Here is a 48,174-nt window from a genome sequence, read left to right as displayed (position 1 = left end):
AAACGTAAATGCTCAGGGCTAAGCTATTTATGCTTAGTTCAAGGCGAAAAAGCGCAGTTTAGTGGTTTAAATGAGCATTTTTCAACGAAGAAATAGGCTTAAATAGCGACGGCCTGAGTAGTTACGGTTATTTTTACTTAACCTAAACGGTATTATTTATATCTTAGTCTTAATAGAATGGACGCGTTTAAATAGGAGATGTTAGTAAAGAAACGGGGGGGTAATGTAAACAGAAAGAAATTCGAGGTCGATTATCCTAAAAATATCTGCCATACCTGCATTATGTAAGGTAAATAAGTTAGAAAAAAAACACCATAGGCAAGCTATAGTGTTTCTCTAAATTGTATAAACTTTAATTTTTTAAACTATATAAACTCTAATTTTTTAAATTATTTTTTAAAGCGACGTGCGCCAAAGCCTAATAATCCAAGCGCCAGAATTGCAGCGGTTGCAGGTGCAGGTACATCCACAACAGATAAGTTCACTAAAGCCACTTCTTGCCCATTTGCAGAGTTACTACCGCCACCGATCCAACGAACTTGTATTTCATCACCTGCGGCTGCAGCCGTTGTATTGAATGCAAAGCTGTTAAAGGTCCATTCTTTTGTTGTCAATACAGACTCAAGTACACCTGATAAGGTAGTGTTTTGTGTTACGTTAAAAACTTCTACACTTGCACCATCTGAACTTTGACGAGCACCGCCAAAAAACGTCAATAAACCTTCTTGATTAGCTGTTATCGCTGAATCTAAAGTAAATGTTGCAGTTAGCGTTACGTTACCTGCGTTATCATTAACTTCAATCGCACCAGGAATTTTAATTTGTGCTGTTGTTGGATCATTATCATGATCATATGTTCCACTCATACCACGAGGGGAAGCACTTCCTGATTGATACACTTCAAACCCAATGCCACTTGAATCTGCCCAAGCCACATTAGTAGAATTAACTAGTGATGTACTACCACCGCTAAAATCTTCAGAAAAAATAACGCCTGCATTAGCAACATTGATAAGGCAGCTTACAGAAAGTAAAGCACCAGCAGCTGTTAACTTAGTAAAAATATGTTTCATTTATTCTCCTTTTAAAAACCAATCCTTTAATTACTTTTACGCATTGATAAGAAAAGATTTGATACTCATTATTGAGTACATTTCAGCCGTATTATAGAACATTACAATGCCTTAGCAAGGTCATATCCCCTTTATCCATTGTTTTTTCAAAACCTGCATTATCAAGGTAAGTGCATGAGTAATAATGGAATTGTATTAATACGAGCAATATTGCTTTAAACCAGCCGGAGATAGCGAGTATTGATGGTGTCAATGGTATTACACTTGGTTTTTTTTCATCGATGCTAAAATAAATTCAATCATAGTGCGTATCTTTAATGAAGGGGATTTGCTCTTATATAAAACATTAACAGCCATTGTCGGCGGAGTATGATCTTTTAAAATTTCAATTAACTCACCGCTGGTTAACTCGTCCTGTAATAACAACATTGGTTGCAATACAATCCCAGTTCCTTTTAAGGCCGCCACTTTTAATGCCAACCCACTGTTGGAAGTCAAACGTGTATGCTGCCTATCAAAAGCTTGAGTCTCTATTCTTAATGCAATATTTGCTTGAATATGCTCATAACTAAAACCTAAACACTGGTGATTAGTTAGATCATCTAAACATTCAGGTACTTGATGTTTAGCAAGATACGTAGGAGAAGCACAGTAGAGCATTTGATAATCTGCTATTTTTCGTGCAATAAGTGAGGAATTAGCCAGTTCGCCAATACGGATCACTATGTCTACTTGCTCATGTAATGGATCAATTAAACGATTATCTAACATCAGTTCAATATTAATCTCGGGATATATCTGTAAAAAATCCGCAATAATAGGTGCTAAGATGGTATTGCCAAAAGTCACCGGTGAATTAATACGAACCGTGCCTTTGGGTTTATTCTCTAATCGTTGCAAGCTGTTTTCAGCTTCAGCAATATCATCCAAAATGCGTGTACATTCTAAATAATAAATTTGCCCAGCTTCAGTTAAGGATTGTCTACGTGTCGTTCGATTAAGCAACTTGGTGCCTAAATGCTGCTCCAAATACTTAATATGTTTACCAATCATAGTGGCCGTAACAGCAAAATTAACAGCTGCATTAGCAAAACTACCATGTTGAGCGACGTACACAAACACCTGCATACTCTTTAATCTATCCACATTCACAACCTATAGTTAGCAAATAACAAACCAGATGGTCGTTTATCAACCACAGTTAGTCAATTAGAATTAATTATCTTATTTCCCTCATTGATTAGGAGCCCCAATGTTTAAACAAGGTTTGTTCATTACAGCAGAACTTCGCATCAAAACAGAAAGCGATCTCGATACCGCCATTGCGGCGATCCACACCTTTTGTGAAGGTATGAATAGTGAACCCGGCTGTTCAATGGCAGTTGCCTTACAAGATAAAGACGATCCTCGTCGTTATCTCTTTTGGGAACGCTATGAAAACCAACAAGCTTTTGAGCAGCACTTTAATGCTAAGCATACTCAAACATTCATCCAATCAGGACTGACTGAGCTGGTTCAAGCTTTTGAAAGCAAATTATTAATAAAAGAGAAATAACCATGAAAAAAACACTTAATTGGGGAATTTTAGGGACTAGCTTTATCTCTGGTGAAATGGCTGATGCAATTATTGAAGAAGGTAATACTCGCCTTTATTCTGTTGCCGGTCGTTCAGTTGAAAGGTTAATGGAATTTGCTAATAAATATGACATCAAAAATACATTCACTGATTTTGACGCGCTAATTAAGGATCAAGATGTTGATATTATTTACATTGCCTTACCTAATCACCTGCACCATGAATACGTTATTAAAGCTGCAAGTGCAGGCAAAGCTGTTCTATGTGAAAAATCATTATCCATTGATATGCCAAAAACACATTCCGCGCTAGCTGCTGTAAGTGACAATAATACTTTCTTCGCTGAAGGGCTAATGTACCTCACTCACCCATTTATTGATGCCATTGCAAAAACGATTAAAGCCGGCGCCATCGGAGAAATAAAATCCATTAGCGGTCAATATTGTGCGGCCATCGAACAATTTGTTAACCCAGACAGTAAAGGCGCGCTTTATAATTTAGGTTGTTACCCTGCATCATTAATGCATCTATTAATCAAACAACAATTTACTAGTGAAGTGAGCGATAACTATCAAATAAATGCATCGGGCTTGCGTGGTGGCGATGGTAACATTTGTGAATCAGCTGCAACGGTTCAATATTCAAATGGCATTACTTGCCAACTACATACGGCTGAGAATTATGGCTTGCATGCTGCGTTTACCGTGCTCGGTAGTGAAGGCAGCTTAGTACTAACTTCTAACCCATGGTTACCAGGGGCAAACGCTAATAGTTTTACGATAACAAAATATGAACAACAGAGCGAAACCATCACCGTAGAAGCTGACGGAAATGGCTTTTTATATCAGGTGAAATTAATTCGCGAAGCCTTAGAGCAAGGTCATAAAAACCTACAACGTCCAGCTGCAACAGCACAAGATTCTGAACAGATCATGAAGTTATTAACTGACTGGGAAGCTGCAACATTGGCCACTTTAGATCAATAACCGCCCATAGTTAATAGTTGATAAACTATACTCACTGCCATTTAGACTCAAAAATAGCTATTGATTGGCAGTGTGTATAGCGTAACGAATATCAGAAGGATAAAAGATTCAAACAGCTCCATTAAAAAGTCATAATTTTAGTTTTTTGGGTAAAGAAAAATTAGCGAAAATAATTAAACCAATACCAAAAAATAAAGACAGCATAGATAATCCAACTCTAGCATGGCTAATATAACCAACCGTTAATAATAAAATGCCAATAACAACTAACCCCGATCCAATGCTTAAAAATAACCTTGGATAACGACTTAAAAAAGAAACGTTATGTTTTTTAGTCTCTGAACTAAAGTGTTGCTGATGTTTTACTGCTTTACGTTTATGCTTTTTAGCTGACATAACTAACGCTCCTGTACTCAAGTACTCAAAACCAATTTTATTTTTCGTCACTAATAAGGGGCTAATCAGGATATGATTCAGGGTATATATAGTCCTTTATTTTTCATGCCGTAGTCCCTTGTTTTGTATTGTTTTTATTTCAGTGTGAATCAAAAAAATGAATCTTACATTTTACTAATAACGGTATAATACGAAATAGATGATTATTGAATACGAGGTTAAGTCACATATTTTAATAGAATAAATTTAAATATTTATTCTATTAAAACCATTTAGCATTACCGTTACCTCCTAGTCACAAAGCACTTAGAAATAAACTATTAAGGTGTATTTCTCTTGTAACTTTTTTTTATTAAAAATAAATTTTACCTATTTCAAAAACACAGCCCTCACCAAAAAAATAAGTGATTTAAATCACATTTATTGTTGTTTTCTTATTTCCAAGTAATATAATAGTGATGTAAGTCACATTTATTGGAGAGTTAACATGAAACAAAAAATTATTGATACGACTCGAGAAATTGCAGGAATATTTTTAATGTTTACTGCTGCCGCAGCCGTTGTTTTATTACAAATAACAACTTGGATTTAATCGAGCAATTGCTCGATTATTATCTTACTTCCTCTTTGACACAGTATTTTTTATACTAATAGCATCTTTCAACGATACGCATCCCTGCTTCGCAGGCTTTTAAAATTACCTTCAACAACGTACCTAACTCCTAACTCCTAACTCCTAACTCCTAACTTCGAAAAGTATCTAAAACCTCAGATAAAAACTCAAGAGATTGATTTAAAAAATAAATAATTTAAATTGTTATCAACACCTTCAAAATCTACCTAAAGCCCAACATTAAAAATGTACAGAACGATTATTAATCTAATAGATTTGCATGCTAAATAAAAAAGATGAACAAAGGTGAACTCTCTAGTGAAATAGTTAATGAAGAATAGAAGAGCGTTATTAGGGTAATTTTATTACTGAGTGCTAGCATCATTAAAATACCGGCTCATAATATGGGTTAGAAAATCTGAAATAAATATTGAGGGCAATGTTAATAAAGTCATAGAAACAACAAAGCCCCAACGATTGTTGAGGCTTTGTTTAAATATGGTGCCCGAGGACGGACTTGAACCGTCACTCCTCTCGGAAACGGATTTTGAATCCGTCGCGTCTACCAATTTCACCACTCGGGCTGAGTGGGAAAGATTATACCTATGCATCACCCACAAACAAGCACTTTTATTAGTAAAAGATGCAAGCGCTCAAAAAGCAATCAATCCAATACTAGATACGCCAGAATAGATTCAAATAACCCTTTCTCCTCCCATTAATGCATAAAAATAAGCCCTAAAAAGGTTAAATAAATAAAATGCCAAGCGATGAGGCATTTGATACACTCTTTTTTCACATCGTTAAGGAGAACATCATGGCCAAGGGTAATCATAAAAAGTCACCGCAATTGAGTTTAGCCGAGCAATATCAAGCTTGTGCACGCGCATCGTTCTTTAAACGTTTTGGTGCTTACCTTTATGATCTTTTTGCACTTGCTGCGGTATTAATGTTAGCAACGGTGATCGCTCTGTTAGTTGTAGTATTGGCTAATAAGTTAGCGCTGATTGATTTAAGTTTGTATCAAGATACGGCAGATTATTTAGGTCATAGCATGATTTTTCTAGCTTATTTGAGCGCGGTTATTATCGGATTTTATTGTTACTTTTGGAGTCAGGCAGGGCAAACGATTGGTATGAAAGCTTGGCGTTTACGAGTACAAAATAGTGACGGTAGTAACATCAGTTTCACACAGTCTTTAATTAGATTATCAACGTCTGCTTTTGGTTTAGGCAATATCATGGCATTACTAAAAGATCGTAATGCTTTCCAAGACTTATGGGCAGAATGTGAAGTAGTCACTCTTAGTAAAGAATTAAATAATTGGAAAGGTTTTAAAGGCATGGCCTTTATGGACGAAGAGAAAAAAGACAGTTAAGGTCAGTTATTCGGTATTGGTGATTAATGATTATTTAACAGCTCGAATAAATAAAATTTCTAGCGTTCGAGTTAAACGAGCAGCACTGACGTAACAAACCTCTTAAAAGCCATCACTATTAACGTATTTTAAGTTGTTAATTGTGGAATATAAAAAGGCCGTTGTCTGCATCATGCAAACAACGGCCTTTTTATATTCAATGTTTTAATAAGTCACTTATGAAAAAATAAGCCACTCATTTATTATACCGATTACATTAAATAAATGATCTAAATTTTGCGCAGGAAAAATGACTTAGTTTAAGGCGTGAATTTAGCTAAATGGTTGTTCCCTTTACGAAATTTACAACGAAAAAATAAGTTATTTTAACAAGTAAAATAGATCAGTTAATTAGTGTGATTGGTATTACCTTTAGAACCTATTAACTAGCTTTGTTTTCGTAATAAATACATCGCAATGATTAAGACTAACATACTAGGTAACAGTGCGCCTAAAATAGGTGGTAAGCCAAATACTAAGCTAGCAGGCCCAAATAACTCACCGGAAACATGGAATGCAAAACCACTGGCAATACCAAAGATTAAACGAGTACCCATGGCAACAGTTCTTAACCCACCAAAGATAAACGATACTGACAATAACATCATCACCACCACGGTAAATGGTAAGACCGCTTTACGCCAAAATGTTAGCCAATAACGGCTTGCATCTTGCTCATTAGTTTCTAGGTAAGTGATATAGCTATAGATATCTTGCATCGACATCTTATCAGGCTCACTGATAATCACTTCTAATTTTTTAGGGGTTAATTCCGTTTGCCAAATATAATCAGAAAGATTTTCAACGGTAGTTTTATCATCAAAGAAGTTAGTTTTACTGACCTCTTGTAATAGCCAAGACCCTTGTTGATAAAAGGCTCTGTTGGCTAATATCGCATAGTCTAACGTTAACTCTTTAGAGAAAAAATACAGTTGTACATTGTACAATTCCGCTTTGCTGTTCATACGCCCTATGCTGACAAAAGAATCTGCATCTTTAGCCCATATTCCATATTTATTTTCTACTCGTTCAGTCCCATTTCTTAACTGATCGCGCATGAAATAAGCTTCTTTATCGGTCTTAGGTGCAACAAACTCGCCTAATAACATCACTGCGATGACCATTGGAATCGCTGTTTTTAATACCGATGACGCAATTCTAAATTTAGACATCCCAGCGGCCTGCATAACCACCAGCTCACTACTACTTGCTAATGAGCCTAATCCAATCAAAGCACCAATCAAGGCGGCCATTGGGAAAAATAGCGCAATCTCTACCGGCATTTTTAAAAGCACAAAATAAGCGGCGGAAAGTACGTCATAGTCGCCTTTCCCAACACTTTTCATCTGCTCAACAAATTTAATAATGCTACTTAAACCAATTAATACAAATAAGCTTAAAAACGTCGCTGCAAAAATAGTACGACCAATGTATCTGTCTATAATGCCCATTTATTTATCCACCTGCTGTTTTAACTTACTCGCTTTAGGTTTTTTAGGCTTAATATTAAATTTACCTATGGTTTGTAAATGCAGTACCACACCAATTGCAAAGAATAATATTTGCACCGCCCAAATGCCAAAATAAGGAATAGTACCCTCTTCAATCATGCTTTTTGCCGCACTTAATAGTAGGAAGAACGTTAAATATAAAGCTAACGCAGGCAACAGTTTTGCATAACGCCCTTGACGTGGGTTCACCTTTGCCATCGGCACAGCCATAAAAGTAATAAGCAATATAGACACTGGAATTGCGATACGCCATTGCAATTCTGCTTGTGAGCGCGCATCTTTCATACCAATTAGTTGACTAGTAGGTAACGCTTCTACACCACGTTTTTTGCTTTCAACTTCAGCATTCAGAATATGTACTTGATAAGTCGAAAACTGAGTGTTTTCAAATTCATTTTGGCCAACAATACCTGCATATCGCTGACCATCTTTTAAGGTTAACCAAGTACCATCTTTTTTATCTTCTACTTGACCTGTTTTAGCGGTGATCACAGACGGCGAAATATCACCTTCTTTTGGCCAATGCGCCGCAAAGACATTAATTAAATTTTTACCTTCTGCGTATTTTTCAACATAAACCACACCACCGTTACCCGATGATTTATGAAAGCGCCCTTCTATTAAGGTCGCAGTACCTGCATTAGATTCAGCTTCTTCAATCACTGTCATCATTTGATCTTCAGCTGTGGGTGCTAAATATAAACTATTGAAGCTTGCAAAAACAAAGGTTAACAATGATAAGGCCAATGTTGCTTTGAGTACTTTGTTAGGGCTATACCCGCAAGAAGTTAGCGCCACCATTTCACTTTCGCTGTGTAAGCGGCCATGTGCAAATAAGATCGCGAGATAAAAGCTGATCGGCAACATTAAGGTGCCTAGCGTAGGTAAATTTAGATACAAGACGGTTAATACTAAATCTGCTGGGATCACGCCATTAATGGCTTGAGCGAGAATAGTAATAAATTTTTGACTGACGAATATTAAGATTAAAACAAAGAGGACGCCAACTTGGCTTTTAAATGTTTCTAACATTAAATAACGAAGAATTATCAAGCTGATCTCCAGTGTAAAATAAGATGCTACAAAAGACGGTAAAATAGTGGATTAAGCAACCAATTTCGGTAAAATTGCTATTTTAGTAAGTTTATATTACGTTTCAAGATCCACAATGGCTTATGATAACTGCATTTTTACGAAAATAGCACAGTTAATCTCAATATAATCGTTTTAAGGATACATATGGAATTTCTAGTTAAAAGTGGTAGCCCAGAAAAACAACGTAGTGCATGCATTGTTGTTGGTGTCTTCGAACCCCGTCGTTTATCACACGCAGCTGAAGTATTAGATGAAATCAGCGAAGGTTATTTAAGTGCATTATTACGCCGTGGTGACATCGAAGGTAAAGTAGGACAAGTGTTGTTTTTACACCATGTCCCTAACGTATTAAGCGAGCGCGTTTTATTAGTTGGCTGCGGGAAAGAGCGTGAGCTAACTGAAACGCAATACAAGCAAATTATAGAAAAAACCATCACTACCTTAAATGACACCGGTGCACTTGAAGCCGTTTGTTTCTTATCAGAATTACATATTAAAGGCCGTGATAGTTATTGGGCGGTGCGTCAAGCGGTAGAAGCGACACAAGATAGCTTGTATAACTTTGACCAATTCAAAACCAATAAAGACAGTGCACGTCGCCCATTACGTAAACTGACTTTTAATATTCCAAGTCGTAAAGAATTAACACGCGCTGAATTAGCATTACAACACGGTATGGCTGTGGCAGCAGGTATGAAACTGTGTAAAGACTTAGCGAATATGCCACCTAATATTTGTACGCCTTATTATTTAAGCCAACAAGCTCAGGAGCTTGATCAACGTTTTGATAAAATAACTACAGAAATCGTTGATACTGAACAGATGCAAACATTAGGTATGAACAGCTATTTAGCGGTTGCACAAGGTTCTGCGAATCCTGCTTACATGTCAATTATGAATTATCAAGGTGGTGCAACGGATCAAAAACCGATTGTATTAGTCGGCAAAGGATTAACCTTTGACTCAGGTGGTATTTCACTTAAACCAGGCGCAGGCATGGATGAGATGAAATACGATATGGGCGGCGCAGCGTCAGTATTTGGTGCAATTCAAGCTATCGCACAATTAGATTTGCCAATTAATGTGATTGGTGTGATTGCCGGTGCTGAAAATATGCCATCAAGCAAAGCGTACCGTCCAGGTGATATTTTAACCACTATGTCAGGACAAACGGTTGAAGTATTAAATACCGATGCCGAAGGTCGTCTAGTGTTATGTGACGCACTAACCTACGTTGAGCGTTTCAAACCTGAATGTGTTGTTGATATTGCGACCTTAACCGGTGCATGTATCATGGCATTAGGCCATAACATCAGTGCATTAATGAGCCCACATAAAGGCATGGTGCATGAGATATTAAGTGCTTCAAACCAATCCGGTGACAAAGCATGGCAATTACCAATGGATGATGAGTTCCAGAAACAATTAGACAGCCCATTTGCTGATATGGCGAATATTGGTGGTCGCCCAGCGGGATCAATTACTGCTGCTTGTTTCTTATCGCGCTTTACTAAAGCTTATACTTGGGCACATTTAGATGTCGCTGGTACTGCTTGGCGTTCAGGTGCCAATAAAGGCGCGACTGGCCGTCCCGTTTCATTACTAACACAATTTGTGATTAATCGTAGTGAACAAGAATTAGCGGAAGTAGACGCTTAAATGCTCATAATAAAAGTAAGCATGGATTTATAATGAGCCAAGTCCTCTTTTATATACATTCAGAAGATGGTCTTTCGGCAACAGCTGATGCAAGTTTGCCAGCACATTTTGTGCAAGCTTGTCAGCTCGCGGCTTATTATTACCAGCAGAATAAAAAAGTATTTATTTATACTGAAAACCAGCAGGATGCATTTACTGTTGATGAGTATTTGTGGCAATTTGATGGCGATAGTTTTGTGCCACACAATTTAGTGGGTGAAGGCCCTCGATATGGCTCTCCGGTTGAAATTAGTTGGTTAGCACCACAACACCCGCGTGCGGTGTTGATTAATCTCAGCCAAAATATTCCGGAGTTTAATCTAAACTTCCAACAAATTATTGATTTTGTGCCCGCACAAGAACAGTTGAAAATTAACGCGCGCGTGCGCTACAGTGCTTATAAAAAATTAGGCCACACCCTATCTACTCAAGATGTGTTAACTGCATCTCAAGAGTCAACTAACCAGACAGAAGATAAATGATGGAAAAGACATACAACCCGAGTGCTATTGAGCAAAAAAATTACCAAACATGGGAAGAGAAAGGTTATTTCAAACCACATGGTGATACTGATAAAGAGAGCTTCTGTATCATGATCCCGCCGCCAAATGTTACCGGTAGTTTACACATGGGACATGCTTTCCAAGATACGATCATGGATACCTTGATCCGTTATCAGCGTATGCAAGGTAAAAATACCTTATGGCAAATGGGCACAGACCATGCAGGTATTGCAACACAAATGGTTGTTGAGCGTAAACTTTTCGCTGAGACAGGTCAAACACGTAAAGAATTAGGTCGTGAAACTTTTATCGAGAAAATCTGGGATTGGAAAGCTGAATCGGGTGGTAACATTTCACGTCAAATGCGCCGTTTAGGTACATCTGTTGATTGGGATCGTGAACGCTTTACCATGGATGATGGCCTTTCTGAAGCGGTTAAAAAGACCTTTGTTGATTTGTACAATGATGATCTTATTTACCGTGGTAAACGCCTGGTTAACTGGGATCCTAAATTACAAACTGCGATTTCAGATTTAGAAGTAGAAAATAAAGATGTTAAAGGGTTTATGTGGCATTTCCGCTACCCGTTAGCAAATGGCGTAAAAACAGCCGATGGTAAAGACTACATCGTAGTCGCAACCACTCGCCCAGAGACAGTATTAGGCGATACGGGTGTTGCTGTTAATCCTGAAGATCCACGTTATAAAGACCTTATCGGTCAAACTATTTTATTGCCTTTCGTTAATCGTGAAATCCCAATTATTGGTGACGACCACGCCGATATGGAAAAAGGCACCGGTTGTGTGAAAATCACACCAGCTCATGACTTTAATGACTATGAAGTAGGTAAACGTAACAAACTACCGATGATCAATGTATTAACGTTTGAAGCCTGTATCCGTGAAAGTGCAGAAGTATTTAATACTAATGGCGAAAAGAGTGATGATTACTCAGCGGATATTCCAGCACAATTCCAAGGCTTAACACGTGAAGTAGCGCGTAAGTTAGTAGTTAGTGAATTAGATGCGTTAGGTTTATTAGAAGAAGTTAAAGACCACGATTTAACCGTGCCTTATGGTGACCGAGGTGGTGTTGTTATTGAGCCAATGCTAACGGACCAATGGTATGTACGTGTTGCACCTCTTGCTAAGACAGCAACAGAAGCAGTTGCTAATGGTGATATTAAATTTGTACCGCAGCAATATGAAAATATGTACAACTCATGGATGAATGACCTAAATGATTGGTGTGTTTCACGTCAATTATGGTGGGGACATCGTATTCCAGCTTGGTATGACGAAACAGGTAAAGTTTATGTTGGTCATGATGAAGCCGCGGTTCGTGCTGAACATAACTTAGATGATAGTGTTGTTTTAATCCAAGATGATGACGTATTAGATACGTGGTTCTCTTCAGGTCTTTGGACGTTCTCAACACTCGGCTGGCCAAACCAAACCATGGATCTTAAAACCTTCCACTCTACTGATGTATTAGTAACCGGTTTTGACATCATCTTCTTCTGGGTTGCACGTATGATCATGATGACCATGCACTTTATGAAGAATGAAGATGGTACACCACAAGTACCTTTTAAAACGGTTTATGTAACAGGCCTAATTCGCGATGAGAATGGCGATAAGATGTCTAAATCTAAAGGTAACGTATTAGATCCTTTAGATATGATTGACGGGTTAGATCTAGAAAGCCTAGTGACTAAGCGTACTGGCAACATGATGCAACCACAACTTGCTAAGAAAATTGAAAAAGACACGCGTAAAACCTTCGCTAACGGTATTGAAGCACATGGTACCGATGCACTTCGTTTCACTCTAGCGGCAATGGCATCAACGGGTCGAGATATCAACTGGGATATGAATCGTCTTGAAGGTTACCGTAACTTCTGTAACAAGTTATGGAACGCAAGCCGTTATGTATTAATGGATGCAGAAGAACAAGATTTTGGTTTTGGTGAGAACAAAGCAATGCAATTTAGCCTTGCAGATCGTTGGATCCAAGGTCAATTACAAAATATGATCAAAGAATTCCGTCAAGCATTAGATACCTATCGTTTCGATATCGCAGCAAATATTTTATACGATTTTATCTGGAATGAATTCTGTGGTTGGTACTTAGAATTAACCAAACCTGTTTTATTCAAAGGGAGTGAAGAGGAGCAACGTGGTACACGTAATACTTTAATTAATGTATTAGAAACGTTATTACGTGTTGCACACCCAATGCTACCGTTTATGACCGAAGAGATTTGGCAACGTGTTAAAGCCATCACAGGTCAAGGTGGTGATACCATCATGCTTGAAGCTTACCCAGAATATGATGCCACACAAGTTGATGAACAAGCGGTTGCAGACCTAGAGTGGGTTAAGCAAGTGATTGATGCAGTGCGTAACATTCGTGGTGAAATGGATATTAGCCCGAAAGTTCCGCTTAACGTGTTAGTGAAAAATGCAAGCGCTGAAGACACGCGTCGTTTTGCCGATAACGAAGCTTTCTTGGGTGCGTTAGCTAAATTAGAAACCGTTACCTTTGTTGCGGAAGGCAAAGAAACGCCAGCTTCAGTTACGGCACTAGTTGGTGAATTAGAGCTGTTAATTCCGATGGCTGGATTGATAGATGCGGAAGCAGAGCTAGCGCGTTTAGCGAAACAGCTTGAAAAAGCTAAAAAAGAGTTAGATAAAGTATCAGGAAAACTCAGTAACGAGCGTTTTGTTAGTAATGCACCTGAAGCGGTTATTATTAAAGAAAAAGCAAAGCAGGCTGAATACCAAACAACCTGTGACAAGTTGAATGCACAAATTGAGACTATTAAAGCGTTATAATACTAATCGCTATCATCCAATAATATTGATTCAACATAAATAATAAAAAGGGAGCTTATTTCAAGTTCCCTTTTTTATGCCGCTACTTTTTATAGTAGTCCTTATTTATACAGAATTTTATTTCGAAACAGGTTTGCCTACTTAAAGTTTTAAGTTTTAAGTTTTAAGTTTTAAGTTTTAAGTTTTAAATTACCTTGGCGCTTTATGATTGAGCTTGCCCTACACTGCATAATAAAAAAGATAATATTAATCATAAAAAAAACAAATAAAAGAAATAAAATCAAAACCTTAGCATTTATTTAACAAACCATTAAATATATAAAGCTCAGCCATAAAAATTCCCCTACACTGCTTCTTCCTTGACCACCCTACTAGAATTTTAATGATATTATTATGCATAATCTAAAACACTTTATGTTGTCTATACTGATATTGTTATTGGGAATTTTTCCTTCATTGGTTAGTGCTCAAGATCAACGACAACATTTGCTACCTCCAGAAAAAATTATCGTTTGGCGTCATACCATCGATAATCCTTCTGCGATCATTATGGACACGTTAACAAGAGCACTTGATATTACCCGTGATGAATACGGTGACTATGAAATTATTCCCTCCATGCAAATGGAACAAGGGCGAGCCGTTAAAAAATTATCTAAGGAATATAAAGGTAAACTAGATATAGCGTATTTCCCTACGACTGCAGAACGTGAGGAACGCGCAATTCCTATTCGCATTCCTCTCATTGGCGGGCTAATGGGATATCGATTATGTTTAATTAAAGAAAATAACCAATATAAATTTTCTAATATTAATGACATACAAGACTTTATTGACCAAGGTTTAACCATAGGGCAACATCAAGATTGGCCCGACAGTATAATATTAAGAAACAATGGGTTAAAAGTAAGCACTACCCATAAATATTCTTTATTGTTTGAGCAATTAAATAAGCAACGTTTTGATTGCTTCTTACGTGGTGTCAATGAGATAAATGATGAATATGCCCAGCACTCGAATGCACGCTTTGCGATTGAAAATAGCTTATTAATACACTACCCCTATTTGACCTTTTTTTTCGTCAATGAACAACGCCCTGAATTAGCAGAAAGACTAACAATAGGGTTAAGACGCTTACAAGAAAATGGCACATTAACCAAACTATTAGATCATTACTACAAGGATCGTCTTAACAAGCTGCATTTATATAGTCGTAAAATTCTCTACCTCGATAATACATTGATATCAGATCAATCATTACAATCGATGACGGTCATACCTTGGTTATAAACTCTACGGCATCAGTAATACCTTGTTATCAGATCAATCATTACGATCAATGACTGTCATACCTTGGTTATAAACTCTAAGGCATCAGTAATAATAACCACTCCAGCATCAACAATAGCAATAAAATTTGATTGTACTTACTGGTTGAATTTAAGATCCTATATATTGGCTAATTTATCCGCTTTCAGTGCACCGTAAAAGTGCGCCATATCATGTTAATGCATCTATTTTCTTCATTATCGATAAAAAAATAACTATGATATAGTGAAAATCTTTCTATCTAACTGTTTTAAAATAAATTTATGTTAATGGCGTAAATTTTGCTTAATTTTTATTTATGATCTTTAGGCAACCTAAGTTAATATGATAAACTCTCCAACCTATTGATTAATTAAATAAATTTCAAGCACGTGAAAATAAGTAACACACAAAGAGATAAATTATTTTAATCGGTTAAATGTTAAGCAATTTTCCCACAGCTTATTTGTTCATTAATAGAAGTAGTATGACGGAAATTAAGTGAGCAATTTTGATTTTATCTGGAAATGTAATATTCAAGAGTATTGCTTCTAATTAAAAGTAGATGTTTTCAAAGTAGATCGCACATTAAAGTATTAGTTTCGTTTTACTGATAAATTTACTGTATACATAACAAGCTTAAACAAAATATTAAATAAATTAAACAAAGGAACTTATATATGTTTATAAAAAAACTAGCGCTTACAGCAATTGCTGGCGCGACCCTAATGGCCACATCAGCAATCGCTGAAACTAAACATGTTGTAATTGGCACAGGCGGCCAAACAGGTGTTTATTATCAAGTGGGTGGTGCAATTTGTCGCTTAGTAAATAAAGGATCTGCTGAGCATGAAATCAACTGTACACATAAAACAGGTGGTTCTGTAACAAATATCAATGGTCTGCGTTCTGGTGACTTAGATATGGGTGTTGCGCAATCAGATTGGCAATACCATGGTTACAATGGCACAGCGCCAGAGCAATTCCCTAACGGTGCTTTTAAAGAATTACGTTCAGTATTCTCAGTACATGCTGAACCGTTCACGGTTGTTGCTCGTGCAGACTCTGGTATCAAAACATTTGCAGACCTAAAAGGTAAAAAAGTAAATGTCGGTAATCCAGGTTCTGGCCAACGCGGAACAATGGAAGTATTGATGGGTAAAATGGGCTGGACAATGGACGATTTCGCTGTTGCTTCAGAACTTAAATCATCAGAACAAGCCGCAGCTTTATGTGATAGTAAAGTTGATGCAATTATCTTTACAGCGGGCCATCCAAACGGTTCAATCAAAGAAGCAACTACTTCTTGTGATGCTATCTTAATCCCTGTTGATAATGCTGAAGCACAAAAACTAGCTGCTGATAATCCATATTATGCAATGACATCTATCCCAGGTGGCATGTATAAAGGAACTGATACAGATACAACAACATTTGGTGTAGCAGCAACATTTGTAAGTTCAACAAAAACAGACTCTGAAACAATTTACCAAATGGTGAAATCTGTATTTGAAAACTTTAAACGCTTTAAGAAAATGCACCCTGCTTTTGCTCACCTAAAAGAGAGTGACATGATCAGTAAAAACTTATCAGCACCTTTACATGATGGCGCTGTTCGTTACTACAAAGAACGTGGTTGGATGTAATCCGTTAAGTTAATATAGTAACCTCAAAGCAGAAGTTTGTGACTTCTGCTTTGTTCGTTTTAAAAGCGAATATACCCAAGCCATTTTCATTTAATCAAAAAGCTAGCTTAATCAAAAAGCTAGCTTAATCAAACAATAAAAATGAATGTTGTTTGGGTATAAATAACCACAATACCGACAAACAATACCATCAAACATTACACTGTATTTTAGATAGGACATTCACTATGAATCAACACAGTCCCAGTGACACACAAATGAGTGATGAAGATTTACAAGATCTTGTTGCTTCTAACGATACAGGCGGACGAAATCCGACCAATAATAACGTATTAAAGCTAATGGCGGGCGTTGCACTCGTCTGGTCACTATTTCAAATTTGGATAGCATCACCACTTCCCTTTACTATTGGTTGGGGTGTTTTCTCAAGTAGTGAGGCGCGCTCTATTCATTTAGGCTTTGCTTTATTTCTTGGTTTTCTAGCCTACCCAGCCTTTAAAAACTCCCCTCGCGACCATATTCCAATGGCTGACTGGCTGTTGGCAGGTTTGGGCTGCTTATGTGCACTTTATCCGTTTTTAGCCGACTCTGCGTTGGCAGAAAGCCTTTTTGGTATGCGTTTAAGTAATCGTCCTAGCGCACCAAAACCTTTCGATATTGCCGTTGCCATAGCCGGTATGTTGATATTACTAGAAGCAACAAGGCGTGCCCTTGGTCCACCATTAATGGTGGTTGCAATGGTCTTCCTTTGTTATACCTTTTTAGGCCCTTACGCACCGGGACTTATTGCCTGGAAAGGCTCTACTTTTGGTGGAATAATGGATCATCAATGGTTATTCTCTGAAGGTGTTTTTGGTATTGCTTTAGGTGTATCCACCGACCTTGTATTCCTATTTGTATTATTCGGCGCTTTATTAGATCGCGCTGGCGCAGGTAACTACTTTATTAAAGTTGCTTTTTCATTAATGGGGCACCTTCGTGGTGGGCCAGCAAAAGCTGCAGTTGTAGCATCAGGCATGACCGGACTTATATCAGGTTCATCGATTGCAAACGTGGTAACAACAGGTACCTTTACAATTCCAATGATGAAACGAGTAGGTTTCTCTTCAGAAAAAGCGGGAGCAATTGAAGTTGCCTCTTCTGTAAATGGTCAAATAATGCCACCTGTGATGGGTGCAGCTGCCTTCTTAATGGTGGAGTATGTCAATATTCCGTATTTTGATGTGGTTAAACATGCCTTTTTACCGGCTATTATTTCTTATATTGCTTTAGTTTATATCGTTCATTTAGAAGCGATGAAATTAAACATGCAAGGTTTGACTCGAGAAGATAGCGGTAAAACAGTTAAAGATGTGTTGATATCTTGGGCAATGACACTGCTGCCAATTATTGCATTAGCTGGTGGAGCCTTTTACTTATCTGAGCTTTATCACTTGCTCGCAACCCCTCAAGCTCGTCTTGCTGCAGTGGTTGCTGTGATCGCAATACAGTACGGTGTTTTAAAAGCCGTCAAAGCGAAAGTCAGCGAAGAAAAAATTGCCAAAACGATTTCAACGGGCGCGATTGTATTAGGTAATATAGTGATTGGTGCTTTTGCACTGTTCTTTTTAATTAATACATTAAAAGAGAATGTCGACTCAGAAATAATGGTCTGGGTTGTCTCTGCTTTAGTTCTTGTTGCCTACCTGATACTTGCAAAAATTAGTTCCGCTTACCCAGACCTAGTGATGGACGATCCGAACTCACCGGTATTAACATTGCCAGAAACAGGTCCTACGGTGAAATCAGGGTTACACTTTTTACTACCCGTTGTCGTTTTGATCTGGTGTTTAATGATCGAGCGTAATTCGCCAGGGCTTTCTGCATTTTATGCAACAACCTTGATGATATTTATTCTTCTAACGCAACGTTTCCTATTTGCTTTTTATCGTAAGGCCGACACAAGTAATAAATTTAAACTTGGTTTCAATGAGTTAACTGATGGTTTGATCATGGGCGCGCGAAACATGATTGGTATCGCTATTGCTACAGCGGCTGCGGGTATTATCGTTGGAGCTGTATCGCAAACTGGCGTTGGTTTAAAATTAGCTGCGCTAGTAGAGTACCTCTCGATGGGCCATATTATGCTAATGCTGCTTTGGACAGCAGTGCTTAGTTTAATACTAGGAATGGGCTTACCAACCACAGCAAACTACATTGTTGTATCGTCATTACTTGCTCCGGTTATTGTTAGCCTTGGCCAGCAAAATGGACTTATTGTTCCGTTAATTGCGGTGCATATGTTTGTGTTTTACTTTGGTATTATGGCCGATGTAACTCCCCCCGTAGGGCTTGCATCCTTTGCTGCTGCTGCCGTATCAGGAGGGGATCCAATGAAGACCGGCTTTATTGCCTTCTTCTATTCACTGCGTACAGCGTTGTTACCTTTCCTATTTATTTTCAATACTGACTTATTGTTAATCGATATTAACTTTATACAGGGCATATTTATATTCATTACCGCCACCATGGCAATGCTTATATTTACTGCGGGTACTCAAGGTTACTTCATGGCGAAGTCTAAAATATGGGAGTCTTTTGCACTAATTATCATTGCGTTTACATTATTCCGTCCAGGCTTCTGGATGGATTATGTTGTTCCACCATATGAAGAGCATGCAGGCAGTGAATTAGTCTCTTCAATGGCCGAAGTAGCCCCCGGTACAGAGCTTCGTATTTTAGTTAATGGCCAAAATGATGTCGGTGACCCAGTGACATTAACTATGTTAATGACCGTAGGTGAAGGCGAAACAGGCGAAGATCGTCTGGAAGACTATGGATTAGAGTTACTCGCTCAAGATGACGGTTCAATAATGGTTGATGGTGTTGGATTTGATAGTACAGCTGAAAAAGCCGGCTTCGATTTTGACCAAATCATTGTTGATGTAGGTATTCCGGCTGAACGTCCAAGTAAAGAGTGGTTCTATATTCCAGCACTACTCTTATTAGGATTTATTGTCGTTATACAACGTAGACGTCGCGATTTAGAAGCCGATACGACACCTGAAACAAAGAGTATTAATGTATAAGTGATAGGTCATTTTTATGGCCTATTTTCTGACTACCTGCACTTGAATCTAAGCGCTTAATACAAGTATTTATGTTAATAGCTTCTTCATATTTAAAAGCCTTGATTGCCATTGCCAATCAAGGCTTTTTTGTTTTAGTGGAGTCATATTTAAAGTTTAACTTATTTGTATTCGTAAATTTATATTATTCTCGTTCCACATCTTCTGTGTGGAAATCGTATTTTTTGTATGAGTTTGCTTTAAGCTTCAGCTCGTCTGTGCTCGTCGAGGCAGCTTGATAATTATTAACTGTGATTTCGCCTTGTCGGCGACACTCCTTTCTCTTATCAGAAGAGAAAGGCGGCAAAGAGACTGACACCGGATCGTTTTCTGATCCAAGTAATAAACTCCTTTTATAACGCACCAGTTCATACAGCACATCCTTGTGCTGAATGAACTTAAGCCAAACGTCCTGTTTGGTTTTGCTAAAAGAAGTTGATGACATGGGAAAACTTTACGGTGGTGTTGCACGTCCACAATGAGTTGATGTTTTATTGTGGCTTAGCTATATGTATGCCAGTTTACTTTAAGTTTCAGCTCGTCTGTGTTCGTCGAGGCAGTTTGATAATTATTAACTGTGATTTCGCCCTGTCGGCGACACGCCTTTTTCTTATCAGAAGAGAAAGGCGGCAAAGAGACTGACACCGGATCGTTTTCAGATCCAATCTAAACCAGCATTTTAAACGCACCATTTCAGGATGGCCGTCCGTGGCCATTCTGACATTATCGCAAACGTCCTGTTTGCGATTGCTAAAATTGCCAGTTTAGCTTGGGAAAACTTTGCGGTGGGCATGTTGTAGCCACATTGAGTGATTTTTTATCATGGTAGTTTTATCAGTTCTGAGTAGGGATGGTAAGTGATTGTTTTGGTGAAGTTTGTTGGTACTTGGCTCGTCTGCGCTCGTCGATGCAGTTTGATCATTATTAACGTTGGTTTCGCCCTTGCGGCGACCCTACTTTCTTTTATCAGAAAAGAAAGTAGGCAAAGAAACTGACACCGGATCGTTTTCTAATCCAAGTAATAAAATCCTTTTATAACGCACCAGTTCATACAGTACATCCTTGTGCTGAATGAACTTAAGCCAAACGTCCTGTTTGGTTTTGCTAAAAGGAGTTGATGACTTGGGAAAACTTTACGGTGGTGTTGCACGTCCACGATGAGTTGATGTTTTATTGTGGCTTAGCTATATGTCTGCCAGTTTGCTTGGGGTTTTAGCTCGCCTGCGCTCGTCGTGGCTACTTACAGTGAGAAAGTCAGCTCGTCTGCGCTCGTCGTGGCCGTTTGATCATTATTAACTGTGATTTCGCCTTGTCGGCGACACGTCTTTCTCTTATCAGAAGAGAAAGGCGGCAAAGAGACTGACACCGATTCGTTTTCTGATCCAAGTAATAAACTCCTTTTATAACGCACCAGTTCATACAGCACATCCTTGTGCTGAATGAACTTAAGCCAAACGTCCTGTTTGGTTTTGCTAAAAGTAGTTGATGACTTGGGAAAACTTTACGGTGGTGTTGCACGTCCACGATGAGTTGATGTTTTATTGTAGCTTAGCTATATGTCTGCCAGTTTGCTTGGGGTTTTAGCTCGCCTGCGCTCGTCGTGGCTACTTACAGTGAGAAAGTCAGCTCGTCTGCGCTCGTCGAGGCAGTTTGATAATTATTAACTGTGATTTCGCCCTGTCGGCGACACGTCTTTATCTTATCTGAAAAGAAAGCTGATAATGATGTAACCATATTGAGCTTTTTATCTTTTGTGATTATCGAGACAACGTGAGTATCACTAGCAGTTACTTTCTTTAATAGTAGCAGCTCTGCTTACTATTCCAATTACTCATACCCCTTCACTTTAATTACTTTGTCTGTTTAATAAAAATAGACCAAAATCAGGATTACTTTCTTTTATAACCAAGCAACCTGCGGATACTTACTTGCTCAGGTAATTGGATATATACAACAAGGGTTATCCGCTAATGACACATGTATTTCATCGCCACTGCCATGCCAAACTTCCTTCTATTGCTTCGGGCGAAGGGGTTTATTTATTTGATACTGAAGGTAAACAATATTTAGATGGTTGTGGAGGCGCTGCTGTATCTAATTTAGGGCATAACCACACCGCAGTTAAAGATGCGATTAAACAACAACTCGATGCAATACCGTTCGCGCATACAGGTTTTTTTACCAACCAAGCAAGTGAAGATCTCGCTACAATATTAACAGACTTAGCGCCTGATCCTCTCAATCATGTTTATTTTGTAAGCGGTGGTTCAGAAGCAGTAGAGTCGGCATTGAAGATGGCTCGACAGTATTTTGTTGAAATAGGAAAACCACAAAAAACACAGTTCATTGCGAGACGACAAAGTTATCATGGTAATACTTTAGGCGCATTAGCTGTTGGTGGTAACGAATGGCGCAAGGAACCTTTTAGACCCTTACTTTCATCGGTTCATCATATCTCCCCTTGTTACGCCTATCGAGATCAAAGAGAGAATGAAACAGAGCTAGACTATTCAATACGCGTAGCCAATGAGCTAGAGATAAAGATACTTGAAGTTGGAGCTGACAATGTGATGGCATTTGTCGCCGAGCCAGTGGTCGGAGCAACCACAGGTGCCGTGCCAGCAACGGAAGGTTACTTTAAACGTATACGTGAAATTTGTGACCAATATGATGTACTTTTAATTCTTGATGAAGTGATGTGTGGCATTGGCCGCACGGGTACCTTTTATGCATTTGAACAAGATAAAATAATTCCAGACTTAGTGACCATGGCCAAAGGACTAGGCGCAGGTTACCAACCTATCGGCGCAGTGGTTGCAAGCAGTAAGATTTATGATGCTATCGCTAATGGCAGTGGTTTTTTTCAACATGGTCATACCTTTATGGCCCACCCGATGGCATGCGCATCAGCCTTAGCAACTATCAACACTATTCTAGATGAACATTTATTAGAGAGGGTGAGCGAACAAGGTAAGAAGCTAAAAAACAAGCTTCAGATGGCACTTCAGTCTTTACCTTATGTCGGTGATATAAGAGGACGAGGACTCTTTTTAGGCGTTGAATTAGTCGCAGATAAGTCTACAAAAAAACCATTAGCAAGCAGTACTGAAGCGAATAAAAAAGTGAAGAACATTGCAATGCAACATGGCTTAATGTGTTATCCAATGGCGGGGACTATAGACGGGAAACAAGGTCATCATATTTTAATTGCGCCACCTTTTATTATTAATGATGAACAGCTTGATGAATTAGTCAGTAAATTAACCTCTGCTTTAATTGAAGCAGCTAAGGGATGGGTATAAATATGCAAACTATCAATGATAAAGTAGCGATTATTGTTGCCCCTAATGGCGCAAGAAAAACCAAACAGGATCATCCTGCTTTGCCAATAACGACCGCAGAAATCGTTGCTGACGTAATTGCATGCCGAGATGCAGGTGCAGCCATGGTGCATTTACACGCAAGGGATAAAAATGGCCTACATTCTTTGGCGATTGACGATAATCTATTAACTCAAGAGGCAGTCAAAGCCGCGGTTGGTGACAGTGTGATCGTGCAGCTAACCACTGAAGCAATTGGCCAATATACACCGCAACAACAAATGCAACTAATCAAAGAAACAACGCCTGAAGCTGCTTCGTTTGGGCTCAATGAGCTTATTCCCGATGACTCTTACTTACCAGAGGCAGAAAAATTCTTCAATTGGGTTGCTGATAGCGGCATGATTGCACAATATATTTTGTATTCGACTGCAGATTTAACACGTTATTTTAGTTTAGTTAAACAGGGGATCTTAGCGAATAAAAACCACCATCTGCTATTTGTTTTAGGGCGATACCATAAAGATTTATTATCTTCACCTAGAGACTTATTGCCCTTTTTAAAGCAACCTGATTTTCTGCAATTAATGGAAAGTGGTGAAAAACGCTGGGCGGCTTGTGCCTTTGGGCCGAGTGAGCAAAAATGCTTATTTAGCGCAATGTTAATGGGCGCGGATATTCGAGTAGGATTTGAAAATAACCTGCATAATAGCCATGGTGCAAAGGCACATAGCAATGCACAACAAGTAACGGATATTAAAGCGTTAACCAGTTTACTGAATATAGATCTTCATAATGCACACAGTTTCCGTAAAGCCTTGTTAAGTTAAGCTAGGTTAAGCTGAGTTAGGCTAAGCTAAATGAGCTTAGCTCTGTTCAAAATAGCGTAAATCGATCTTCAAAACAAAATTTTCAAATCAAAACCTTCAAAACAAAAAAGAAAGTGTAGTTATTCAGTACTTTCTTTTTCCCTTAACCTTTTCATTTCGCTTTCTTCACCTAGCCTAGCTACTTTAATTACAATCCTTACCCAAGCGATGGCTCAACCACCGACTGAATTCATAAATTTTTCTGGAAGAGAGCCTGTAACTAGGCACAAAAACATAATAACCATAACTGGTTTGCATCGACAAATTAAGCGGGTTGACTAAATCGCCACTTTGTAACGCGCCTTCGACCATAAAATCAGGTAATAAAGCTACACCTAACCCATCTTTTGCCGCTTCTAAAGACATATAAAAATGCTCAAAACCAGTGGCACTATATTGACTGCTATAAACTAACCCTTTGTATTTTTTAAATTGTTCCCAGAGGTGAGGACGAGTGATATGTGGGATCAAAGCTTGCTTTTTAATGTCTTCAATACACGTTATCGGATTATTCATCATTAACTCGGGAGAAGCGACTAATACAAGACATTCACGTCGTAATAGAGTCGCATTTTCATAATGCGCTGAGATAGGTAAGCAACGAATAGAAAGATCGCTATCGCCGTTAGTTTGATTGATTGGACCATCACCAGTTTTGATACTGACTTGAATTTTGTTATTTAAATGATGGAACGCTTCAATACGAGGGACTAACCATAAGCTTGCAAATGAAGGTGTTACATTTAATGTTAGTACTTCTTGGGCATGATCTTTTGTGTTCAAACTCGTGGTTGCATATTGAATTATTTCAAGGGCTTCTATGATTTTAGGGAGATAACTTTCACCAGCCGAAGATAATTTAATACCATTAAGGTGCCGACTGAATAGAGGTTGTTGTAATTGCTGTTCTAACACGGATATTTGTTTACTCACAGCACCTTGAGTAACAAACAACTCTTTTGCCGCTTTTGAAAAACTCAAGTTATTAGCAACGGCAACAAAGGTTCGTAAAGCTTTTATTGAGGGTAAGTTGGCTTCATTAAGCATCACGTTTCACCATACGAACAATTAATGTTAGGCAGAGGAATTAGCAAAGAAGAAATAGCATTAAAATTCAGCCGCTCACCAATCTGATTAAAGATAAACGACCTCGTTAATGTAATATAACCGTTACCAATCGCGATGCTTTCTTCAGCAAGTTATGAGGTAAGCATCTTAGTTGTTAGCAAATAAGGGTAACGGGTATAAGTTTAACCTTGTGGTTTTACAACTAACACATGTACAGGTGAGTTTTGTACCACTTTACTAGCAACAGAACCTAACATAACCTTATCTACCTTTGAACGTTTATGGCTAGGCATAATGATCAAATCTACTTTCAATTTTTCTGCATATTTGATGATCGTTTTATATGCTTTACCTTCTGCAACATAGGTTGTGTAATCAATTTTTTCTTTCATTTGTGATTCAGCAAATTTAGCCAACTGTGTTTTTATATCAGCTTTCATTTTTTGTGCTGCATCTTTAGGAAAGTAAGTCGCAACCATTGACATATGCACGCCTGGTAAAACGGTTAAAAGATGTATATGGGCATCGGTATTTTTACCATACCAAATAGCGAGTTGCACAGCTTTATCTGAAAAGCCTTTTTCATTTAAATCGATAGGAACAAGGATATTTTTATACATAATTTTTACTCTTATTTGGGAGTAGCAGAATCTGAATTTTACGTAACAAGTATATGAACAATACAGCCATATAGAAAGGGAAAGTTAGATCCTAAAGTGTTTAATTTGAACTAGCTTTTACTGTTAAAACTGAAAAGGAAAAATTTGTCCCTAATTATTCGTGTGCCACACTTTTTAATAAACGATCCATCGCTCTATATGTTAACGCTTCGCATAAGTGTGCTTTTGAAATGTCAGGTTGGGCGTGAAGATCGGCAATGCTTCTTGCCACTTTTAACAGGCTATGCCAAGCACGAATCGACAAGCCCATTTTCTCAATCGCTTGCTCCAAAAACAAGGCATCTTGCTGGCTTAATATACAAAACTCATTGATTTCCTGGCTAGACAAATAATGGTTTAACTTGCCCTGACGCTGAAGCTGAATTTGCCTTGCTTTTAACACTCTTTCTTTTACATCACAGCTCTTTTCAGTTAAGTTTTTTGCACCTTGCTGAGATTCCGCCAACATGCCTTTAGGCAATAATGGCACCATTAGCGACAGAGAAAATCGATCTAAAAAAGGGCCTGACAAACGATTTAGATAGCGTAATATTTGGTCCGGCGTACTGCGCCTTAAATTTCCAGATATATGACCGCAAGGGCTCGGATTCATGGCTGCAATGAGTTGAAAATGTGCGGGAAAGGTAACTTGGTTAGCCGCTCTTGAAATAGTTACGTCATGTGTTTCCATTGGCTGGCGCAAACTGTCCAACACTTGCCTTGGGAATTCAGGTAGTTCGTCAAGGAATAAAACGCCATGGTGAGATAAGGAAATTTCTCCCGGCTTAGGCTTCCCTCCGCCTCCAACTAATGCAACAGCCGATGCACTATGATGTGGCGCACGATAAGGAGGTAAAAACCAATCGTCACGTTGTTTACCACAGACGGAATAAACCGCAGCGGTCTGTAAAGCTTGTTCCTCTTCTAAATTAGGTAAAAGCGTCATAAAACGCTCAGCAAGCATACTTTTACCTGTTCCCGGAGGACCAATTAACAGCTAGTTATGCTATTATCCTACCAACAAGCATAAAAACGGATTTTAGCAATGAAAAAAGCTTACTCATATATACGCTACTCATCACCTCAACAAGCGAAAGGTGATAGTTTTAGACGACAATTTTCAGCAACACAGGCGTATTGTGAGAAGAACGGATATGAGCTTGATACTGAATTAGCAGTTTATCAAGAACTTGGTGTTTCTGGTGTGGATGGAGATCAGGAAAATCTTAAAAGGTTCATTGCCGATTGTGAAGTTGGTAAAGTAGGAAAAGGTTCTTTGTTAATAGTCGAAAACCTTGATCGGCTATCACGCAAAAAGATTAATAAGGCTATGCGTCAATTCCTACACTTGCTTGATTATGTCGATATTTACACACTTCAAGACAAAAAACTCTATTCCCAAAATGATGATGTTGATAGTGAAACTCAACTTTTAGACGTAATGACAAGTCTCATAGTTATGAGCCGAGCTTATGAAGAATCAGCAACGAAGAAAAAACGTTTAAAAGAAAGCTGGGACGAAAAAAGAAAAAATATTAATACTACAAAGCTGACTTCTTTAATACCTCACTGGTTAGAATTATCAGAAGATCGAACAAAATTTCATATAAAAAGCGATAAAGTAAAAATAATAAAATACATTTACGATAAATCTATCAATGGAATGGGTGTTTCTCAGCTCATAAGGCATTTAAACGAGAACTTAACCCAATTCCCTACCCCAACAACTAAAAGTAAATTATGGGCTAGGACAAGCCTCTCACGTATCCTAACAGATAGATCTGTATTAGGTGAATATCAGCCACATATCGGAAAACATAACGGGATCGGTGATAAAAAGCGCAAGCCGTTAGGCGATCCAATCCCAGATTATTATCCACAGATAATTGATGAAGAAACATTTCTAAAGGCTCAAATAGCAAGAAAAAGCCGAGTTATAGGACGAGGTAAAGTTAACCGAAACAAGTTTTCTAACTTATTTCGCAATATTTTGCGTTGTGGCTATTGCGATGGAAAAGTTGAATATGTAGATAAAGGAGATGGTTCAAGAGGTGGTAAGTATCTAACTTGTGCCAATGCAAAGCGTGGCGGTGAGTGCTCTCATAACAAACATTACAAATATCTTTCATTAGAGCTAATGCTATTACACCTTACGACAGAAAATGGCTTTATGCCTAAGCCTGAAGCACCAACAGAGTTAAATCTAAGACTTACAAAACTGCAAGATCTTAACGAAAAAGCAGAATCTCAGCTTAATTTTCTGTTAGAAGATGATTTTACAATCCCCACTATCAAAGAAAAAATCAGAAAATTATCAAAAGAAATAGAGCAATACAGATCAGAAATTGAAGACATTGAAAACAAAATTTTAACGTTCAAACCTGATTATACATATAAAGACTTATATAGAAATGTAATTATAGAAGATGATCCAATTTTATTATCATCCAACAGAATGACTTTCAATAGCTATTTATCTAAAAAAATAGAATCGGCATATTTATTTAATGATTATAGCAATTTCATTTTATTCAAGATGAAAGATCAATATGTCCATACCGTTATCATTGATGAACAATATAACTTTGGTGGTTGTTCATTGCCAAATAATAATATGACACATAAGCGTTTAAATGGTGAACCGACACCAATAGATGAAATGATATGGAATATACAAAAGAACTTTTTAACACTAATTGATGAGAGTAAGGATATAAAAACTATAAAAATAGATAATTACTTAAAAAGAATTAATAAGTTGATCAGTAAAATAATTATAAAACAGGAACTTGAACTATTTAATCAGATCTTATTCCAAATTGAAAAAGCTAGTAAATTATTACAAAATGAACTACGTAAAACCCAAAACGGATAACCAGAGCGCCCGCTAGGGCATCTTCGGGGGTATCAGGGGGGACAAGCCCCCCTGCAAAACAAAAAACAATGCCAATTATCTACAAAAAACACATCCAAAAGAGTATTAAAAAAGCCCTTATAAAAAGAATAGATAGAAACAATACTAGGCTGAACTGGATTTTTTACTTAAATCTGGGGAATATTTCCACGTCAAAATAAAAATCAATATAGCGAACTTAACTACATTTAATAGTTAAGTTAATTATATGATATAGTTAACTTGACTACATTGAAAGCAACCGACATAGTTAAGTAAGTTATTTAATATAGTGATAAGAAATTATATTAATGGTATTTATTGTTAATATAAAGGTATCAAAATAAAGTTATATTATATAGTTGACAAAACTTATATTAATGATATTAAAAATACATAAGATAAATAAAAGGAGAAATAATATGGAAAAGAAAAAAGTTAACACAGGTGCAAGATTAAAAAAAAATAGAAAAGAATTAGAATCAATATTTGAAGACCGTAAAGCTTCTGAAAGTGATTTTTTAAAGAGCAAAAACACTTTTTATAATAAAATTAGCGTTGATGACTTTGGATATGTTCATAACAGCGAAGAAGCAACCTCAAAAGTACCACAAGAGCGTCCTTTCATAAAACTATATGTTGATGACGTAGTTGTACTTAAAGGTGCACCTGCTAGCTGTAAAGGTGTTTTGTTTGCACTTTTAAGGTTCTTAAAATATGACAATTGGATTATTTCATTAAACAAATATGACAAAGAACAAATACAAAAAGAAGTTGGCTTTGCAACTCTACAACAAGTAACTACTGCTTTATCTGATTTGAAAAAATCGGGAATATTAATGGCTGTATATAGTGCTGAAGGAAAACCGCAGAGAGGAGTTTTTGAGCTAAATCCTTATTTATTTGGTAGAGGTGATTGGAAAAATAATTTTGCAAATCGTAGCACTCAAAAATTATCAGTATTATATAACGGAAATGGAATTGATAACAAAAAGCAAAAAGAAGTAATTAATGAAGATGCGATTATTGAATTTATTAAAGATGAAAAAGATGAAGAAAAGAAAAAAGATGCAATTTCAATGCTTTACAAGCTCCGAGGGGCTAAAGAAGTTATTTTTAATGAGGATGGCACTATTACAATTATAGAAGGAGAAAATTATGAACACAAAGTATAAAATTGATTTTTTGAAAAGTAGAGAGGAAGCATTAGCTGAAATAATAAGGTTAGTTAATGAAGATGATATTGAAGAAGTTAAAATAGAAAACAAACGCACTAATAAAAAGGAGAATAATAATTATGAGTAGAGACGAACCAGAAAGAACTTGCCCTTGGTGTGATGGTGAATTAGATGAAGGTGGAAAATGTATCCATAGGAGTTGTATAAATGCACCAGATGAATATGAAGATAATGATGATTGGGGTTATTAAAATTGAGTAAAAAAAAGTTAGTACGTGCTACTAATTTTTTTAGTCCGTAAAATCTCCAATAAAAGATTGGTACTCATTTTTTCATTAGAACGGTAGAGCTGTTCTAACAAAAAATCGAGTTTCTAATTTTCTGATGGTCTAGGTGGTTTTGGTTTGTATGACTGTGTTTTTCTGCCGTGTTTTCTACGATTTTTGATGTTCTTAACTTTCTTTTTCTTATCTTCAACTTCCTTTTCTTTTTTTAGATTTTCAGCTTTTTGAGTTTCAATATCAATCTTATTAACTTCTTCCTTTTTATCTAATTCTTCAACTTCTTCAAGAACATTCTCTTGTTCTGGCGGTGTAGTGTCTTTCGTTAGAGCTTCATAGATTTCTACAGCCATAGACTTAATTTTATCAGCACCAGGCAAAGCCAATAGCTTTTGAGTAAGTTTCTTTTGTTTACTTGCAAAATCTACAACAAAGGTTTTTATTTTCTCTGCATAACTTCCAAGATTTTCAAATCTATCTAAATCGTTTTGATGTTCGATAATCTGATCCAATAGCTGATCTTGGTCTTGCAAATTTTTAGAATGATTTCCAACCAACTCAACAGTTTTTAACTCTAGCTCTCTAACATAATCAGCTTTTGTTTTATGGTCTTTTTTATTGGTTTGTTTCTTTTCCCCTCGATCAAAACCGAACTTTTTAAAATGTTTATGCAACATATCTTGACTTTCCGACCAATGATTTTTTCTCATATTTCTTAAACAGGATTTGTTTTTTTCAAAATCATAATTTAAAAAAACTGCGTGGGCGTGAATATTTTGTTTTATATATTCAGTCGTAAAGTCTTCTTCATCATTTTCAACAGGAACATATTTTTTTCTTTCGTCTTCGTCTAATTCCGTTAATTTTTCAACGTCAATTGTAGTTCCTTCATCTAAATGAAATTCAAAACCGATTGGTTCAAACCCGAACTTTTCTTTGAACTCCAACATAAAATCTTTTGTCGCTTGTTCAATTTCATCTTGTTTTCCATTCTCTAAACACTCATTGAATTTTTGAGAATCAAATATTAAAACACTATCTATAAATGTATTGCTATTCTCTTGAAGTGCTAATTTGTTAGCATTCCTAGCTTCTTCTAATTTTTCCTCATAATGACTCTTAATATCACCTTCACCGAAAGAATAGCCAAAATTATTTTTTGTTAAACATTCAATAGCATTAATATTTTCAAGCATATTTCTTAAAACGTGATCAATTTCTCCAACATTATTATTCTTATAATATTTGGTATTAACAGCACAATAATTTTTCTCCATAAGTTAATCTCCTATATTCATATTATTCAAATAATCATATAAAAAATATTAATCAAGAGGCTGACGAAAAAAACTGTGGAAAAAACTCTCTAGGCTGTGCGTTTGAACTGTGAGAAACACTGTTTTAGCACACTAAAACAGCCACTACGTAGCTGGTGTGTTCTCCGAAAGCTGGGGAAACCCCAGACCCGTTCGCCACAGCTCACCCGTTAAACAAGTTTAACTCTCGCCAAGGCTCACAAAGTCAAAGACCATTTAAAGCAACTTTCTTCAAGCTTCTACTCTGTTAGGTAGAAACTATCTTAAAGTGCTGTTAACTATGAAGTTAGCTGTTATCCTGTGCTTATCAAAAAAGATGCGGAAAGGTATATTTAATGAGTATTCAAGTGGTAAAAAAAATATATAGTTTATTCGATGAATTAATATCAGAGTATATTAAAGAAAAAGCCATTTTTAACAAAGACCCAACCCAATATATTAAGAACTCTGATTTTATGCTAGGAGGAACATTAAATCCATCTTCCAAAGAAGAGTTTGAAGAAATACAAAAAAGACAGGAAAATGATATACCTACAGTTCAACAGCTTCATAAAAACAATAGAACTGTGCAATTAACCAATGACATTGCCGAATTTTTATCTAAAAGCAACCAGTTGAATTACCTTCCTTCTGAAATTGCCTCGTCAGTAGATAAAATAACATTTGACTTTATAAATAGAATTGTATGCCTCAGCCCAATTCCAGAGGATTCTGAACAAAAAAACATATTAAAAACCGTCATTGGTGAACATATATCAAAAGTTAAAAATGAATCTGATATATATGAATTTAGGTTTCCCGTTCATATTCTTGGTTTAGATGACAATTTAAACCTTAACGAGAGAATATATTTAGAAGCTAATGACAAATCGCTAATTGACACAAATAAAATGGAAAAATATTTATTTAGTAGAGCATTTGAACCTAATTACAACATATGCATTTCATCTAAAACAAAAAGCTCTTATAAATATTCTGAAGAAAGAGCCATTAGAGCGAAAAATACCACTTTAAACATATTACTTGTACTATATGGTTGTCGTTGTGGGAATAATTCTTGGGTAAGTCCTATAGTCAAAACTGAAAATCAAAAACAACATTTTTTCAACTATTTTCACTCAGCTAAAAAAGGAGAGGCTTTTGAAGAAAGCAGTTCCTACAAATTTAGCTACAACAATGATTTATATAAAAAATTTTGGGCTATGTTTAACAATAGCTTCTCCGATCAAGCTAATTTACATAAACTCTTATTCAGTATACCAGACAGAGTAATGTCAAACGTAAATTTCAATAAATCCGTTTGTAGCATAATAGAACGTTCTCTAAAATGGTTTTCCGACGCAATTGATGAACAAGATTCTGAAATAAAAATTGTTAAGCTTGCCATAGCCATTGAATCATTAGTTAATTTTAAGGGGGATTCTAAAAGTAATGATTTAGAAAATGATAGGTTTAAAAAAATGTTTGTGGATCGAGTTCGTATTATTAATGAGTCTGATAGTGATGCAGGAAGAAAGGCTACAGAGCTATACAATGCAAGAAGTTCTGTTGCTCACGGGAGTCCATTAAAAAATAGATTTGATTTTGATGTTGTTCGTTTTACCGCTACTACCTTATTACTTTCCATACAATTATTTTCGCTATTCGAGAAAAATGGACTTGATGAAATGGGATTTAGTAAAAAACTCCCTAAGTTTATAGATGATTATCCAAACTCACATTAATTTATAATGGGAGAATATACACTGGGTAGGTAATTGACATAACCATAGTAAATTATGAGATCCCGCAGCAGCCACTTCCAACACTCTTTTCGCTTGTTCCTGACCCAACACATCGGAAAAATCAACCTCGCTCTCTTTACTCACTGGTGCCGCACTTTGCTGTACAGCCTGTAACGTTGTTTGTTGCTGTAAAAAAGCGCACACATCTAAAAGGTGAGGTGCAACAAAACCTTGAGCCCCGGTTAAGGCGCACTCATGTTGATTATCGGTACAAACTATAACTTGTCGCTGTTGTTTTTTTGCAGCGAGCGCACAGGGAATAATGCCATCAACACCACGTAATTCACCGGACAGCGATAATTCGCCATAACATTCATAATTCAAAATATCAGAACATTGAATTTGTTCTGAGGCAATTAAAATGCCTAACGCGATTGCCAAGTCGAAACGCCCTCCTTCTTTAGGCAGGTTCGCAGGGGCTAAATTAACGGTAATCCTTTTACTAGGAAACTTATAATGGCTATTGAGAATCGCGCTACGTACTCTGTCCTTTGCTTCTTTAACCGAGGTTTCAGGCAAGCCAACCAACGAAAAACCAGGCAAACCAGTACCTAGATGAACTTCCACCTCAACTTCCGGTGCATCTACGCCTGAAATAGCTCGGCAAACTAACCTTGCTAACGCCATGTTGTGCTCCTTTTTTAAACAATAGCTTTCGCTTTAACCTGTTTACCATTAAAGCTTTGTTACTATCAAAGCTAAGTAAACCATCAAACCCGTCATTCAGTAAAACTCGGTCGCCAATCAAAATCCATCATTTAGTAAAACGCGATCATCTATTAAATACAGTATCGAATAGGTTGCGCTACAAAACGCGAACAAGTGATTGTTCTACCAATAATTTGCTTAAAAATGTGACAAATGTTGTTTGATAAGCGCTTTTTTGCTATAAAGAGCACCCTTTTTAAAATTCAAATTGGCAGTTTTTGAATGCCTTTGATTACCTTCATTAAATTCAGGAAGAGCACATGAATGGTGCAAACTTTGTTGTACACGCTTTAAAAGAACAAAACGTAACGCAGGTATTTGGCTACCCTGGCGGTGCTATTATGCCGCTCTACGATGCACTATATGATGGAGGTGTTAAACACTTACTTTGCCGCCATGAGCAAGGTGCTGCGATGGCAGCAATCGGGTATGCTAGAGCAACGGGTAAAGTTGGCGTATGTATCGCCACGTCAGGCCCTGGTGCAACCAATCTGATCACAGGCTTAGCGGATGCATTATTAGATTCAATTCCTATTATAGCGATCACCGGGCAAGTACCTACCAATTTAATTGGTACCGATGCCTTCCAAGAAATTGATGTATTTGGTTTATCATTAGCCTGCACCAAACATAGCTTTATGGTACAAAGTGCAGACCAGCTAGGTCCTATTATCGAACAAGCCTTTGAAATAGCAACCACAGGTCGGCCTGGTCCAGTACTAATCGACTTACCTAAAGATATTCAAATCGGTCCCAGTGTTGCACATACGCTTGCAAAATTAGTTCATAGTAATAATTATTTAGACAACCGACTGATTGCACAAGCTAAACTGATGATTGAATCATCAAATAAACCACTGCTGTATGTTGGTGGTGGTGTTGGTATGGCCAATGCAGTCAGTGAATTGCGAGACTTTATTGAACAGACAAGAATACCCAGTGTTTGTACATTAAAAGCAATTGGTTGCATTCCTCATCACTCCCCCTACTTTATGGGAATGGTAGGTATGCATGGTAGTAAAGCATCCAATTTAGCGATTCAAGAGTGTGACTTATTAATTGCTATTGGGGCGCGTTTCGATGACCGAGTGACAGGCAAACTGGATGAGTTTGCACCTAATGCAAAGGTGATCCATTTAGATATTGATGCTGCTGAAATAGATAAATTACGCCAAGTAACCCTTTCAATGACTGATGACTTGAAACAGGTTTTGCCCGCGATCACTATTAAACCTAATATTACTCCCTGGAAAAAGCATATAGCGACAATGAAAGCAAAGCATGTGAGTCGATATGACCATCCTGGTGAGCCTATTTTTGCGCCAGCATTATTACGTCAGCTTGCTCAGTCGATCCCAGGTGATACGGTGATTTGTAGCGATGTAGGGCAGCATCAAATGTGGGTTGCACAACATATGTTTGTCGACCGCCCTGAAAACCACATTACCAGTTCAGGATTAGGCACCATGGGATTTGGTGTCCCTGCTGCGGTAGGTGCACAAGTTGCTCGACCTGATGATATGGTGATTGCCATTTCTGGTGATGGTTCATTTATGATGAACGTACAAGAATTAGGTACCATTAAACGTAAAAAATTACCGATTAAAATCCTATTGATTGATAACCAACGCTTAGGCATGGTGCGACAATGGCAAGAGCTGTTTTTTAACAGTCGATTCAGTGAAACCATATTAACTGATAATCCAGATTTTGTGACCTTAGCGAGTGCTTTTGATATCCCAGGTGAAACCATTGAAACTAAGTCGCAAATAAGCCAAGCATTACAACGTTTATTGACTAGTGAGGGGCCTTATTTATTGCATGTTTCAATTTCAGAAGCTGAGAATGTTTGGCCGTTAGTGCCACCTGGTGCACCTAATGACAAAATGATGGAGAGTATCGAATGAAGTCTTTATTAATTATTGAAGCTAAAAATAGCCCAGAGTTTTTAGAGCGATTATTGCGAGTTTGTCGTCATAGAGGATTTACCACTACTAACATCAATGCAGAAACAGGCAATTCACAACAAACCTTACACATTACGATTACCGTGGCCAGTGAGCGAAACATTAGCTTATTGACTAAGCAGATTGAAAAAATTGTAGGGGTCAAGCAAGTAGCGACCTTACAACAAGAAAAAAATATCAAAGCAACAGCGTAAATTGCAGATTGTGCCTTAACAGGATATCTGCTTTACTGCTATTAACACTTATTTATATCAGCGCCAAGTAGTTTGGCCAGCAAGTAGCTTAAGGAAATTAACATGCCAGTTTATCGTTCAAAAACATCAACACACGGTCGTAACATGGCAGGTGCTCGTGCATTATGGCGCGCAACTGGTGTAAAAGATGATGACTTCGGAAAACCGATCATTGCTATAGCAAACTCATTTACACAGTTTGTACCGGGACACGTGCATTTAAAAGATATGGGCCAATTGGTTGCTCGTGAAATCGAAAAAGCCGGAGGTATCGCTAAAGAATTTAATACTATTGCGATTGATGATGGTATCGCAATGGGTCACTCGGGTATGTTATACAGCCTACCTTCACGTGATTTAATCGCGGATTCAATTGAATATATGGTCAACGCACACTGTGCAGATGCCATTGTTTGTATCTCTAACTGTGACAAAATAACACCGGGAATGTTAATGGCGGCATTACGCTTAAACATCCCAGTTATATTTGTATCAGGCGGACCAATGGAAGCGGGTAAAACTAAGCTTTCTGACCAAATTATCAAACTAGACCTTGTTGATGCAATGGTAATGGGACCTGATAAAAACGTCTCTGATGAAGATTTAGAAAAAGTAGAACGCAGTGCTTGTCCTACTTGTGGTTCTTGTTCTGGTATGTTTACCGCGAACTCTATGAACTGTCTAACCGAAGCATTAGGTTTATCACTACCTGGTAATGGTTCAATGTTAGCAACGCACGCCGACCGTGAAAATTTATTCCTAGAAGCAGGTCGTCGTATTGTTGAGATTGCAAAACGTCACTACCAAGAAGATGACTACTCTGTATTACCGCGATCTATTGCAGGCCGCCCTGCTTTTGAAAATGCAATGGCACTGGATATTGCAATGGGTGGTTCAACCAACACCATTCTTCACCTTTTAGCGTGTGCACAAGAAGCAGAGTTAGACTTTACCGTTGCAGACATGGATGAGATGTCTCGTCGTATTCCGCAGCTTTGTAAAGTGGCACCTTCAACACCTGAATACCATATGGAAGATGTACATCGTGCCGGTGGTGTAATGGCTATTTTAGGCGAGTTAGATAGAGCAGGTTTATTAAATAGCGATATCCCAACTATTCTAAGTCCAACCATGAAAGAGCAATTAGCAAAATACGATATCATGCAAACTAAAGACCAAGCGATTATTGACTTTTATCGTGCAGGCCCTGCTGGTATCCGTACCGTGAAAGCATTTAGCCAATCTTGTCGTTGGGATACCGTAGATAATGATCGTAAAAATGGTTGTGTCCGCTCAATAGACAACGCTTTCAGTACCGAAGGTGGTTTAGCCGTACTATTCGGTAATATGGCAGTTGATGGCGCGGTAGTTAAAACTGCGGGTGTTGATGACGATAACCTAACCTTTACGGGCCCAGCTAAAATATACGAAAGCCAAGATGATGCGGTTGAAGCGATATTAGGTGGTAAAGTGGTTGCTGGCGATGTCGTTGTTATTCGTTACGAAGGCCCACAAGGTGGTCCAGGTATGCAAGAAATGCTTTACCCAACGTCTTACCTGAAATCAATGGGACTAGGCAAGCAGTGTGCATTGATCACTGATGGTCGTTTCTCAGGTGGTACTTCTGGCCTGTCAATTGGTCACGTTTCACCAGAAGCTGCGGCGGGTGGTGTGATTGGTTTAATTGAAAACGGTGACATCATCGATATCAACATTCCAACACGTGCAATGGACTTAAAAGTATCTGAACAAGTACTTGCTGAACGTCGCGCTAAGCAAGATGCTATCGGCTGGAAACCTGTTGACCGTATCCGCCCTATTTCGGCAGCATTAAAAGTGTATGCAATGATGGCAACATCAGCAGATAAAGGTGCAGTACGCGATTTATCTAAACTTAAATAGCCTTTAACAGCCTTTAACAGCCTTAAATCTAGGTATTGAATAAACTAAAATAACTATTTAAATAAAATAGATAAAGAAAAAGCCCATCCTGATTATGAATCATAATGGGCTTTTTTATTGTTTATCATTTATATGTGATAACGCTAGATTACTTTGGTAAAAAATAATATCAGCTATTTTTTCTATTGGGCATAACGCTAGATCTTTCAACCAAAGTAGGTTCAAGCTGGATCTCTAAGTCAGTATCTCGTTGAGTTTGTATTTTATCTAATAAGGTATCAAACGCTTGTTGGCCAAGATGAAACTTAGATTGATGAATGGTGGTGAGCGAGGGGCTCATATAACGCGCTATTTTAATATCATCGTATCCAATAATAGACAAATCATCAGGGATTGATAACCCTAACTCATTGGCCATATTAATCACTCCCATTGCCATCATGTCGTTGCACACAAATAATGCCGTTGGCAGAGTTCCTTGATCGTATAAAGCTTTAAATGCAATCGCACCACCTTCACATTCAAAGTTTGCCGGTACTATCCAATGATCATTAATAATGAGGTTTGCATCCAGCATTGCCTGCTTAAAACCAGCGTAACGTTTCTTTGCCGTGGGTTTATCTAACGGACCATGGATACAGCCAATGCTGGTATGACCTTGCTTAATCAGGTGCTGAGTTGCAATATATCCACCGCGATAGGAGTTGTCTTGAATTTTATCAGCAGGAAAGTGTGTTTCACCGGAGTCCATAACGACTGTGGGTACGGGCTTATGTCGCGCAAAAATATCTATATTTTGGTTCACTAATTCATCGCTCATTAGCAACAACCCATCCACTCTTTTTTGCAATAACATATCAATATTAAAACGCAGCCGGTCAAAATCTCCCTCGGTATTGCATAACAATAAATTGTACCCCTGCTCATAACAACGACGCTCTACCCCCTTTACTACTTCAGCAAAAAAAGGGTTAATTGAAGTCGTCACTAACATACCAAAAGTATGCGTGTTTTTTAACTTTAGGCTACGAGCAAGCGCAGAGGGAGCGTAATTCAATGCCTCAACGGCGGTTAACACTTTTTCGGTAACAGCTTCACTAACATAGCGAGTCTTATTTAAGACATGACTCACGGTGGAAGTAGAAACTTGGGCATGCTTTGCTACATCTTTAATAGTGGCCATTTCTTTATTTATTTCCTTGCAGTTATGCTTTTGCAGCTATGCTCTTTCAGTTAAGAACTCAGTTACATCTTGACGATATGGAATAGAGGATTGGGCACCTTGACCGGTCACCGTAATAGCGGCTGCAGCATGAGCAAATTGTACCGCTTCGTCTAAAGACTTATCTTCTAATAACGCAGTTAAAAAAGCACCGTTAAAGGTATCACCTGCCGCCGTAGTATCAACCGCATCAACTTTATAGCCCATAATCTGAGAGCCTTCACCATCTTTGCTTAACCACACCCCTTGACTGCCTAAGGTGATCAACACGGTTTTAATCTGTTTTTTATGCAGTACATCTGCAGCTAATTGTGCTGATTTTGCATCAAATACTTTAATCCCAGTCAGTATTTCAGCTTCTGTTTCATTCGGGGTAATAATATCGATCAGTTTCAACAATTTATCACTTAGATGTTGAGCTGGTGCAGGGTTGAGAATAACAGTCGTACCGGATTTATTGGCAATTTCAGCGGCATACTCGATGCTTTCCATTGGCACTTCTAGTTGTAATAACAACATATCAGCCTGTTCGATGATACTAGTATGTGCAGCAATACGCTGTGGTGTTAAACATGAATTGGCTTCAGCAGAAATACAAATACTGTTTTCTCCCGTTGCTGCAACCTGAATCATCGCAATCCCAGTTGGCGTATCCTTTTCGATCATTACTGCATCAATATTAATACCGTCTTTTTCAAACTCTTGACGAATATTAAGACCAAAACTATCGTCTCCTACACAGGCAATAAAGCTAACATTTGCCCCTAAACGTGCAGCAGCAACCGCTTGGTTTGCTCCTTTACCACCGGCAATAACAGAGTAACCTTGCCCATGTAATGTTTCCCCTGGACGAGGAAAGCTACCAACCCTCAGAACATGATCTGCATTAACACTGCCTAGTACTGTTAGTTGACGCATAAAAATACCTTTTGAGATGGGTTAAATACTATTAGCCTACTAAGTTAATATACATAACATATTAATAAATAGAGACTAATAAATAAAAATACTAAATAAGTGTAAATAAGAGAGGCCACTTTACGTAACCTCTCGACAAATTATTTTACAATCATCATTAATGGTACAGGAATATTTTTAGCAACGGTTTTGCCCGATAAGACTGCTACCGCTGATTCAACACCGATCTCACCAATTAGCGCAGGTTGTTGTGCAATCGTCGCACCTAAAAGACCACGTTTAACTGCTGCGATACCATCTTCAGTACCATCAAAACCGACAATTAATATTTTTTTACCAGAAGCTTGTACAGCACGGAATGCACCTAATGCCATTTCGTCATTTTGTGCAAATACAGCTTGAGTTTGTGGTTGCGATGAAAGTAAATTTTCCATTACATTTAACCCTTTAGTACGGTCAAAATCAGCTGGTTGACTAGCCAATAATTGCATATTTTCACTCTTAACCGCTTTCATGAAACCTTCACCACGTTCACGTGCAGCTGAGGTACCCGCAATACCTTCAAGTTGAACAATTTTTGCATCTTTACCAATTTTTTCACTGATATATTTACCCGCCATCTCACCACCAGCAACATTATCAGAGGCAATATGGCTAACGACTTCACCGTTATTTGCCGCTCTATCTAAGGTAAAAACAGGTGTATTAGCTTTATTCGCCATACGTACCGCATTAGATACTGCATCGGAATCTGTTGGGTTGATCAAAATCGCTTTTACACCACGAACTAATAAATCTTCAACATTTGCTAGCTCTTTACTTGGATCATTTTGTGAATCTAGCACAATCAATTTGTAATCAAGCTCTTTTGCTTTTTTCTCTGCACCTTCTTTCATAGTCACAAAGAATGGATTATTAAGTGTTGAAACCACCATCGCAATCGTATCTTGTGCAGCTGCACCTGCATTAAAAGTAGCTGAAATCACAGCGGCTGAAATTAATGTAGTTAACTTTTTCATTGAACATTCCTTTTCTTGGTTTTAAAAAATAAATTAATGTAAATTTATATAGCTTGTTACTTATTCTTGATTCTTTGTTGTTGATTACCGGTTACTGTTAGTGTTTATTTATTTTTGTTATCAACTAATACAGCTAATAAAATAACGGCAGCTTTTACTATCATTTGGAAGTATGAAGACACATCTAATAGATTTAAGGCATTATTTAAAACACCGATAATCAAGGCACCGATCAATGTACCCATGATGTAACCTCTACCACCCGCAAGACTTGTTCCACCTACCACAACAGCAGCAATCGCATCTAATTCATAGCCCATGCCCGCGGTTGGCTGTGCCGATGACAAACGAGAAGTAATAATAATGCCGGCAAGTGCCGATAATAAACCACAGATCGAGTACACGCCGATCTTGATGCGGTCAACATTAATACCCGATAATTTTGTCGCTGACTCATTGCCGCCCAAGGCATAAACATAACGTCCAAAACGTGTGTGATTTAATAGATACCAAATGCCTGCGAATACAAAAATCATTAACCAAACGGGCACAGGAATACCAAACATATAGCCAGTACCAAACCATGCAAAGCTATCCGCAACATCGGTGAATCCCGTTGAGATTGGACGACCATCGGTATAAACCATGGTGACACCACGTAATAACGTCATCATCACTAACGTAGCAATAAAGGCCTGAACCTTACCCTTAGAAATAATAAAACCCGCCATAGAACCTAATACAGCGCCACCCAATAAAGACACAGGTACTGCAATCAAGACAGGAATCTCTAAGCTGATCATACTAGCGGCAAATGCGCCACATAAGGCCAATATAGAACCCACACTTAGGTCAATACCAGCGGTTAAAATAACCAGTGTCATCCCTGCTGCTAAAATAGCAATAACAGAAGTTTGACGTAAAATATTAAGAATATTATCAATCGTAAAAAAGTACTCATTGAGCACTGAAACAACGGCTATTAATACGATTAATGCAATCAGTGACTTTTGCTCAATAAACCACTCTTTACTCAGAAAGTGCCTTTTCGATGCTCCTGACACTGAACTTGTTATATTTGAACTCATGCTGCTACCTCGTTGTTATTTTTACCAACGGCACAAGCCATTAGCTTTTCTTGATCTGCTTCTTTGGCGCTAAATTCACCACTTATTTGACCTTGATGCATTACTAAAATGCGATCACTCATCCCTAGTACTTCAGGCATTTCAGATGACACGAGAATAATGCTCATGCCTTCCGCTTTAAATTTATTAATCAGCTGATAAATTTCTTTTTTGGCTCCCACATCAACACCGCGTGTGGGTTCATCTAAAATCAATACTTTAGGTTTAGTCATCAAGCCTTTAGCAATCGCAACTTTTTGCTGATTACCACCGGATAAGTTACCAATAATTTGGTTCATTGAAGGTGTTTTAATGTTGAATAAACGAATAAAATCATTAACCGACGTTGCTTCAGCTTGATGATCTAATTGCCAGCCTTTAGATAAATCTTTGAGTGCACACAAAGACATATTATCTTTAACCGATAACCCTAACACTAAGCCATCACCTTTACGGTCTTCTGAAATATAAGCAATGCCATGATTCAAAGCCTGCAATGAAGAAGTAGGATTAATCACTTGCCCATTAAGAACAATGTCACCCGATTCACGAGCAAGAGCGCCATAAATGACTTTCATTAATTCAGTACGACCTGCGCCCATCAACCCTGAAACACCTAAAATTTCACCATGGTTTAAAGTAAAACTAACGCCATGTGTGGCTTTCGCATATAACTCTTTCACTTCTAAGCAAACAGTACTGTGAGTAGTTGCAATACGGGGGTATTGCTCATCTAATCGACGCCCTACCATTAATTCAATTAAAGTATCTTCATCCATCGACGCAACTGTTTTTTCCGCAATAAACTTTCCATCGCGTAATACCGTAATATCATCACATACTTCAAAAATCTCTTTCAAACGATGCGAGATATAAACAATGCCATACCCTTCATCGCGTAGCTCATTGATCACCACAAATAATGAATCAACTTCACTATCTGTCAGCGCATCAGTTGGCTCATCCATAATGATCACTTTTGATTCAAAGGATAAAGCCTTAGCAATTTCAACCATTTGCTGTTCCCCTAAACTTAACTCATTAAGGGGAGTAGATGATTTGTGTTTTACCTTTAAGCGCTTCAATAATAGATCTGCTTGTTCAAACATAAGTGACCAGTTAATTGCACCAAATCGATTGGTTATTTCACGCCCTAAAAAGATATTTTCTGCAATCGTCAATTCAGGTAACAGGTTTAACTCTTGATGAATAATGCTAATACCAGCCTTTTGAGACTCTCTTGGTCCATTAAAACTAACCACTTTATCTTGATAACGAATTTCACCGTCATCCAGCGAATAGATCCCAGTGATCACTTTCATCAAGGTCGATTTTCCCGCCCCATTTTCGCCCAACAAAGCCATTACTTGTCCGGGATAAACATTTAGGGAAGCCCCATCCAGCGCTTTCACACCAGGGAAGGACTTATTGATATTATTAAGCTGTAATATTGGCTGTTTCATTTTTATCCTCAACGACTAAAAGGCTACACCGGATTGAAAAATAACATTGGCATAAGGTGTACATTCCCCCGTCCGTACCACTGCTTTACTTTCAATCGTGCGATCTTTAAATGCTTGGTGGCTGATATAGGTAATATCGATGTGATGTCCAGATACTTGCTCTTTTTTAATTAAATCTAACAATTGCAGATGCAATTCTGGACTCACTTTTTTTAATTCCTCAGCCAATATCACACCTGTTATTTGCATCTCGCTGAGCACAACAGCAACGGTATCAATAAATGCAGGTACACCATGCGTTAAAGCAAGATCAATACGCACTGGTTGGCTTGGAATAGGTAAACCTGCGTCGCATATTGTTATTTCATCAAAATGCCCTAATGAGGCAATGCAATAAGATAATTTTGCATTTAACAGTGCTGATTTTTTCATTTTAAAACCTCAAGGCAATTAATATTTGTTTTAAAAACACGCTTATAAGTATGGCTTCACTTACCAACGAAACGTTTGCGCAATCGTTTCGATGAGTGAAATTTAAACGTTATGAAATAAATTGCACGTATTGATGGCAAAAAAAGAGAGCCGCTTCACGATATTTTTTTGCAAACTTATCTACACAAAAATAAACAGAAATGATGCTTGCTTAACAATAGGAAGATTGATACTAATAAAACAGTCACCAACATTAACGGGAAAATTTATGACCAATCAATTATTACAACTCAAAGAAATGTCGACAGTAGTCGCTGATACAGGTGATGTGCAAGCGATTAAAGAATATCAGCCACAAGATGCAACCACTAACCCATCTTTATTATTAAAAGCAGCTTCACTAAGCCAATATCAAGGTTTATTACAACAAGCAACAGAATGGGCTAAACAACAATCACAAGATATCCAACAGCAGACGATTGATGCTAGCGATAAATTAGCAGTTTTAATCGGTTTAGAAGTGCTTAAAATTATTCCAGGAAGAATCTCTACAGAAGTAGATTCACGCCTTTCATTTGATACTGAAGCTTCGATTTTAAAAGCCCGCAAATTGATTGCTTTATATAACCAAGCAGGCATTTCAAACGATCGCATTCTAATTAAATTAGCAGCTACTTGGGAGGGCATAAAAGCAGCTGAAATACTTGAAAAAGAGGGCATTAATTGTAACCTCACTTTACTATTTAGTTTTGCTCAAGCGCAAGCCTGTGCTGAAGCTGGCGTATACCTGATCTCTCCTTTTGTCGGCCGTATTCTGGACTGGTATAAAAAGCAAACAGGTAAAGCGTCTTACCCGGCAGATGAAGATCCTGGTGTTATTTCCGTCACTGAAATTTATAATTATTATAAACAACAGGGTTACAACACAGTGGTAATGGGTGCAAGCTTTAGAAGTGTTGAAGAAGTATTAGCACTCGCAGGCTGTGATCGTTTAACCATTAGCCCTGATCTAATGGCAGTATTGCAAAGTAGAGACGAGCCAATACAACAAATGCTGGGTGATAAAAAATCGACTAAAGAAGATGTTACTCGCCTAACAGAAAGCCAGTTTAGATGGTCACTAAATGAAGATGCAATGGCAACAGAAAAGTTATCAGAAGGTATTCGTAACTTCACACTAGACCAAATAAAATTAGATAAACAGTTAGCAGACTTACTACAAGCTTAATATCGTAAAGTTATTTAAACTTAGATTAGAATAATAGTTAAAAGAGAGCCTCAGTGATACTAAGGCTCTCTTTTTTTGTGCAAAAATAAATAGTATTAACAACGAAGTTAACCAATAAAACAGTTAAAGTTATTTTCCTTTTCCTTGGCAATAAATTAGGTTTTAGTTTCGGTTTTTGACCTAACCTTCTTTTATCTTCATGCCTTCATGGTCAATTTTCTTTTGACTTTAATAACAGCATTAAACACCAAGCCCTTCGCAAAAAATGCGAATAAAATAAGAAAATAGTTAAAGCTAGCTTATGTTAAAGATAATCAAAAAAGGATTATCTCAATAGTAATTGGGCTTAATTTATTTGCTTTTTTTATATTTTTGGCGAAAGTTTTCGCGTAAATGTAAGATGCTATTACATCCAGCAAAAAAAGTTCGTAATATCCGTCTTTGCTTATCAGGTTGCAGCGCTATATAAGACTTTAAAAAATCTTGATATGTTACGTTATCTTTTATTATTTTTGTTTTTATAAAGAAAATTTCTCTAGCCGCTTTAAAATAGAATAATAAATTTTTCTTTTTGAATATAATTGCTTTACCGAAATCAATAAAAAGAAGCTCACCACCAAGAGTCTGGATAACATTATCATTATGAGCGTCACATGTGACAACGCCTGTTGCGTGGAATTTAGAAAACATAAGCGCTAATTGTAACGCAGTCTCTTTAGTGTAATTTTCTAGCGGTTGTCCTGGAACATATTCTTTAAATAAATAAGCACCACTGTTATCGATTCTATATCCGTAACAACTAGGTGCTAAAACATTATTATTCTTTAAATGAGCTATAACATCGTACTCTATAACCCATTCGTTTTTATGGACTTTATTTGGTGCAAATTTTTTCAAAACATATAATGATTCAAATATAGTTGTTATTCGCCCATCTTTTTTTGATATGAATTCTGATTTTACGTCCATATTAGTTATTTTTTTTTCTATTTCTTGTAAATGCATAAATTGAGAACCTATCAATAAAGAAAAATCATTCCATTGCCCATAATAAGATTAATTATAAGTTGAACTGTTAAATAAATAACAACCTAAATAATAATCATTTGCTTAGTAATTTAATATAAACACTACTTTTCTAGAACATTTTAATCCTAACCCGCTCCTCGCATTGAATATTGCAAATAAACACAATTTACGCGATAGTTTTTTGTTTACTATTATTTTTAATTAGAGTTTTTAATCTGGAGAGATAAATAACGAGCTCGCTATTTAAACAAGATAAAACAAAGAAAGCGAGTGCAAAAAGAAAATATAACAGGTTTAGGCCATTAATACCGTCCTCCCTTAAAGCTAAAATACGTTATCCGTACCCATTATAGCCTAGCACTCTTTTATCTTCGCGCCTTCGTAGTTAATTTACGTTGAGTTTAAAAAGTTAAGGCTTAAACGATGAAGAAATATACCTTATTCTATCTTTTAATTTAGTTCTTAAGCCCGATTTAAGAAATGAATAATACTTGGCAATGGACCACTTAATAACTATTTTTTTAGAATCATTGATAGGCATATTAAGATATTTTTTATATAAGTAATGCCAACGTAAGTGAGTAAAGTTTTCGTAAGGAAATCCATCATGTTGTTCCAGACGTTTTGGCACTGACAATCCAAGTAAACTTCCATCGACAATAACAACATTGTTAAGCATTAATTTATAAGATAACTTCACTGAATCAGCATCACCAAATTTATTCTTAAGCAGCACTGTTCTATGCTTATTGATAAATTTTAACCATAGTTTCTGTTCGATATGGTGTTGTCTATAAGGCAGATTTTCATGCTGTAGTTTCCCCAAAAATTCATCGTTAAAAATATAATCATCAAATAATGTGATATCCCATAAATTGTTCAGATCTTTAGTTAATCCAAATTGAAAAAAATCAGAGATAAAAAAAGGAACTTTAAGCCCTTGCGTGTATTCTTTAGCAAAATAATTAGATGTTACAATCCTATTTTCAAATAATGAATATGCAGGGTCTCGGTTATGATCAAAAACACCAAAATAATCCATCATTGTTCGACTTGTTAATTTATTATCACTTCTAATTTTTACAGAAAATTTTGTATTAACGGCTTTTAAGCCATTGATTGATGATATTATTTGACGGTTAACATTAACCGTATGTGGCTTAGAGTGTTTATTATATTTAATGACCGTTGGTCCGATGTCATCATTCTCTATGATCTTATCTACAAAAAAACCGTCGAGGCATTGCCCTTTCCATGTTGATAAAAAGATTTTACTTCCCGGAAATAGCCTACGAATAGATGCGATAGTTTCTTTTGTTAAATCTACTACTCGTCCCTGGATTACAAAGGTAATATCACAATCATTTACCATTACTCACTAACTCCTGCAGATTAAGCTTTACTTGCTGTTTTATCATTAAGCTAAATAAAATAAAAAAGCCGCGGCTAACTATCAACTAGTTAAGCGCGGCTTTTTAAACTTTAAAAAACTAAATAGATTAACTAATTATAAAGCGTTAGCTGTATCTACTACGTTTTTAACAGTGAAACCAAACATTTCAAATAGTTGTTCGGCAGGCGCTGACTCACCAAATGTTGTCATACCAATTACTGCACCGTTTAAGCCAACGTATTTGTACCAGTAATCAGCAATACCCGCTTCAATTGCAACACGTTTAGTCACTGCTGCTGGTAATACAGATTCTTTGTACTCTGCTGATTGTAATTCAAACTGCTCAGTACAAGGGATAGATACAACACGTACCGCTTTACCTTGTGCTGTTAATTCAGC

At 37.3% G+C, this 48,174-nt stretch carries 39 protein-coding genes, 1 tRNA gene and 1 pseudogene; 20 read left to right on the top strand and 21 right to left on the bottom strand.

Annotated features, from left to right (window positions below; all coding sequences use genetic code 11):
* Window positions 1-389: 389 nt before the first annotated feature.
* Window positions 390-1,073, bottom strand: a complete 684-nt coding sequence (locus H5084_RS14905) for a PEP-CTERM sorting domain-containing protein (protein ID WP_182691170.1) — start codon at window positions 1,071-1,073, stop codon at window positions 390-392.
* Window positions 1,074-1,331: 258 nt separating this feature from the next.
* Window positions 1,332-2,219, bottom strand: coding sequence for a LysR substrate-binding domain-containing protein (locus H5084_RS14900; RefSeq protein ID WP_182691168.1), 888 nt, complete (start codon window positions 2,217-2,219; stop codon window positions 1,332-1,334).
* Window positions 2,220-2,325: 106 nt separating this feature from the next.
* On the opposite strand from H5084_RS14900, the gene H5084_RS14895 reads away from it, so the two are divergent.
* Entirely contained in the window at window positions 2,326-2,628 is a 303-nt protein-coding gene (locus tag H5084_RS14895) for a putative quinol monooxygenase (protein ID WP_182691166.1), read from the top strand.
* A 2-nt stretch (window positions 2,629-2,630) separates the two neighbouring features.
* A complete protein-coding gene (locus tag H5084_RS14890) occupies window positions 2,631-3,635 on the top strand; it encodes a Gfo/Idh/MocA family protein (RefSeq protein WP_182691164.1) in 1,005 nt (334 codons plus the stop codon).
* A 129-nt stretch (window positions 3,636-3,764) separates the two neighbouring features.
* Here the strand turns inward: H5084_RS14890 and H5084_RS14885 are convergent, their stop codons facing one another.
* A complete protein-coding gene (locus tag H5084_RS14885; RefSeq protein WP_028868762.1) occupies window positions 3,765-4,031 on the bottom strand; it encodes a cell division protein CrgA in 267 nt (88 codons plus the stop codon).
* Window positions 4,032-5,143: 1,112 nt separating this feature from the next.
* Window positions 5,144-5,228: transfer RNA gene (locus H5084_RS14880), tRNA-Leu, on the bottom strand.
* 233 nt (window positions 5,229-5,461) lie between these two features.
* Between H5084_RS14880 and H5084_RS14875 the strand changes: the two genes are divergently transcribed.
* The gene (locus H5084_RS14875; RefSeq protein WP_028868859.1) at window positions 5,462-6,022 is read left to right on the top strand and encodes an RDD family protein; all 561 of its coding nucleotides are present in this window, start codon (window positions 5,462-5,464) and stop codon (window positions 6,020-6,022) included.
* Between the two features lie 425 nt (window positions 6,023-6,447).
* On the opposite strand, the gene lptG is transcribed toward H5084_RS14875, so the two are convergent.
* Both lptG and lptF read right to left on the bottom strand, forming a co-directional pair.
* Complete coding sequence (lptG, locus tag H5084_RS14870; protein ID WP_182691162.1) at window positions 6,448-7,512, bottom strand: LPS export ABC transporter permease LptG; 1,065 nt, start codon at window positions 7,510-7,512, stop codon at window positions 6,448-6,450.
* Window positions 7,513-8,625, bottom strand: a complete 1,113-nt coding sequence (gene lptF, locus H5084_RS14865; RefSeq protein ID WP_182691160.1) for an LPS export ABC transporter permease LptF — start codon at window positions 8,623-8,625, stop codon at window positions 7,513-7,515.
* Window positions 8,626-8,811: 186 nt separating this feature from the next.
* Here lptF and pepA point away from each other — a divergent pair, with 186 nt between their 5' ends.
* The 6 genes from pepA to H5084_RS14835 all read left to right on the top strand — a co-directional run bounded on the left by pepA (window position 8,812) and on the right by H5084_RS14835 (window position 19,727).
* Entirely contained in the window at window positions 8,812-10,326 is a 1,515-nt protein-coding gene (gene pepA / locus H5084_RS14860) for a leucyl aminopeptidase (protein WP_028868461.1), read from the top strand.
* 32 nt (window positions 10,327-10,358) lie between these two features.
* Window positions 10,359-10,847 (top strand): DNA polymerase III subunit chi, encoded by a 489-nt coding sequence (locus H5084_RS14855; RefSeq protein WP_182691159.1) that lies wholly within the window; start codon window positions 10,359-10,361, stop codon window positions 10,845-10,847.
* Window positions 10,847-13,705, top strand: coding sequence for a valine--tRNA ligase (locus H5084_RS14850; RefSeq protein ID WP_182691173.1), 2,859 nt, complete (start codon window positions 10,847-10,849; stop codon window positions 13,703-13,705). The genes H5084_RS14855 and H5084_RS14850 overlap by 1 nt, the downstream gene beginning before the upstream one ends.
* 393 nt (window positions 13,706-14,098) lie before the next feature.
* Complete coding sequence (locus tag H5084_RS14845) at window positions 14,099-14,995, top strand: transporter substrate-binding domain-containing protein (RefSeq protein WP_182691157.1); 897 nt, start codon at window positions 14,099-14,101, stop codon at window positions 14,993-14,995.
* A 698-nt stretch (window positions 14,996-15,693) separates the two neighbouring features.
* Entirely contained in the window at window positions 15,694-16,659 is a 966-nt protein-coding gene (locus tag H5084_RS14840; protein WP_028868458.1) for a TAXI family TRAP transporter solute-binding subunit, read from the top strand.
* A 227-nt stretch (window positions 16,660-16,886) separates the two neighbouring features.
* Window positions 16,887-19,727, top strand: a complete 2,841-nt coding sequence (locus tag H5084_RS14835; RefSeq protein ID WP_220485980.1) for a TRAP transporter permease — start codon at window positions 16,887-16,889, stop codon at window positions 19,725-19,727.
* A 184-nt stretch (window positions 19,728-19,911) separates the two neighbouring features.
* On the opposite strand, the gene H5084_RS14830 is transcribed toward H5084_RS14835, so the two are convergent.
* Complete coding sequence (locus H5084_RS14830) at window positions 19,912-20,211, bottom strand: hypothetical protein (protein ID WP_182691155.1); 300 nt, start codon at window positions 20,209-20,211, stop codon at window positions 19,912-19,914.
* Window positions 20,212-21,736: 1,525 nt separating this feature from the next.
* Here H5084_RS14830 and H5084_RS14825 point away from each other — a divergent pair.
* Window positions 21,737-23,068, top strand: a complete 1,332-nt coding sequence (locus H5084_RS14825) for an aspartate aminotransferase family protein (protein WP_182691153.1) — start codon at window positions 21,737-21,739, stop codon at window positions 23,066-23,068.
* Between the two features lie 2 nt (window positions 23,069-23,070).
* Window positions 23,071-23,916: a 3-keto-5-aminohexanoate cleavage protein gene (locus tag H5084_RS14820; RefSeq protein WP_220485979.1), complete on the top strand. Its 846-nt coding sequence runs from the start codon at window positions 23,071-23,073 to the stop codon at window positions 23,914-23,916.
* A 183-nt stretch (window positions 23,917-24,099) separates the two neighbouring features.
* Here the strand turns inward: H5084_RS14820 and H5084_RS14815 are convergent, their stop codons facing one another.
* The 3 genes from H5084_RS14815 to H5084_RS14805 all read right to left on the bottom strand — a co-directional run bounded on the left by H5084_RS14815 (window position 24,100) and on the right by H5084_RS14805 (window position 26,673).
* Window positions 24,100-25,002 carry a LysR substrate-binding domain-containing protein gene (locus H5084_RS14815; RefSeq protein WP_182691150.1) on the bottom strand — a complete coding sequence of 301 codons (903 nt, stop codon included), beginning with the start codon at window positions 25,000-25,002 and terminating at the stop codon, window positions 24,100-24,102.
* A 203-nt stretch (window positions 25,003-25,205) separates the two neighbouring features.
* Window positions 25,206-25,643: a universal stress protein gene (locus H5084_RS14810; protein ID WP_028869018.1), complete on the bottom strand. Its 438-nt coding sequence runs from the start codon at window positions 25,641-25,643 to the stop codon at window positions 25,206-25,208.
* Between the two features lie 154 nt (window positions 25,644-25,797).
* Window positions 25,798-26,673, bottom strand: coding sequence for an ATP-binding protein (locus H5084_RS14805; RefSeq protein ID WP_310735761.1), 876 nt, complete (start codon window positions 26,671-26,673; stop codon window positions 25,798-25,800).
* A gap of 54 nt (window positions 26,674-26,727) precedes the next feature.
* On the opposite strand from H5084_RS14805, the gene H5084_RS14800 reads away from it, so the two are divergent.
* The 4 genes from H5084_RS14800 (at window position 26,728) to H5084_RS19800 (ending at window position 30,004) form a co-directional block, all read left to right on the top strand.
* Window positions 26,728-28,557 carry a recombinase family protein gene (locus H5084_RS14800; protein ID WP_182691146.1) on the top strand — a complete coding sequence of 610 codons (1,830 nt, stop codon included), beginning with the start codon at window positions 26,728-26,730 and terminating at the stop codon, window positions 28,555-28,557.
* A 440-nt stretch (window positions 28,558-28,997) separates the two neighbouring features.
* A complete protein-coding gene (locus tag H5084_RS14795) occupies window positions 28,998-29,750 on the top strand; it encodes a hypothetical protein (protein WP_182691144.1) in 753 nt (250 codons plus the stop codon).
* Complete coding sequence (locus tag H5084_RS14790) at window positions 29,734-29,880, top strand: hypothetical protein (protein ID WP_182691142.1); 147 nt, start codon at window positions 29,734-29,736, stop codon at window positions 29,878-29,880. The genes H5084_RS14795 and H5084_RS14790 overlap by 17 nt, the downstream gene beginning before the upstream one ends.
* Window positions 29,873-30,004: a hypothetical protein gene (locus H5084_RS19800; protein WP_259396831.1), complete on the top strand. Its 132-nt coding sequence runs from the start codon at window positions 29,873-29,875 to the stop codon at window positions 30,002-30,004. Before H5084_RS14790 ends, H5084_RS19800 begins: the two co-directional genes overlap by 8 nt.
* A gap of 122 nt (window positions 30,005-30,126) precedes the next feature.
* Here the strand turns inward: H5084_RS19800 and H5084_RS14785 are convergent, their stop codons facing one another.
* Window positions 30,127-31,311 (bottom strand): hypothetical protein, encoded by a 1,185-nt coding sequence (locus tag H5084_RS14785; protein ID WP_182691140.1) that lies wholly within the window; start codon window positions 31,309-31,311, stop codon window positions 30,127-30,129.
* 374 nt (window positions 31,312-31,685) lie between these two features.
* Here H5084_RS14785 and H5084_RS14780 point away from each other — a divergent pair, with 374 nt between their 5' ends.
* Complete coding sequence (locus tag H5084_RS14780) at window positions 31,686-33,074, top strand: HEPN domain-containing protein (RefSeq protein WP_182691138.1); 1,389 nt, start codon at window positions 31,686-31,688, stop codon at window positions 33,072-33,074.
* Window positions 33,075-33,113: 39 nt separating this feature from the next.
* Here the strand turns inward: H5084_RS14780 and H5084_RS14775 are convergent.
* Window positions 33,114-33,761, bottom strand: a pseudogene (locus H5084_RS14775) (magnesium chelatase domain-containing protein); the annotation flags it as partial.
* A gap of 341 nt (window positions 33,762-34,102) precedes the next feature.
* On the opposite strand from H5084_RS14775, the gene ilvG reads away from it, so the two are divergent.
* The 3 genes from ilvG to ilvD all read left to right on the top strand — a co-directional run bounded on the left by ilvG (window position 34,103) and on the right by ilvD (window position 37,944).
* Window positions 34,103-35,749 (top strand): acetolactate synthase 2 catalytic subunit, encoded by a 1,647-nt coding sequence (ilvG, locus tag H5084_RS14770; protein WP_182691134.1) that lies wholly within the window; start codon window positions 34,103-34,105, stop codon window positions 35,747-35,749.
* Entirely contained in the window at window positions 35,746-36,003 is a 258-nt protein-coding gene (ilvM, locus tag H5084_RS14765; RefSeq protein ID WP_028869021.1) for an acetolactate synthase 2 small subunit, read from the top strand. The genes ilvG and ilvM overlap by 4 nt, the downstream gene beginning before the upstream one ends.
* A 102-nt stretch (window positions 36,004-36,105) precedes the next feature.
* Complete coding sequence (gene ilvD, locus H5084_RS14760; RefSeq protein ID WP_182691132.1) at window positions 36,106-37,944, top strand: dihydroxy-acid dehydratase; 1,839 nt, start codon at window positions 36,106-36,108, stop codon at window positions 37,942-37,944.
* Window positions 37,945-38,113: 169 nt separating this feature from the next.
* Here ilvD and H5084_RS14755 read toward each other — a convergent pair whose 3' ends face one another.
* From H5084_RS14755 to rbsD, 6 genes are all read right to left on the bottom strand, one after another.
* A complete protein-coding gene (locus H5084_RS14755; protein WP_182691129.1) occupies window positions 38,114-39,127 on the bottom strand; it encodes a substrate-binding domain-containing protein in 1,014 nt (337 codons plus the stop codon).
* A 36-nt stretch (window positions 39,128-39,163) separates the two neighbouring features.
* The gene (gene rbsK / locus H5084_RS14750; protein WP_182691127.1) at window positions 39,164-40,084 is read right to left on the bottom strand and encodes a ribokinase; all 921 of its coding nucleotides are present in this window, start codon (window positions 40,082-40,084) and stop codon (window positions 39,164-39,166) included.
* Window positions 40,085-40,224: 140 nt separating this feature from the next.
* A complete protein-coding gene (gene rbsB / locus H5084_RS14745; protein WP_028869025.1) occupies window positions 40,225-41,103 on the bottom strand; it encodes a ribose ABC transporter substrate-binding protein RbsB in 879 nt (292 codons plus the stop codon).
* Window positions 41,104-41,207: 104 nt separating this feature from the next.
* Window positions 41,208-42,191, bottom strand: coding sequence for a ribose ABC transporter permease (gene rbsC, locus H5084_RS14740; RefSeq protein WP_182691125.1), 984 nt, complete (start codon window positions 42,189-42,191; stop codon window positions 41,208-41,210).
* Window positions 42,188-43,693, bottom strand: a complete 1,506-nt coding sequence (gene rbsA, locus H5084_RS14735) for a ribose ABC transporter ATP-binding protein RbsA (protein ID WP_182691122.1) — start codon at window positions 43,691-43,693, stop codon at window positions 42,188-42,190. The genes rbsC and rbsA overlap by 4 nt, the downstream gene beginning before the upstream one ends.
* A 15-nt stretch (window positions 43,694-43,708) precedes the next feature.
* Window positions 43,709-44,125 (bottom strand): D-ribose pyranase, encoded by a 417-nt coding sequence (gene rbsD / locus H5084_RS14730; protein ID WP_182691121.1) that lies wholly within the window; start codon window positions 44,123-44,125, stop codon window positions 43,709-43,711.
* A gap of 268 nt (window positions 44,126-44,393) precedes the next feature.
* Here rbsD and tal point away from each other — a divergent pair, with 268 nt between their 5' ends.
* Window positions 44,394-45,353: a transaldolase gene (gene tal / locus H5084_RS14725; protein ID WP_182691119.1), complete on the top strand. Its 960-nt coding sequence runs from the start codon at window positions 44,394-44,396 to the stop codon at window positions 45,351-45,353.
* Between the two features lie 351 nt (window positions 45,354-45,704).
* On the opposite strand, the gene H5084_RS14720 is transcribed toward tal, so the two are convergent.
* The 3 genes from H5084_RS14720 to H5084_RS14710 all read right to left on the bottom strand — a co-directional run.
* The gene (locus H5084_RS14720) at window positions 45,705-46,358 is read right to left on the bottom strand and encodes a hypothetical protein (protein WP_182691117.1); all 654 of its coding nucleotides are present in this window, start codon (window positions 46,356-46,358) and stop codon (window positions 45,705-45,707) included.
* A gap of 433 nt (window positions 46,359-46,791) precedes the next feature.
* On the bottom strand, window positions 46,792-47,754 hold the full coding sequence (locus H5084_RS14715; protein ID WP_028869031.1) for a WavE lipopolysaccharide synthesis family protein: 963 nt from the start codon (window positions 47,752-47,754) through the stop codon (window positions 46,792-46,794).
* Window positions 47,755-47,889: 135 nt separating this feature from the next.
* A partial coding sequence (locus H5084_RS14710; RefSeq protein WP_310735760.1) for a transketolase-like TK C-terminal-containing protein occupies window positions 47,890-48,174 on the bottom strand: 285 nt, incomplete at its 5' end.

The sequence above is a fragment of the Psychromonas sp. SR45-3 genome (assembly GCF_014163575.1).
In the GTDB taxonomy this organism is placed as follows: Bacteria; Pseudomonadota; Gammaproteobacteria; order Enterobacterales; family Psychromonadaceae; genus Psychromonas; species Psychromonas arctica.
The sequence above is the reverse complement of the archived record's forward strand: the minus strand, read 5'-3'. Positions and strand labels throughout refer to the sequence as shown.

Coding starts and splice junctions, on each gene's coding strand:
- H5084_RS14780 (WP_182691138.1), top strand. CDS start 31,686: ATGAGTATTCAAGTGGTAAAAAAAATATATAGTTTATTCGATGAATTA.
- H5084_RS14905 (WP_182691170.1), bottom strand. CDS start 1,073: ATGAAACATATTTTTACTAAGTTAACAGCTGCTGGTGCTTTACTTTCT.
- H5084_RS14720 (WP_182691117.1), bottom strand. CDS start 46,358: ATGCATTTACAAGAAATAGAAAAAAAAATAACTAATATGGACGTAAAA.
- H5084_RS14885 (WP_028868762.1), bottom strand. CDS start 4,031: ATGTCAGCTAAAAAGCATAAACGTAAAGCAGTAAAACATCAGCAACAC.
- rbsK (WP_182691127.1), bottom strand. CDS start 40,084: ATGCGTCAACTAACAGTACTAGGCAGTGTTAATGCAGATCATGTTCTG.
- H5084_RS14875 (WP_028868859.1), top strand. CDS start 5,462: ATGGCCAAGGGTAATCATAAAAAGTCACCGCAATTGAGTTTAGCCGAG.
- rbsB (WP_028869025.1), bottom strand. CDS start 41,103: ATGAAAAAGTTAACTACATTAATTTCAGCCGCTGTGATTTCAGCTACT.
- tal (WP_182691119.1), top strand. CDS start 44,394: ATGACCAATCAATTATTACAACTCAAAGAAATGTCGACAGTAGTCGCT.
- H5084_RS14835 (WP_220485980.1), top strand. CDS start 16,887: ATGAATCAACACAGTCCCAGTGACACACAAATGAGTGATGAAGATTTA.
- rbsD (WP_182691121.1), bottom strand. CDS start 44,125: ATGAAAAAATCAGCACTGTTAAATGCAAAATTATCTTATTGCATTGCC.
- H5084_RS19800 (WP_259396831.1), top strand. CDS start 29,873: ATGAGTAGAGACGAACCAGAAAGAACTTGCCCTTGGTGTGATGGTGAA.
- H5084_RS14895 (WP_182691166.1), top strand. CDS start 2,326: ATGTTTAAACAAGGTTTGTTCATTACAGCAGAACTTCGCATCAAAACA.
- H5084_RS14830 (WP_182691155.1), bottom strand. CDS start 20,211: ATGTCATCAACTTCTTTTAGCAAAACCAAACAGGACGTTTGGCTTAAG.
- H5084_RS14755 (WP_182691129.1), bottom strand. CDS start 39,127: ATGGCCACTATTAAAGATGTAGCAAAGCATGCCCAAGTTTCTACTTCC.
- H5084_RS14795 (WP_182691144.1), top strand. CDS start 28,998: ATGGAAAAGAAAAAAGTTAACACAGGTGCAAGATTAAAAAAAAATAGA.
- H5084_RS14715 (WP_028869031.1), bottom strand. CDS start 47,754: ATGGTAAATGATTGTGATATTACCTTTGTAATCCAGGGACGAGTAGTA.
- H5084_RS14850 (WP_182691173.1), top strand. CDS start 10,847: ATGGAAAAGACATACAACCCGAGTGCTATTGAGCAAAAAAATTACCAA.
- H5084_RS14810 (WP_028869018.1), bottom strand. CDS start 25,643: ATGTATAAAAATATCCTTGTTCCTATCGATTTAAATGAAAAAGGCTTT.
- rbsC (WP_182691125.1), bottom strand. CDS start 42,191: ATGAGTTCAAATATAACAAGTTCAGTGTCAGGAGCATCGAAAAGGCAC.
- H5084_RS14820 (WP_220485979.1), top strand. CDS start 23,071: ATGCAAACTATCAATGATAAAGTAGCGATTATTGTTGCCCCTAATGGC.
- H5084_RS14790 (WP_182691142.1), top strand. CDS start 29,734: ATGAACACAAAGTATAAAATTGATTTTTTGAAAAGTAGAGAGGAAGCA.
- H5084_RS14815 (WP_182691150.1), bottom strand. CDS start 25,002: ATGCTTAATGAAGCCAACTTACCCTCAATAAAAGCTTTACGAACCTTT.
- H5084_RS14840 (WP_028868458.1), top strand. CDS start 15,694: ATGTTTATAAAAAAACTAGCGCTTACAGCAATTGCTGGCGCGACCCTA.
- H5084_RS14785 (WP_182691140.1), bottom strand. CDS start 31,311: ATGGAGAAAAATTATTGTGCTGTTAATACCAAATATTATAAGAATAAT.
- H5084_RS14855 (WP_182691159.1), top strand. CDS start 10,359: ATGAGCCAAGTCCTCTTTTATATACATTCAGAAGATGGTCTTTCGGCA.
- rbsA (WP_182691122.1), bottom strand. CDS start 43,693: ATGAAACAGCCAATATTACAGCTTAATAATATCAATAAGTCCTTCCCT.
- H5084_RS14890 (WP_182691164.1), top strand. CDS start 2,631: ATGAAAAAAACACTTAATTGGGGAATTTTAGGGACTAGCTTTATCTCT.
- H5084_RS14845 (WP_182691157.1), top strand. CDS start 14,099: ATGCATAATCTAAAACACTTTATGTTGTCTATACTGATATTGTTATTG.
- ilvD (WP_182691132.1), top strand. CDS start 36,106: ATGCCAGTTTATCGTTCAAAAACATCAACACACGGTCGTAACATGGCA.
- H5084_RS14800 (WP_182691146.1), top strand. CDS start 26,728: ATGAAAAAAGCTTACTCATATATACGCTACTCATCACCTCAACAAGCG.
- ilvG (WP_182691134.1), top strand. CDS start 34,103: ATGAATGGTGCAAACTTTGTTGTACACGCTTTAAAAGAACAAAACGTA.
- lptG (WP_182691162.1), bottom strand. CDS start 7,512: ATGGGCATTATAGACAGATACATTGGTCGTACTATTTTTGCAGCGACG.
- pepA (WP_028868461.1), top strand. CDS start 8,812: ATGGAATTTCTAGTTAAAAGTGGTAGCCCAGAAAAACAACGTAGTGCA.
- ilvM (WP_028869021.1), top strand. CDS start 35,746: ATGAAGTCTTTATTAATTATTGAAGCTAAAAATAGCCCAGAGTTTTTA.
- H5084_RS14825 (WP_182691153.1), top strand. CDS start 21,737: ATGACACATGTATTTCATCGCCACTGCCATGCCAAACTTCCTTCTATT.